Source organism: Halalkalibacter akibai JCM 9157 (assembly GCF_000513135.1).
Lineage (GTDB): Bacteria > Bacillota > Bacilli > Bacillales > Bacillaceae_D > Halalkalibacter > Halalkalibacter akibai.
This window is the reverse complement of record NZ_BAUV01000026.1, coordinates 1-57,671: the sequence shown is the minus strand read 5'-3', so window position 1 is coordinate 57,671 and position 57,671 is coordinate 1. Positions and strand designations below refer to the sequence as shown.

The following is a 57,671-nucleotide window of genomic DNA, read 5'->3' as shown; positions in this document are numbered from 1 at the left end:
TTTTGATACAAAGATATTCCTATTTCATTTCGAGTAACAACTGTTAATTCTAAACGGTGTATATCATGATGCAAAGCCCATTGTTCTAAATACTGAAATAGTTTTGTTCCTACCCTTGCCCCGGTACTCTTTCAAAATTCCTATCACGATATAGGCAGAATGTTTATTTCTATTTGCAGGACCACCAACTGACATTATAAACCCGATTAACGTATTCTTTTCTTCAGCTACAAATATAGTAGAATTCTTACTTTCAACCATTTTTTCTATCATCTTTCGTTGTTTGTTGGGATCCATATTTCTTTCAGCAGGTTCCCAAAGCATATATTCCGAGCTTGCCTCGACTTGTTTAGTAAGGTTGGCTAATGCCTCTGAATCAGCCGTGTTAATTTCTCTAATAATCATTCTATTTCCCCCCTTGTATTAGAACAATTTACTAGGCTAATAACCCTATCTTCTTTTTAATTTCTTTTAGAAAAGGAGTGCTTATCGTTCTTGCTTTGTCCGCCCCCATTAACAATATTTCATCTATGGTTTTAGGTGAGGCTAATAACTCCTTATATTTCTCACGTGGCTCTTCTAAATAAGTATTCATTACTCTATACAATTCCTTTTTAACTTCTCCCCAGCCAATTCCACTTAAATATTGCTCCCTCATTGCTTCAATTTCAACAGGAGAGGCAAACTCTTTGTATAACGTGAATAAAGTCGATGACTCTGGATCTTTAGGTTTCTCTGGTGGAAGTGAATCTGTTTTTATTTTATTGATAAGCTTTTGTAATTGTTTCGGTTCTTCAAAAAGTGGAATTGTATTTTGATAGCTTTTGCTCATTTTTCTACCATCTAAGCCTGGAAGCAACTCTGTCTCTTCTTCGACTTGATACTCTGGTAACACAAACGTTTCTCCGTAATTTTTGTTAAAGGCTTCTGCAATATCTCTTGCAATCTCAACATGCTGAATTTGGTCTTTTCCAACTGGAACAAGGTCCGTTTTAAACATCAAAATATCAGCAGCCATTAAGATCGGATAAGTAAAGAGTCCCATATTCACACCATCATCTAAATCTTTTCCAGATTGTTGATTACTCTCAACGATTCCTTTATATGCATGAGCTCGGTTCAGTAAGCCTTTGGATGCAAAACAGGCTAGAATCCAATTTAACTCAAAAATCTCCGGTACATCACTTTGTCTGTAAAGAGTTGCTTTGTTAGGATCAAGTCCAAACGCTAACCACGCTGCAGCAATGCCATAAGTTAGTTGACGAAACCGATCAGCATCGCGAATCTTCGTTAGACCGTGATAATCAGCAACAAAAAAAGACGGTCGATACTCTGCAACTTTGGCCAATTCCAGCGCTGGCTTTATGGCCCCGATATAGTTCCCTAGATGGATTTGTCCAGTAGGTTTTATTCCTGTTAAAATTGTTTTTTTCATCCAAAGCCCTCCAATTAAGTAGAAAACACAAAAAGGGTTACCCGTCTTAAAAAGGACGAGTAACCCGTGGTGCCACCTTCATTCGTTTACGATTACATAAACGCACTTATTTTGTACAGAAACCATAAAAACGTTTCGATACATAGTCTTTTTTAACGGTAAGACATCCGCTAGACCTACTGTCGTTCAATCTAGAAGCTCAGAAACCCATTCAACTCCAGTCCCGTACGGATTCTCAGCAACCATCCGCTCTCTGAAACGTTCTTAAAGCCTACTCTTTTTCATCATCGCTCTTCACTATTAACTAAATACTAAATTATGGATAATGTAAGGTCAAGTGAAATTTTTCTTTGATCAGATGTTCTCTTACGTTTTTGGCTTGATTTGACCATCAGTATCCAATTTCCCTATGAAAATGCTTCTAAACCAAAGACAAAATGCGCTACTAAAAATACAATAATCATTAACGTGATTCCGAACGCAAGTCCGATAAAAGGTTCGCTTAATTCATGATTTATTAACTTTTTCTTTAACAACATCGTTCATCTCCTTTTTTCTTCATCTAGATAGATTGAGTATTCTGAGGAGAGAAAAATGTACTTTGAAATTTAATTGTTATAAGATTACGTTTTATTATTAATAACGGAATAAAAGAACGTAGCAAACCCTTGATATGAATATTATAACGGCTAGTTTTTTTTGGAAAAGCTATTCCTACTATAAAATAAATGACTGGCAAAGTGGTTGAGGAATTAAGTCCTCCGATATCAAAAACAGTTCTTTCATTAACTATGTGTAAATCAAAATCAATAGATTTAGTTGCAATATGATCATAACTGTACGATGGTAAGATGAAGGCAAATAGTAAACTTACTAAAACAATTAATTTAACTCCCATCATCCACCAATCCTTTAATTTGATTTATATTCATTATTTCATCATTAATATAAACCTATTCTTGCAAAAAGTGAAGAGTAACCTCTAACCACTCAATTTTGGCTATACTTTCTAAGCAGAATCAAAGCATAATTTTTGAAATTCAAGAAAGGATAGTCATATAACTAGGAAAAGATAAGATGGTGAAAGTATGAGAAATATGAAAAAATCAATTAATACAAACTCTATTCCTTATTTGTTTTTAACAATTATTCATATTGGCCTGTTTTCTTTCTTGTTAAAAAGAAAGAACAACACACATGCTTGGATATTATTTTTATCAAACGTAGGCTTTGCTTTTCTATTTGAGTACCCCACTCTTAACTTATTCCATGGTTACAGATACAAACCTTCTATAATGAAAAAACGGTTTTTCGATGTTATTTTAGGGGCAATTTTATCTCAAGCTGTTTACGTACCTATCTCAGCTACGTTTTTAACTCTATTTAAGAAAAACTGGAAATGGAAAATGTGTCTTAGCATTATGTATGTTGGAATTGAAAAGTTATTTATACACTTGAAAATATATAAAGTTTTTTGGTGGAAGCCTATATTTACGCCTTTTTTAATATTTATATATTTTCATATTAGTGATCTTTTCTTTAAAGCACTCTCCAACCAAAATAAATGGGCTTTAAAAACAGCTCATTTTCTATCTGTTGAAGTTCTCTTTATTATGTTACTGTATTTAGTTGCAGCTAAGAGACAAATTCGTTTTGGTATTGGAATGTATCATACCTCGACAGAACATTTTAAAATAGTTCCTTTATACAGTTTGATTCTATCAAGTCTTGCAACCTTTACGTCATCAAAGTCAGGTGCTATTTATCGTTTTCTAATGATTTTTTGCCATATTTTTATTGATGTCTTTCTCGTGAAAAAAGGGCTCCTAAAAGTAAATTTCAAAAGAAGGCTAAATTATATTTGTTGGTATTTAACGATGATTTTTATATCAAAATTTCTTTATAAAACCATTTACCATAGTAACGATTTTTAATTGGATAGTCACTGTTAACCCTTCCATTGTTGAATTGTTCAATTGAAAACTACTAGCTTATATTTCCAGAAGAGCAACCCACATTATTTACAAAATCTCTTCTCCCAGTTTTGCTGAGTGAATTAAAAAACAGCCATCTTCATCCAACATAATTAATTTCTTATTTCGTAATTGGTTAATGGTTCGATTCATCGTCTCTCTCGATGTTCCGATCATATTAGCCAGTTCTTGATTCGTAAAATGCGACGTGAGTTTGTACAGGTCATTCTTCCTCACAGCATTTGTCTTACATAAACGAAGAAATAACATCACAATTTGTTGGTACATATCACAAAGAATTTTTTCTTCTAAACGGTTCTGAAGATCAATGATTTTCTCTCCCAATACTTTAAACATTTTAATACTGAGCTCTGGATACTTTAAAAGTATTTTCTCAAACTGTTCTACTGGTATGACAATTAATTCAGTTTCTTCTAATACTTCAGCATGTGCCGGGAAGTTACCTGTCCGAAAAAAACCAGCGTGTGGAAACATTTCTCCCGCTTGGAGAATAGAAACAATTTGTTCTTTACCAGACAAGTCTGTTTTATGTATTTTCACCTTACCAGTGTAGATAAAAAATACTCGATCAAGCGGTTCACCTTGCATAAAAACAAATGATTTTGCGAGATACGTCCGTAAATGTGAGATCTCAACAATTGGGTCGATTTCTTCTTCCATTAGTTCTTTAAAAAGAGAGAAGTTCTGTAAAAGTCCTTTTATTAATTCTACCTTCATTTCAAAACTCCTTACATTAAAAAGTAAGTTTTTCTTCTGTTATTGTAAACACTTAACAGATAGAATACTGTGATTAACATCATAGGTAGAAGTTTATGTATTCCCAATTGTCATTAGAAAACTCATTATTTGATTTTTTTGCAGACATAAATCATTTGATCACATTCATCTGATATAGGTGTCCCGTTCCAATCTTTGTACACACTAACGATCTCAAACCCATTAACCTGAATAATGCGCTCCATTTCTTTTGGAAAAACATAACGTAAGCTTATGTTTGTTTGAAGTTCCTTAACCACTTTTCCAACGCTATCTTTCATTCTTCTTATCGTGATATTGTGCTGAATTTGTTTCAGAAAATCATAACTACTTATCGTGTACACATCTACAATATTTTTTGTGTCATCGTCTACATACGATTTCCAATACTCCTCTGTATTAGGCGAAAATAGTTCCTCTGCGCTAGGAAATCTTGTACCAAATATGAATATTCCATCTGTCTCTAAATGTCTGTTTACTGACATTAATAATCCATCTTGAGCTTCATTTGTAAGGAAATGTTGAAATGAATTCCCTACGGTATAGATAAGATTACTTTTTACATTCAAATTTAATCTCGAACAATCTTGTTCAATCCACTTTATTTGTAATCCTAGATTAGAGGTTTTCCTTTTCGCTTCATTTAACATACCTTTATGAAGGTCAACCCCTATCAATCTATACCCCTTTCTTGCCAAGGGAATAGTGGCTCTTCCTGTTCCACAAGCTAAATCAATGATTATACCTTCTTGTTTTGAAGCCCATTTTTCAATAAAATGAATGTCTTCAATATATGTATTATTTTCTTTATCATATAAAATTGGATCATCGTACTCTTCAAAATTATCTAGTTTTATTTTCTTGATCATAGAATTTCTCCTTGTTAATAAACAAACCAAAAACCAACAATTTTCTTAATACTTCAAGTAGTCATACATATAGACTCAACCTAATTAATTATTTTTTATCGTTTTCAATTTGATCTATTATCTTATCTAATTTATTCCCTATTTCTTTAAGTTGGCTGTTCTTTTCTTTTGAATTTAACAGTAACCTTCTTATGAAAAGAGTAAACGAGACAACAAATAAAATAATAAGTCCAAAACTGAGTAATTGGTAGATGATTGAACCCCAATGAACCTCCATCTGACTTCCACCTCACTTCCACTAAATTACTTTTATTATACCATTATTTCCCTTAAATTTTACTAGTGGAACTTATGCTTATTGATAGATTGTATGATATAAAAAAGGCTAGCGCTGCTACATTTGAGCTACGCTAGCCTTTTGGTAAGCAGGCCCTTTAATCTATGACTTAGTCAATCACTAAAACCAGCTTACCATTTCCTTTGCCTTCTGCTAATTGTTCAAACCCCTGCGATGCTTGTTGCAGTGGCAAACTTGTACCAATAATTGGTCGAAGTACGCCACTTTTCAACATGCCTATCACACCATGAATGCTTTGTTCATATTCTTCCTTTGGTGCGTTCCAAAGAGCTGTTGCTAATATATCACACTCCTTTTGCATCGCTAGTCGTGGATTCACCTCAATTGAACCACGATTTCCAACGATTACAATTTTACCAAATGGTGCTATTAGCTTTAAATCTGTCTCTAAATTAATGTTAGCTAAAAATTCTATGATTACATCAGGTCCACGACCATGCGTTAAAGCTAAAACATCCTGAATTGTTGCTTCTGTAACATGATTAATGACTTCGTCTGCGCCTGCTTCTCGTACCATTTTTTTACCCTCGGGCTTACTAGCTGTTCCAATTACTTTAGCTCCGTGAGCTTTCGCCATTTGCACAACCTGCAATCCAACCCCACCACTAGCCCCATGTATTAACACGGTTTGACCAGGTTTCAAACGAGCCCGTTGAAATAAAGCACGATAAGAAGTCAAAGCAGGTACTCCTATTGCTGCACCTTGTTCAAAAGATACCTGATCTGGTAAAGGATAAACCAAAGTTGCATCACATACTACTTTTTCCGCAAATGTCCCTGTACTTTCACTTCCCATTAAGGAAGCGACAAATACACGCTCACCAACACGAACATGTGTAACTCCTTCACCAACAGCCTCAACAACCCCTGCACCATCTAACCCCGGTGTGTAAGGCAATTGAGGAATACAGAAAGCATAGGTTCCTGTTAGTGTGTAAATATCACTTGGATTGATACCCGCAGCATATAAACGAATACATACTTCTTTCTTTCCTACATCCCTGACCTTAACGTCTGTATAGACTAATTTCTCAGGTCCACCAAATTGTGTAACTTGAATGGCTTTCATCTTAATCATTCTCCTCGTTTCGGGTTTAAAAATATCACGTAAATAAAAACCAATCTGTATAAAAATGTACTTCAAAGTAATCAAAACCTCTTCAATGACTCTCTTATTCGAATAAAAGGACATTCATCTTTAAAAAATACCGTTTTCCAATTAAATTTACCATAATAAATCTACTAATTAATCTATAATAAATTATGATACCGTTATCATTATGTGTTTATAGATTAACTTTGGGCTTATAAACAATTGAAAGGAAGTTTATGCTGGAAAAACTACTATACGGTGTTGCTTATTACGATGAATATATGCCTCAGGCTTTGAGCTCTTAAGTGGAGAGCAAGTTGGCAAGAGCACAGAGGTTTCGCTTGGACGCTGGGGTTTTATGAATATTAAAGAGCAGTAATTGAAATAGGAAAAATGAAAGAGGCTGGGACATACTAATTACAAATAAATGTATTGTTAAAGGTTCTGAACATCAAAAAACGATGTTCAGAACCTTAATAGTTAGATGGTTATATGATTTATTGTCCTATTCGCCGCTGATAAAGAAAAAATCACCATAATAAGTTTTAAGTCTGCCCCAAAACTTTTTAGACAGACTCCATTCATACATCTACAACCCATACCTTCGAATCAAATAAGTCGGTGTACAACTCCAAGCATGACAATAACTATTAATTAAATGACTACCGTACGGAGAGTATGCTTTGTCATTTGGGTTGTATAGCTCCCAGAATGTGTCTGCTCCATCTTTTATCATTCCACCCCAGTAGGTTCGCAACATCTCGACTGCCTTCTTCTGATCCCCGATTAATAATAACGCTTCAACAAGATGATGGTACATATAGGGGGTGTTCATTCCTATACTTGGGTTCTGTTCGAACAGCTGGTTTATGAGAATTCTGTTTTCTTCTTGATCTAATACTTCAGCAAGTACCATCCAAATTTGGCTAGCCCAAGAGACTTGATTCGTGTCACCACTTACAAAGAATCCTTTTTGTTCATCCCATAAATGTTGAAGGGTTGCCTCAACAACTTTGGTTAATTTTAATTCCAAATACGTTTTTTTGCTTTCATCAAGAAGTTCAGCTAATCGGATCGTTCTTCTTAGTGTATAAATCAAAATTGCTTGTGATGGGGCTTGTTTGTTTAACTCCTCATGCCAATCGATAAATGCCCACCAAGTCGAGCTATCTGTTACAATCCCTCTTTCATCTAATCTCTCTAATGCTAATTCAACTTGACGGTAAGCAAGAGGCCATAGTTCTTCAAGTGTTTCTTGATCATTGGTTGCCTCATAGTAGTCGTACAGGGTCGTCGTAAAAAATAACGAATAGTCATACAAATACGTATCATCTGGTACGAGTGTTGGTGCTATAAATAAATTGGCTGAAACTTGTCCTTGTTCATTTGGTACACCCGCAAAAAGGTATAAGCATCGTTTAACTAGATCATTACTTTGAAATGTCTCGTAGTTTGCGAGTGCTTGTAATCGAAGATCTCCTAGCCATAGACGGCGGTCTCTTTTGGGACCGTCTTCGAAAACATCTTGCATGCAGTCTTCTAGTGTTTTAATGCTAATTCGATCCATTTGTTCAAGCTCGCTATCTTGATAATTCATTTTTGGTACGTGGGTATTATCTGCTGATGTCACAGTTTCACAGCTGATTTCGTCAAATGCTACACGATATTTTTGAGAAGTATCTAAAATCTCTACTTTCATATAACGGAAGCTATAGCGCCTTGGTAAGGTGATGGTTTCAGGCAAGACATCGACATGAATGGTTTCTTCCTGTAGCCAAGAGCTACTGATCCAACCATTATATGTTGAAAAAGGCACCGCTACCTCCACTGGCATTTCTCCAAATGTTAAACGGATATGGAGAGGGGCATCCGGTGGACTTCCAACAGCTCGGATTTTTAGTGTTACATATCCTACTTGGTGCTGGCCGAAATCTACGATGAAACTATCCCCTTTTCCATAATCCTTTTCTACAAGCTTTTCTACTGCTTCTGTTACAATGCATTTCCAGCCATGTATGATGTCAGGATCCTCTACCGTTTTAACTAAATTAATCGGCTTAGTTACTTGCTTTTTCAAGGTTGGCTTCAGGCTTTCTGCTTTTTGAATAAAATCCTCGTTTCGATCAATTTTCCTCTCGGCTGCTACTTGAAAATTCATTTCTATTCAACTCCAATCGTTCATTTAAGCTTGATAAATATTTCTGGAATACACCGTTTCTTCCTTTATAGATTCCTCTGCTCTCTTCTCGTTTTTTCAAATAGAATAAAAGAATAACGCATAATCACAAAAGAGGTTATACTTCCTCCGAATAAGACTGTAATAGCTGGTAAGTGCATGCTAACGACATAAAGACCATATATTGATAACGCCATGAGTACCGTCATGACCGGATGCTTAAAATTTAACAGAAAAGCATTTCGTATGATTAATAGATAACTCAAATGATAATGAACAAATAAAGGAATAGCATAAAAAACGGTTAACACAAACATTAGTATCGCGATAAACATCGGGATATGCAGAAACTGCCAATAAGGATTCGTCAGATGTTGTAGGATCTGACTATCAATATATAAAACCGCTCCGATGACCATTAGGATATATCCCAAAATGTTAGCTCTTTTAAAATCAGTTTGAAATGCTTTTAGAAAGCTTTTAAAAATAGGAATATCATGTTCACCCATAATCCATTTTCTCACAACTGCGAACATCGCTATCGTAGCTGGGAAAAAGCCTGCTAAAACCAGACCAACTAATGAAAACACGATCCAAAGAAGATTCACATATGCCAATTTAATGATCCACTCTGTTACCTCGTGAAACCTTCCAACCAACCCTCCAAATCTCATTGGAGACCCTCCCTCGTTTGTTCTTATCTAAAAATTACTCCCCGTAACAATACGGAGAGTAACATCATCTATCTCCTATCCTTTAACAGCACCACTAGTCATACCTTTCATTACAAGCTTATTTAAAAACAAATATAGGATTAATGTAGGGATAACCGCTAATGAAATTGAAGCAAAGGTTGGCCCCCATTGACGTGTTCCATATTCACCTGTAAAACTAATTAAACCAGTTTGAATGGTACGTAAGTTAGAATCACTAATAAAGGTCATGGCAAAAATCAAATCGTTCCAAGCAAAGAAGAATTGAACTAAAGCAACTGTAACAATTGCATTTTTCAGTAATGGAAAAGCAATTTTAAAGAAAAATTGATAAATATTTGCCCCATCCATGATCGATGATTCTAATAATTCATTCGGTACTGATTTGAAATAACCGACAAATAAGAAGATTGTTAATGGTAAACCGAAAACCGTATAAATTAGCATAAGGCCAAAAAGATTGTTTAATAGCCCTAAATTAAAATACATTGTAAAAAGTGGAAGTAAAACAATTTGTACAGGAATCATAATACCTGCTAAAAATAGAAGCATTACTTTATCTTTTAATTTCCATCTCATTTTCTCAATTGCAAAAGCAGCCATTGACCCTAACAAGATAATTAGGAATAAAGCTGGAAAAACAGCGATTATACTATTTTTGAAGTAAACATTCATCTTTCCTGAAGTCCATGCCGTAACATAGTTATCGAGATAGAAACTTTGCGGTAAAGAAAACATTGGATTTACTGCAATTTCATTCGGTGTTTTGAGTGAAGATAGTAAAAGCCAAATGATTGGATAGATCAAAATAAGTACAAACAAAAAGATTAAGGTCATCCCGACCACAGATCCTAATCGATACTTTTTCTTCGTCTTAACTTGTGTTGTTTGTTTATTCATTTCTAGATTTGTTTGCATCTTTCTCCCCTCCATTCATTAGGCAACGTCCTTACGTGCAAATCTATAAACTAGTAAAGTAACTCCTAAACATAACAACAGAAGATAAACGGCAATGGTACTACCGTATCCGTACTGACTATATGTGAAAGAGGTATCGTACATATACATCGTTAACATCGTTGTACTATTACCTGGTCCACCACCAGTTAACGCAACGGCTGTTTCAAAGACCTTTAATGTACCATTTAAACTAAAGATCACAGCTGAAATCAGAATCGGACGAATCATCGGAAGAACAATATTGTAGACAAGAGTTAGTCCTTTTGCTCCATCTAACTTTGCCGCTTCTAAAACATCCTCAGGAATATCAATTAATCCGGCAAATAAAATAACGGCATAAAAGCCCATTGATTTCCAAATATCCATAATCACAAGAACGGCAAAAGCCGTGTCACCTTGTGCTAACCAAGGCTGAACCAACATATCTAAACTTAAGCTTGCTAACAAGCTATTAATTAAACCCAGTTGAGGAGAAAATTCAAATAATTTAGAGAACATCTCAGCCACTGCAACGGCTGGTAGGATTACAGGGAAGAATACTAATGTTCTAACTAAAAAGGAAGCTTTCTTTAGATAAAAGACAAAAAGTAAAGCCAATGCGAGCCCCAAGACAACCTGTCCTGTCGTAACAAGAGCTGCATACTTAATACTTAACCCTAAACTATTTTTAAAGTTTCGATCACTAAAGACCTCTAGGTAATTACTAATTCCTACAAACTCAAACCCTCGAATCGGAGAGCCCTCGAAAAAGGAATAACCTATTGACCAAAAGGTAGGGATTAATAAAATAAGTAAATATAATATCATCGCAGGTCCTATAAAAAGGAAAATCGCTTTTCTGTCTTGCAATACGGTGTTCATACTTCCACTCCTTTCCAATTTATAAAGAAGGAAGGTCCTGGAATGGACCTTCATTCAACTAGATTTATTCTAACTCTGCTAAATACTCTTCAGGTGACATATCACCATTTGTGAGAAGTTGAACGTTGATTTCTGCTGCATCCTTCTTACGAGCATCAAAATAAGCTTCGAACCAAAGCGATGCACTTTGAACATTGTTAAGCTCTTCTGTTACCGCTTGCGTTAATGAACTTACATTGTCTGGTGTTTCATTAACTAAAAGACCACTGATCATTCCATAATCTGCTAAAGCACGATCTGCATAATTCGTATATAAGTATTGAACCCAATCTTTCATAGCATCATCAAATTTATTTTTCGCAAATACCGTTACGAATCCAGCATTCATATTGTAATCTTCTAATGTTCCAACTCCACCTTCAACCGTTGGCACGTTGAAGAATCCAACTCCATCTGGACCACCAATGTGATTTCTAGTTTCATCATGAATGTCACCTAAAATCCAGCTTCCCATGTAAATCATTGCCGCTTGCCCGTTTAGAAACATATCATTGGCTGTTTGATAGTCAATTGCATTAAATCCTTGTCCGAAATAACCCTTCTGAGCCATTTCTTGTACCATGGAAGTTGCTTCAATAAAGCCTTCATCCATTATTGATAATTCTCCGCTATCAACACGTCCCATTGCATCAACACCATACAAACGAGTAGTATATGCATTAATGTAACGTGTTAGTGGCCATCTATCTTGTCCAGCTACTGCAAAAGGTTGAACTCCGTTTTCTAGAAGAGTTTCACTTACTTCTAATAGTTCATTCCATGTTGTTGGAATTTCTAGACCATTTGCTTCAAAAATTTCTTTGTTATACCAGAATCCTTCGATATTTAGCTCCATTGGAACCGCATACAATCCTCTTCCTCCACTTAATTGTTTAAGCAGATCAACAGCACCTGGATTTAATTTATCGAAGATTCCCATTTCTTTAAACGCTTCTTCAATATCAACAACTAAATCAGCATCAATTAGTTCTTGCAAAGGTTGATCTGAATGATAAGCAAACATTTCAGGAAGATCGTTACTTGAGGCAAGCAACTGAATTCTTTGAGTAGTGTTTGTTTGATCAACTACTTCAAGTTCAACATCAAAATTAGGATTATTTGCTTCCGCGTACTCTCTTGCCATCGGTAATACGACACGAGGCTGCCCTTCATTTTCTGTTCTATTATGCATGTATTTAATCGTTCTAGCCTCGCCGCCTGTTTCAACAATTCCCTCATTCTCACTGCTGGATTGTTCTGAACTGTTGTTGGAACAACCAACAATCGTTAACATGGAAGCGATTACACATACCATTAGTAAAAGCCACTTCTTGCTCATTGTGTTTCCCCCTCAAATCTGTTTTTGTTTTTGAGAACTTCGTTTAAGTTCTTAAGTTAATTGTAAGCGGTGCCAAAGTTTTTTTTTAAGTGCCTCATTTTTTTGATTATGTCCGAGTTTTTTTGTTGAGTGTGGATTTCCCTGGATATAATTACCTAATTTCATTGATTTTCTGTGGATGTAATCATTATGACATGTAAAAAGGTGTGACAAAAGGTTTTATTCCTTTTATCACACCAATCTAGTTAAGAACTATAACTTTCTTCTAATAAAAAAAAGATCCAAGGTCTTTCAGCGTTTTAGGGTCTTCCTGCATGTTCTGGTTTCCCTGGTTCCTCCCTTTTTCCTGGAGGATTACTGTTTCCTGGCTTCGTAAAAGTTAGACTATCAATCCGCAGGTCAGCTTCGTGAAACACAACGTAAAGGTCTTTTGTTTCTTGAGTATTTCCTGTTAACTTTGTAGTTACATCAACATAGCCAAGTTCATTGACCGTAACGTTTGTGTGATCAACAGTATAAGAATTTGGCCCTGTGACAGGTACGTTAATTTCTGCAATAGGCTTGCTGTCAGGTGAACCTAGATGCAATGAGATTTGACCGCTTTTTACATCGGTAGCCACTCTTGCTGTAACCTCTTTTGCATTAGAAAGTTTCACATTTGGTATAGCAACCCATGAACCTTCTTGCTTAGACCTTACCGCATGATAGCCTCCGACAACTTTATTCTCTTTAAGATTTGCTGCTGTTCTGCCTTTAGAAACTTCATGATAAACAACCTCATGAGAAGAGAAACTATGATCAAATACATTAAAAGTATCAGCTTGTAAAGTGGCAATTGAGCTTCCTTTTACTTTGATTTTTTGCTCTTCCTTAATATTTTCAGAAGAAGATCCGACCATTAACGTATATTGATTTTCTTCTACAATGAAATCTCCTAAATTAACGTCCCAAACAGCGAAATCTTGTGGATTGACTGATAATGTTACTGTTCTAGTCTCCCCTGGCTCAATTTCAACTTTATCAAATGAAACCAGCTGTTTTTTAGGAGCATAATTTTTGTAGGCTGAATTATTGTTCTTAATATACAGTTGAATGACCTCTGACGTTTTCACTTCGCCAGTATTTGTTACGTTAACTGTAACATTAAACGTTTTTTTACTATCTGCTTCGGTAGGTACTGTAAAATCAGAAAATCCGAATTCACTATAAGAAAGTCCATGACCAAACTCGTAAGTAACCGGAGCTTCCGTATACATGTAAGTTAACTTTGTATCAATCGGATCCGAGTTGAGCATGTCTACTGTGTAGCGAGGATCAATGTTAACCCCTACAACGTCAGTACTATTACCCTCAGGAATAGAATATTTACTGAGGGAAGGTAATGCAGACATATCTGCATACCAAGTAGAAGTTAAACGTCCTGTTGGTGCGTAATCGCCATACAACACTTCGGCCAAGGCTACAGAATCATATTGCCCTGCATATGGTTGATAGATAATAGCATTCACATTCGGATTATTCTCTATCTTGTCAAGTGCTACAGGAAAACTAGAAGTTACAACAACAACTGTCTTTTTCCCTTGTGCAGCAAATGCTTCTGAAACTCTCTCCACTAGTTCGTAATCCGTTTCACCCATGTAAAGACTGGATCGGTCATTACCTTCCCCTGCGCTGTGACGTGGGATAGCACCAACAAACACAACCGCATAATCATCTACTGACGCGCGTTCAACTACATCTTCTCCAGCTTTTCTAATAATCGTCTTTTCAAATTTTGATCTGTCGTCACGAATAGCTGCATTCGTTGCGTTATTTAAGGTAGAAGTTGACGTTACTAAATTCCCTTTATCACTTGTCGTAATCATTCTACCATTCAAATAATACCAATTTGAAAATTCACCAGTAAATCCAGTTCTAAATCCGTTACTAATGATCGAAACCGATTGATCTTCATTTTGCTCGATTCGTAATCTAGGAGGAATTGTACTTGTATTTCCAAGAAGCAACTCTTGACTCCAGTCATTGCTCGTAATATTTAGAATTGTGTTATCTGTATTTCCTAAAGCTACATTTCCTGCGTTAGGAGAAGTGACCCAGCGTTCATTTAAAATAGATCGTAAACTGTGTCCTTCTTGTCCCCAATCATATTGTTCAAATAAGTGTGCAGGATCATTAGAATTCAATGGTTCTTCAGTAGTCTGTAATACTGATCCTTCTGCCCCTGCATTAGCATTTGCTGTTACAGTCTGATCAAGTAATTTAGAGGATAATCCAATGATCGGAGCACCTGTGTGATAAGAAATCCGATCGCCACCTATTTTTCTAATAATTGCACTTAACGGAGAAATTCCTGAATTTGTAATTTCCGGTGTAACCCTTAGAGATGCTGTTGGTTTAAACCTAGCATCTGCGTAAATTCCAGATATAGATGCGTTCTCATTCTTATTTAAAGGTAACGCCCCATCATTTTTTAAAAGTACGATGCTTTCTTTAGCTGCTTGCAATGCAATATCTTGATGTTCAGGAATATGATAATTAGAAGGGGTTGTGGCAACATCTTTAGCGTATTGGGCGAATGGATAATACTTTGGAATCCCCTCTTCATCTACTTCATTGAAAATCCCAACCCTAACCATTTGGTTCACATGAGGTCGAGCTGCTTCAATCAAATCTTCCTTTGACAATCCGTATAATCCTTGCTCTACCGCATCTACTAGTCCAAGTACATCTGTTAGTGCATCTTGTGGATTAGGAGAAGGCCTTCCCGCGTTTGATTTTGCTAGTACCATTAAAGCCGTAGCATGAGTGCGGTCAACAGCGTATGTTTGATCGTAGCCATTGCCTTGTTGAACTCTTCCAGCAGATGTCTCTGGACCGAATACGTGTGCATCTGCATTAAAATCTGGTGAACTGTAAACGCCATATTTAGCATAGTTATTTGCGTGTAATTGCAACGGTGACAAGATATTTGGTACTCCATTTGTTCGACCAAATGAAGTCATAACACCAGAAACTGAACCAGTTGAAAGTGGCAATAAAGCTGCTCGGGTCTGATACTCATATTGAGCACGTGCCCCCGCCAAATAGCTAGCTGAAAATCGGTACCATTGTGAATTGTATACGGAGTAATGTTTAGTCCCAACAGCTGCTCTCATCCAGAATCCATCATTACTTTCTGGTAAATCGGTCCCTCCTAACCCTGCTGCCATATTATCGACTAGAACAGAGGTAAGATAGGCATCTTCCGAATAGCCCTCGTCAAAACGCCCACTCAAAGGATTAATTCGTAAATCTGTTTCCACAGTGAACGCTACAGTTGGGGAGGCATTAGGTCCACCATGGATGTTTGATTCACCTTGTTTTACTTTTAAAGTATTTAACTTCTCACTGCCCATTACTTTACCAATATCGGTTAACAATTGTTTGTTCCACGTTTGCCCCATCCCAACGAGAGCAGGAAAATCGGTAGATATACCTTGGACATTGTCGGCTGCTGAAAGAGCTCCTGGAATGACTTTCCCAGCGTGTTTTCCTCGTTGTAGAGTATAGTGATTACGAGATCCTGTTGCGTAAACCGCTGGACCTTCTAGACCCGTATATTCAAAATAAGTATCAACATACTCGTCTAAATGCTCCGGATTCCCATCAAATAACGGCATCCCATCGAACACTCCACCACTTTGTGTCTTAAAGGAAACACCCTGCTCCTGTCTTTCTGTAGCAAAACCAACTGGTTGAAAGCTAGTACTAACTAGCGTCAGTCCTAGGAACGCTAACAAACATCTTTTTCCAAATCGCTTGACTGGGGATTTTTGCATGTACCTCACCCTTTTCTTGTTTAATAGATGAATTCGCTTTCAAAAAAATACTTGTTCGTCATCTAGAAGTTAATTCATAGGTGCAGGTCAAACATCTATCAATAAGCATTCACCTCCCTTTAGTAACTCCTGTTCTGATTTGGATAAAGACTACCTCACTACTTCTAACCAGTTTCCATCCACTGGAATCTCAGTTTCTCGTATTTCACCATTCTTTTCATAGCGAAGAATCCCATGACCATAAGTCGCTCTAACTCTAATCTTCTTGGAATCCATGAAAATTTCTACGTCACCTTCATTGATTGGTACCGTTCCATCCATCCACACTAATCCACCAAGATGAGGTTCTACCATAAAGGTTTCATATCCAGGACTTAGTGGTTTGACACCTAGATAATATTTACCAATTAAGAACATCGGGCTTGCACCCCAGGCGTGACACAAACTTTTTCCGTAACGCATTCCATACATTTCAAAATGTTCTGTCCCAGTTTGATTTGGATCATATTCCTCCCAAAAACTTGTCGCCCCTAAATCAAGCATTCCTCCCCAATATTGAAGCATCTCCTCAAGCACAAATTGATGTTCTCCGACCTCACACAGAGAGGCTAATTCATAGAACCGCATATACGGAGTTTTAATCGGCTGTACATCAGGGTTAAGTAACACATTTTTCTTTACCTCTTCAGCTTGTTTATCATTTAAATATCCAAACATTAGAGCAAACATATTAGGATACTTCGTTACTTTAGAATTAAGAATTCCATCCGCACGACTGTGTACGAGACCTCCTATATTTTCATTCCAGAAGATATCTATGATTTTTTCCTTGAGTGTCAATGCCTGTTCTTGAAAATCTTGTACTCTGTCACTGTCTCCGACCAATTGGGACACTAACGCCATCGTTTCCAAGCTGCGACATAGTAACAACTGAATCGTACTCACTTCTCCTCGATTATCAAGATCAGCCCAGTCGACAAACACCCAGTCTTTTTCAATCCCTTCCATTAAGCCATCGTTATTACGACGTCCTAAACAGAAATCCATCAGAGAGAGCATCCTTTCATACTGTGATTTCACAAATGAATCATCACCCGTATACAAATAATAATCGTATATCCCCGAAAACCAATATAAGCTATAATCGACGATTGTATTTAAATGAGTAACAATTGGATCCTTTCCTCTTAATGCGACTAAAGTTCGCTTAACAACGTCTCGATCAAAGAAACTATAATAATTTAATAAAAAGGATTGATAGGCATCTCCTGACCAGACCCAGCGATCTCGCTTTATTCCATCAAAGAAAAATTCTCTCGTATTAAGATGAAAGGTATACTGTGATGTCACCCAAATTTGATTAAGTTGATCGTTGGAGCTTCTAAAACGCCCACGATAGTCAACAGGTAGGTATTCATACAGCATAGAGATCGAGTCCAGTTGAAAATCATTTGATTCAGGAACAATTTGGACATAGCGATAGGCTCGAGACTCTGTTAACGTAAAAATTTCTGTTTGTGAACCGTCAACGGTTATGCGATCTAATAATACACAATGATCTCGGTCTTCTGCTTCTTCTCTAGACTCTCCGTAGTAAACCGTCACATCACTTTGTCCTTTTATCCCGTTCAGCTGCAGAAAGCCGAATGTCTCCTTCCCAAAATCCACAAACCAGCCCTCTGCTCTTTTTTCTACAGTTACAGGATGCTGTTCACTCGTTTCCAAACGGTATTGTGATGGCGTTGTTTTAGGATCATTCAATTCATTTGGCCAACACCCTACCTGATACCAATGTTTATCGTAACAGGACACTTTCCATTCATCGTTCGTTTTCAAATGTTCTCCTTTCATATATAAGGCCGGAATTCCGACGTCATTATAGACGGCTACACTTATTTCATGCTTCCCTGCAGGCAACAACATACGTTGTTTGTTATGTCTTTCATTGTCTTTCCCGTCTAAATAAACAGCGAATTGTCCATCTGTATGAATCTCTACTTCCTCCGGCATTTCTAACTCATACGTGTAAGTAAAACGAACGGAACTATAATGACGGTCTAAGCGCCAATAGGCAGGGTAGATAACTTCACGCATTTTTCGTTTTACGGAAATTTGCTCATGTAACCAAACTTCCCAATCCCCTGGGTACCAAATCCAACATACATTTTCTCTATCTCCTTCTTTTATCAATGCTTCCTCACTCCTTAATTCTTTTCAAGAGATAACGCCTATAGAAGATTCTCAAACTGTCTTAAGATAATTGTAAGCGGTGCCATTATGATTTTTAAGTGTCTCATTTTTTTGATTTTGTCTGCATTTTTATGAATAGTACTAAAAATATTAATTTCATAGTCATGTCCACTCCTTCGTTCTAACAAAAAAGACTGATGATCAAGAGAAAGGACACTGAAAAAGTTCGAGTTGCCTTTTTCTACTGTCCTAAAAATTGATCACCAGTCTTTATTATTTATTTCTTCATCCCATATCCTTCATCTAAATTGGCTTGGGGTCACACCCGTAGCTTTTTTAAAAATTTCAGAAAAGTGTCTGTAAGTTTGATAACCCACCATTTCACTTACAACAGAAACTTTTTGCCCTGATTTAAGTAGCGATTTTGCCTGCTCAATTCGGAAACGAGTCAAATATTTAATATAGGATTCACCCATTTCTTCTTTAAAGAGATAGCTTAAATAGGTTGGGTTCATATCAACCTTTTCTGCTACCTGTTGTAGAGTTAAATCTTCATTATAATGCCCTTCGATATACTGTAATGCTCGGTTAATAGCCGAATGCTTCTTTTCTTGGGTATTCTTTATGGTCCAATCCCACATTTGTTTCATTTGCTTGCGGAGCCATAGTGCCATTTCATCTCTTGTTTGGGCGTTACGAATCTCCCTGTAAGCTGATAGGTTGCTAACTGTTTCACATTCGACTCTCCAGCTGTTTCTTTGACAACCTCGATGACTAAATAAATCAGCTTTAATAGTTCACGCTCTGCCATGTCTCGATCAAGCTTCTCAAATTCAATCCAATCTATATATTGAGTTAAGGCATTTTCTGTTCCCGTTTCATCTCTTTTACGCATTGAAGATAAAATGTCCTTTACTTGATTAGAAAGTTCCTCGGGAATAACCGTATCTTTCGGTAAATTTTCAAAACGAATCCAACCTTCTTCTTCAAGAAAACACCCGTATTCCAAGGCATTCAGTGCCTCACGGTAACTTTTTGACAATAATTCTAAATCGTTGTAAATCTGACCCGAACCTACTATTCCATTGGTACGGTTAATCCACTCTGTTATATACTGTTCCGTCAGAGAAAAATCTTGGTTAAAATAAAAAATGACCACTAAATCCCGTTTCCCATTCCAGACTGAGACCATTGTAACTGAGTCATTTCTGATGATGGGCATTTTTTCTTTTCCGTAATAGGAAATAACAGTTGCCGCAACCACACGATCCGCTTCGGTGCGAAAATGTTCATGCCATTTCTTATAGGCATCGTCTTTGTTTAATAACAAGTCTAAAGTTGCTTTCTCCATTAACTCTTGCTTGGTTTTCTTTCGTTCTAATTTTAGATTTGTCATTTCATTTTGATCTTCTATCCTTTTCAGCGTTCTCTCGACCGCTTCCTCAATCATGGGAATTGTTACTGGCTTATCAAGGTAGTCCGCTACACCTAGTTTAAGAGCTTTTTTCACATATTCAAATTCATTAAAACCACTAAAGACAATGCAAATTGTAGTAGGTGCTTCTTTCATGATTTTCTGTATTAGCTCTAATCCGTCCATACCTGGCATTCTAATATCTGTAAAAACGATATCTGGTTTCAGCGTTTGAAACAGCTCAAATGCTGAAATCCCGTCGCTCGCAGTACCTACTACTTCAATACCGTATTGAGCCCAATGAATCAGTGATTTCAAACCCTGAATCACGATATATTCATCATCAAATATGACTGCCTTAAGCATTAAGAACCCTCCTTATCTTTGGGCAAGCGAATTTCTACTATTGTGCCTTGATTGACAACACTGTTGATTTCAAAAGAACTTTCAGGGCCATAATAGAGCAATAATCGCTCTCTAATATTTTGTAAGCCATAGCCCATCTCTGTAACAGCTAAATCTTCAATACCAATCCCGTCATCTTCCACTATAAATATCATTGTTTCAGATTCTAATCGACCAATTAATTTTACTGTTCCTTTGCCAACTTTTCTTTCTAGCCCATGAGTAATCGCATTTTCAATCATCGGTTGAAGTATTAACTTTAAAATCATTTTATCCAATAGCTGTTCTTCGACATCTTGGATATATTGAAAACGATTACTAAATCTAATATTTTGAATCGTTACATAATGTTTAATATGCTCCAATTCCTTTGAAAGGGGGATGGTTTCTTTTCCATGATTTAAACTAATTTTAAAACTTTCCGACAAAGCTACTGTCATCTTGGAGATTTGCTCATTTTTGTCAATCATCGCCATCCAATAAATTGAATCAAGCGTGTTATATAAGAAGTGCGGATTGATTTGTGCTTGTAAAGCCCGTAATTCTGCTTCTTTTCCTTTCAATTGAGAACGAATTAACTGCTCGTTTAAACTTCTATTTTCAGTAGTAATCTGTTTAAACGTCCCACCTATTAATTCTAATTCATCTTTATCACTAGCCGTCGTTGTTCCTGTTCCTTTCGACCAATCCATCATCATATTCTTAATTTGTCGAATAGGACTTGTAATTTTACTAGAGAGGAAAACAGAGAGAATCAAGACTAGTAATGTAATCAAAATAGCAATAGCGAAAGTAGCTGTCCGGATCTGAACAGAGTCTCTAAAAAGATCCTCATTTTTCATCACCGATAAGTAAGTCCAGCCAGTTGTTTGGTTCGTATAATGACTAGTGATATATCCCTTTTTTTCTAATTCTTGTAAAACAAAACTAAGGCTATCAATTGTATACATAGGATCAGAATCAGGACGGGAATCATAAACAGTTTTAACTACACCATCTGAAGAATCTAGAATAATCATCCCTTCTGATTCTCTTTCATCCAACATATTGGAAAATAGCGACTTTTTAATATTAACTACCAGAAGTCCAATTGGTTCACGGCTGAATTGCTCAGGATTTAATAGTAATTTAACAGAGGAGAATGTATCCGGCTTATTTTCTAGAACGTTATAATCAATAAAAATTTCCTTCCCTTTTGCTTCTAAACTCTTTTGATACCAAAGGGTTTGAGAAATTCTTCTTGGGTTATTTTGATAAGAATCGATTAAATTCGATCTTCCATAACAAACCGAACGAAACGCATTATCCAGGACGCAAACAGAGTCAATATAGCGTTGATCAACTAAATAATTAGATAAGATTCTCTGCAGAATGGCATAGGTTTGCCAACCAATAATATCTTGATCATTACTTCTACTACTGCCACTTTGAATTAACTCTTGTCGTAACGTTTGGTCTGATAGAATTAATCTTTGTGTATTAATAATATTACGAAAAATAACATCTGAGGTTTCACTTGTTGTTTTAAGCCTACTTTGATTATTCTCAATATGATTTTTAACAAGTGCCTGATTGGCCAAATTATAAGAGATAAAACCAAGCAATAAAATGGGTAAAATAGATAGTACGATTAATGCTGCTAGAATTCGATTTTTGAATTTTTGCAGGTGGAAAATTCTAACCATTTTTTGAAGCAATCGATTCATTTCCAATCATCCTTTAAGATCCATTCTGTATGTTCTGAGTCGTATGTATTATAGTCTATTTATTAGTTAATTACTTCTTTTTTGATGAATCATGCTATACAATAATAGATAGTAAACTAGGGAGGTCTTCTCTCATGAAAAAGGTTAGAAGCGAATTTATTGGACAATCGTACTTCAAAAATAATCTCAATTTCCATATTAATCGTTGGAAAGAAGGATTTGAGAACCCTCATCACATTCATGATTTTATTGAAATAACGATTATTGAAGAAGGCAAAGGTTTTCATCATGTCGATGATCATATTATCCCTGTCAATAAAGGTGAATTATTTTTAATCCCAATTGGAGCAAGCCATGTATTTCGTCCAACCTCACCTACTTCTATTCATCCCCTTACCGTCTATAATGTTCTATTTGATCGACAAGTTCTAGACTCACTTATGAAAGAAACAACTAGAATAGGAGACACGAGTCTTTCAATTTGGCTTTCTAGTTTAGGTATAAAATCAACTTTTTCCTTCTTACATGTAAGTGATCATCAAGATATTTGTTTAAATTTAATTCGATCTATGTACTTTGAATATCAACAAAAGCAGCCCGGTTATCCCATCATTGTTACAGCAAAAATTCACGAACTTATGCTCCAGTTATTTCGGATGAAACACCGTCATACTGAAGCCTCTCTACCGAAATTATCAGTATTTGCTATTGACGAGGTAGTCTCCTATATGACAGAGCATTTAAATCAAACGATTACACTAGCACATGTAGCGAATAAGATGAATGTAAGTGAACGCCATTTTTCACGAATGTTTAAAAAATACACTGGACAAACGTTTAATGAATACCTTCAAAATAAAAGAATTGAACGAAGTTGTGAACTGCTAGTTACAACAGACTTGTCAATCAAAGAGATTAGTTATTTCATTGGATACAAGGACACCGATCACTTCCGTAAACTATTTACAAAAAAACTTGGTTTATCCCCTCATCAGTATCGAAAAAATGTTTAGAATAAGAATAGCATTAACACGACAAAAATAGATATAAATCCCACCTTATCAACCTATTTGAAAACTCTTCAACAAAAGTCACAATTCAAGAGAGCTACAAAGGAGTTGTCCCAAGCACTGAATCGAGTTGCTATACAAAAACCTTAAGAAGAGAAACCCTCTCCTCTTAAGGTAAGTGCTAAAAGAGCCATTGCGTCCTCTTTTATATTGTTTAGAATACTCTCTTTAAAATCTCCCTTCTACCAATTTTTGCATTTTCAACTAAATTTGCTTGTGCGGGTAATAATTTTACAATAACAATTAGTTTATCACTTTTACATTTTCAATAGTCGACTCAAACTCATAACACCCTGATCCTATTTGACAAATTGCTTTTCCATCTTCATAACCAACAACATTGACTTCGTTGTGCTTTTGAATTAAGTGTCCATCCACTTTTACAGTATTTTTGTTTGTAGTAGGAAGCCAAACAGTTGCAGTTGTATTCGCAGGAATTGAAACATGATAAGTAAGTGTATCGCCTTTCATGTTCCATTCACTTTTTATTGTGCCATAGACAGACTTATACTCTCCACTGACTGAGGTAAGACGCTTATATTTATCAATATTTGGTTGTAGATTGATATGTTTAAACCCAGGTTGCGCCTCATCATTGGATATACCTGCCGCATATTTGTACATCCATTCGGCAATTGCGCCATAAGCGTAGTGGTTAAATGAATTCATAGCAACATCGCCAAAGCCCTCTTCGATAGAATAAGAATTCCAGCGTTCCCAGACTGTTGTTGCTCCATTTTTTACGGAGTATAACCAGGAAGGCATCTGATCCTGTAACAATAGGGAGTAAGCAACTTCCGAATGACCTACCTCGGATAATATTGGAGCAATCACATTTACTCCAAGAAACCCAACTGACAATGTATTTTCTGCATAATTAACACGATTACTATTCGGATGTTTTTGCTTGTACTCTGTATTATTTTTTATATTTTCAACAAGTAACTCAACCATTTGCTGCTTCTGGTCTTCATTCTCATACAACTCTAATTTGATAGTCCAAAGCAGACCGCATTGGCTGTTATCTTCTACATCAGCGGAGGAATAAAAATTAGGCATCATAAAAGGAGAGCCCTTCGTACACTTCAATGTTAATATCCCATTGTTATCTATTTCAATGTAATTCTTAATATATTCTTTTTTAATCTTTTCAAACAGCTTTCCATATTTTTCCGCTTCCTCTTGTTTCCCAATAGCTATTGACATTTTCTCCATCAATTTTGCATCATAAGCATAATAAGCATCACTTAAAAGCTCTTTAGCTGTTCCCTCAAAATTCAACCAATCCCCTATACTACCTGGTCCCCTAAATGTTTCTCCTGTTTGACTATAAATCCAATCCATATATTTTACCATGGCTTTGTAGTTATTTTCGATAATAGTTGTATCACCAGTCATCTGCCATACTGTCCAAGGAACAACGACACCAGCATCTGCCCAGCCACCATTTCCTACAACACCCATGAAATCTGCAAATCTTCCACTCGGTGTTGAGGAATGGAATGTTCCTTCGCCATATGCTTCTTGAGAATCTGTGAGCATCTCCATCCAATTCTCCAAGAAAATAGCAGCATCCATATTGTATAAGGCAGTGTTCGCAAAAAGTTGGGTATCACCTGACCAACCAACTCTTTCGTCTCTTTGTGGGCAATCAGTTGGAATCCAAAGATAATTCCCTCTATGCCCCCATAAAATATTTGAAAATAGGTTATTAATATCTTGTTGTGACGTGACGATACTTCCCGTCTCCTCAAGCGCAGACATGGTAACTTTCCCGATTAAGCTATTAACATAAATTGTAGTATTTGGTGAAACCACTGTAGCTTCAACATATCTAAAACCATGAAAAGTCAAAGTAGGCTGATATGTTTCTCCTTCTAAGTCTCCCTTTAGAGTGTAGTAATCGGTTGCTTTTGCTGAACGTAAGTTTGCTGTATATATGGACCCTTTAGGACCATCAGCCCCCTCACTATCGTCATTTAACATCTCAGCAAAACGCAATTTGATTTGACTTCCCTTTTCTCCTTGAACCGTGATTCTAGGAATACCCACCATATTTTGTCCAAGGTCAAAAATTACCGTTTCGTTTTCAGAGATTGTAACATTACATTCTTTCGCTCGCTGTGAATCAAGAATTGTCCGACTGGAATCAATCTCAATCGTTCCTCTTCCATTTTTACTAGCGTCTTGATTAATTACGTCTTCATAATACGTGATCGTTTGTGGGAATTGATCCAGTTCATCGATTATTTTTGCTGTATCCCCATTAAATGCGGTAACAGTCGCATTAGGGAAAACTTTTGTGTAATCATGTTCTTTCACATCATTCCATTTCGAATCATCAAACCTGATATCATTCCATCCTTCTATCTCCATAGTTGCATCGTAAGTTTCTCCATCATAAATGTCGTTTGAACGGATAGGACCATTATCTGTTGCTTTCCAACCAGAATGAACATCCGTTACCACCGAATCTACCGAATCGTCTTCATAAGTTATTAATAACTTAGCAAATAAAGCGAGTTCATTGACTTCACCCGAATAATAGTTTGTAAGTCCATCTATTTCTCTTCCCTTTGATATTCGACAATTCCACCAACCATTTCCTAATACGGCAGCAAGAGTTACAGCGTCCCCTTTCATATAACGAGTTACATCATAGGTCATATAGTTGATCGTTGAATCATAATTCGTCCATCCTGGAGGCATAAATTCCACCGTAAGACTATCATCACCTTCATTAACAGTTCCTATTTTTTGCCCATTTATATAAGCATCATACACTCCTAATGCAGATATATATAGCCTTGCGCTTTTAACTTTTCCATTCAGCTTCGTTTCCTTTCTAAGTAAAGGTGCACCATGACTATTAGGATCTTTTCCATCCATTGAAATCCATTTGGCCCCGCTCCATCCTGTTACACCATCGGTACTTTTGAGACCTGTTTCGAAATATACACTCTCTTTAGTTTGAACCAGTTTATCATCTTGGTTCCATACAAGAACGGTCCAATAATATTTAGTAGATGGTTCAAGTGTATTCCCCAGATATTTAATGGCTACAGAGATATCTGATACGACTTTACCGCTATCCCATAGATCAGCCTCATTCATAACTAATTTTTCAGGGCTTGATGCTACAAGAATTTGATAAGCAATTTGTCTTTGTCCGTTTGAATCTGATGACATCATCCAACTAAACCGTGGTTTTTCAGCATCAACCCCTATCGGATTGTAAGCGTATTCAACTTTTAAGTTATGAATCCTTATTATTCCCTTTTCGGTAACCTCTTTTGTATTCATAATCTATATCCTCCTCAGTTAATAAGCTACGATTTATCTAAATAAATTATAGTATTGATTAAACAACAAAAAGACGGGTAATCAAGACATAATAGCAGGGAGATATAGACAAATTTAATTATGGAGTTTTAGGTTGTTAGCATGTAATTACGGTGAAGTGAAGAGGTTGCACAGATTGCAATTTCACCAGCATAAAATTGGGCAATTGATCGCGGGGTGCATGGTTTGTACTTTACGTATAAAGGCGAGAAGGCTGTTGATTTAATCTCCTTCACAATTGAATACATAAAAAACAAGAGGAAACGCAGTAGAGTAAAATCGACTGCGTTTCCTCTTGTTCTAATTATTTTTTTACATTGCCACTACTTATACCAGCATGATCGTGTTCAAGAGGTAACCAGTCAAGCACTTTTTTAATATAAAGGTTCCAATAATCCCAATCATGTCCTCCTGGACCTTCTTCATACGTTACATCCAAATTGAACTCTAGTAAACAATCTCGAAAATCTCGATTCTCATTTATAAGGAAGTCGTCTTCTCCACAAGCTACATATAGTTTCGGGATACTGACATTCTCTTCTATCAACTTGTTCACGATCCATTTGGGATTCATATCACTCTCAGCCACTTTAGTAAGATCTCCGAAACAGCCTTCCGCATAGGAACGAGTTTCAAAGAAGATTGAACTATCGTTTGTTCTGTTTTCAATTCCTTCCGTAATCAAGGCTGAAGACAAACCTGCGACATAACCAAATGTATCATGGTATTTCAAACCATTTCTAATAGCACCGTAGCCACCCATTGAGAGTCCAGCGATATATGTATCCTCTCTTTTGTCTGAAAGATGAAACATTTTTCGGGTAATCTCTACTAACTCCTTACCAATAAACTCACCATAATAATTGTTTACACCCGGATTATCAACATAGAACATATTATCACCAGAGGGCATGACAACAACTAAATCCTTTTCTTCTGCCCATCTTAATATATTTGTTCCGGTTATCCAATCTGTGTAATTTCCGAGCACACCATGAAGCAGATACAGCGTTTTAAATGGCTTTTGGTCTCTAACAGGCATACCCGGAAATAGAAACTTGTCTACTGGTAGTATTACATTCATTGGAACAGTTCTCCCCAATGACTTTGATAGAAAATTAGCTTGGATTAATGCCATCTTCGTTCCTCCTTAAAGAGATCTTTTTTTCAATTTGAAAAGAAGTGTTTCCACTTAACTAAAGTGTATGTTATAGATAAGAATATTCATAGTGAATGTTGTAGAACCGCTCTACTTTACCCGATAAACTCCTTAACAAAATAACTTGGATTTAACCTTTCTCCAGTAGCCTTCAGGATTTTGTCGTTCCAATGTAGCATTGCCCCATCAGAAAAAAAGTTGTCTTTCAAATAATCTCCCACTGCTAGTGTGAACAGGTCAGTTGAGATGTTGCTTGAGATAAAATGTTCCAGCTGTGAAGCTGTTAATTCTCCTAGCCAATAGTCTTGATAAGAGGCGGGTGCTAAGGAGAAATGCATTTTGGCTGCCCAGTCAGGATAACTGGTTTTTTCTGGAGGGTTAATGTACTGAATTTCTTTTACAAGTTTCCACCACATTTGGTTTAAATCTTGGTCCGGATCTTCATATAAAGCTTTTTCAAAAAATGAAAAAGTAATGATCCAGCGGGCTGATACTAACAATTGACGCTGTAGCATCTTATTGATTGCTGGTGCTAACGTATCCAGCTTTTCATCCTCAACACCTAAAAAGCGCTTTTGCCACGTTAGCGTTTTAGTCATTCGCCCAAAAAATAAAGCGATTGCTTCAGTGGTCAATGAATGGGAATGAAAGCGAAGTATAAAAGGCAATTCTCTTTTAATATACTTAAAATAAACCGCATGTCCGAACTCATGCAATAAGGCAGTAGTCCAAAACGAACTTTCATCCAGGTTTACAAGAATTCTCACGTCCCCTTTTCTATCAACATTCGTACAAAAACCAAATGGATTTTTGTTTTCTCGGGGATATAAATCACTTTTTTCAAGAATATCGCTTATATCTAGTCCCATTGACTTAAACGTTGAAACCGCTATTTGTTCTAAATCTTTATCTTTGTAGAACGAGTCCAGATTGGCACCACTAACAGAAGGGGCTTCCTGAAAAAAAGGATCGACATAATGCCAAGGCCGAAGATTTTCTTGAGAAATATCTAATTCCTCTGATCTTTCTCTATCAATTTCAGTTTTGATCTTACGAAACGGCTCATCCGATAACTCTTTTAACTGCTGAAAAATACCAAAAACCGTTTTTAAGTCTAACTCTTGAGTGTGAAAACTAAGTTCATAATAGTTCTCAAATCCTAATTGACGTGCATCTTCATTTCTTTTATGAACTAATTTCAAGAGATTCTTTTCTATTTCCTTCCCCACTTGTTTACTAGCTAACCAAGCTTCTTTTCTTTGGTTTTCATCCGTGCTATTTTTTAAAATGTTTAATAGATCGTTGTTTGCCACCTTTTTCCCTTCAAATATCGGTCTATATGTATTGAAAACAGCAGATATTTCACTTTCGAGTTCTAATGTTTTCTTACTATCTTCTTTATCTAGTTGATTTTTAACCATTTTATTATATAAATCATCCAATTGACGGCTTTGATGCAAGGTTAAGTTTGGAATCCCACGATAAGCTTTTACCTGATTGTAAGCTTCTGTATCAGCAAAATTGGCAAAGTATTCACCAAGCGCCTTTTCGTGTTTTAGTCCCCACTCTTTTTCTCCTGTCGTTTTTGCCATCCAATGATTAAAGAGGACAGGCTTATACAGATTTTCCATTCTATTATTTTGCGCTTGAAGAAACTCATCTATAGACTTCATGTAAAAACGCCTCCCTACTATCATTTCACTATTTCTGAGAGTTGATGACCGTCTAACCGTTTTTTATTAAACTCTTCTTTCTAAAACTTTTATTGCTCTTACTAGCCAATACAAAACAAGCCAAGGCAACAAAAACTTTGTCATCCATTCAATGTAGCTAAATAAGGTTATAAACGAATATCCGAAAAACGTCACAACTAAGGAAAGAGCTAATATAATAAAACCTGCAATCATATAGTACTTTACCACTTGCTTTATTTTAAGTTTATTAATCAAAAGAATGACCACAGTAGAAAATGTAACGAATAGTAATAAAGCTAAAATATTATATAACACCCAATAAACCTCATTATTAATAGTGAAATCCACTAAACATGCCTCCCTTTACTCTATTAATTTACTAACGATACCCTAATGGATCTCACTGCTTGTGCTGATCCTTAATTTCACCTAAAAGATTAATAATTAGATAATTTTGTTCTATGATTTTATTATTCTGCTTTTTTAAATGGCTAAATTCCATAACGCAAACTATTAAAAAAATAACCAGTAGAATAAAAATAATCATATATGCCACCTCCAGTTTTTGTATGGTCTCTATTTAATTACCATAACATATTTAACCAGCTACCAATATCCTTTTATTACCTTTTTATGAATGTTCAACAAACAAAAAAAAGACATGACGTTTATACTTCATGTCCTATTTTTATTCGATTTTCTCAATGATTTAGGAATGTACACACAGAATGGTTCGCTTTCTAAGTAGTCACCTGTCACGGCAAAGGCTCTTGAACGAGATCCCCCACAAACATAGCGAAACTCACAAACTCCACACTTGCCTTTATATTTATCTGGATTTCGTAAGTCTTTAAAGATAGGTGAGTTACGGTAAATTTCAGCTAAAGGCGTTGTGCGAATATTTCCAGCTTTAATTGGTAGCAACCCGCTCGGATAGACGTCCCCTACATGTGAGATGAAAACAAAGCCATTCCCATCATTGACCCCTTTTGGTGCACGACCTAGCCCATCAAATGTTGCAGTCATCCCCTTCATCAATGCATCCTGATAGCGAATCGTTTGATCAGAAGAAGAGCTTTCTCGCATTCTTTGCTGAATAACAACACGTCGGTAATGCTGTGCTGCTGTTGTTTTAATATCGAAAGAAACTTTTTTTCTCAATTGATGAAGCCAGTGAAACACCCGTTCATGCTCTATTGGTGAAATCATATCGTTTTCCTTGCCTCTTCCTATCGGCACAAGAAAAAAGACACTCCAGAGCACGCAATTTAGTTGTTCTACCATTCTTGCCATTTCATCAAGTACATCAACGTTATATCTAGAAATGACCGTATTTATTTGAATGGGAATTTCTAATTTGTGTAAATATTTAATGGCATTCATTGTCAGTTCAAATGAACCATCCGTTCCTCTAAAATGATCGTGGATCTCTGCTGTTGGCCCGTCCAAACTAAACGCCCATCTTGCCAGTCCAACCTCCTTTGCCTTTTTAATGGCTTCTTCCGTAACATTCGGGGTAGCACTTGGTGTCATCGAAACACGAACCCCCTTTTTGACTGCATATTTGGCAATGTCATACACATCTGTTCGCATAAGTGGATCTCCACCTGTAAATACAAGCATCGGGTTATCCATTTCATAAATATCATCAATTAGTTTTTTTCCTTCATCAAAAGTTAATTCGAGCGGATGACGGTGATGTTGAGCCTCTGCCCGGCAATGTAAACACTTTAATTCGCATGCTCTTGTCAGTTCCCAAATAACAATAAATGGATTTTTATTAAAATCACGGTTGAACATCTAATCCCTCCAATCAATTATCCCCTATTATAAGCTTGTGTAAATTACTCAGATATGAAATCGATCACGAATCAACTCAGCTTCTCTTTTCACTCTTCTGTGACAAAAATCATTTTAAGCTCTATTGATTGGTGTTATCTTTTAAGAATTGATTGAACTTATTATTTTATTACTGAGAGGAGAATGGCAATGATGTTACCTAAAGAACATGGAACATGGCTTATGTTTTTTCTGCCATACTTGTTGGGTGTCTTTTTATCTGAACCGAACTGGCTTCATGTCCCCTTATTAATTGGCTGGTTTTTTATTTTTTTAGCGTCAACTCCATTTTTAAATATCTTCAGAAACTCTAAATCTAAAAAGACGATGCAACCATGGTTATTGGGATACGGTCTTATTGCTATCATTTTTCTTACACCTATTGTGTGGCTCTATCCGGCCTTACTTTTCGTAGGCATCTTTTTTCTACCACTTCTTACCGTAAATATGTACTATATTAAACGTAAAAACGAACGAAATCTTCTTAATAATCTCAGCGGAATTTTAACTTTTTCGCTAGGTGGAGTCGCTGCTTTTATGATTGGTAATGGAGGCTGGTCCAACGAAGTTTTTCTTATATTTCTTTGGGTCATTTTATACTTCATGGGTAGTTCCTTTTACGTTAAGTCCATGATTAGAGAAAGAAAAAACAAGAAATTTAAAAAGATGTCTCACGTTTATCACTCTTTTCTCCTTTTTATACCTTTGTTGCTCGCCGTTCCTTGGATGAGCTTAGCTTATCTGCCTGGTATTCTTAAAGATTGGTTTACCTCCAGAGCAACTCCTGTTAAACCAATCATTCTTGGTATGGTTGAGTTAGGAAATGGCGTTCTTTTCTTTGCTATCAGTCGAGTAATCTTAGCGTGACTTTACTTTTTCAAGACTCTCTCAATCATGTCTCTTCAATAGGATTGGGAGAGTTTTTTCTTTCATTTACTGCTAGATTGCCATTGTACTTAGCTTCTACTACCTTTTTTGTTAACTTAAAAAGTGTCTATTTACCGAAAGCTGTATTTTATATATTGCTTTTAAACAGGATCTCACCCATAATTAAAGATGTATTTAAAATACTGGTTTAATTGGAGGATTACATATGAGTACGAAACTTTTGAATTCCAACACCATTAACATCATTAAATCAACCGTTCCCGTTTTAGCGGAGCATGGAACAGCCATTACAACACGTTTCTACCAAATGCTATTTGAGAACCATCCAGAATTACTTCATATCTTTAATCATGTAAATCAAAAACAAGGGAAACAGCAACAAGCTCTTGCCAGTACGGTCTATGCTGCAGCACAGTACATTGATAATTTAGAAGCCATTCTTCCAGCTGTAAAGCAAATCGCTCATAAACATCGAAGCTTAGGAATTCAAGCTGAGCACTACCCTATTGTAGGTGAACACTTGTTGTTAGCTATTAAGGAAGTTCTCGGCGATGCTGCTACAGACGACATTATCAACGCGTGGGGCGATGCCTACGGAGTGATTGCTGATGTCTTCATCTCTGTAGAAAAAGAAATGTATCATGAGGCTGCTTCTAAAACAGGTGGTTGGGATGACTTTCGAGAGTTCGTCATCTCAAAGAAAGAAAAGGAAAGTGATGTCATTACATCTTTCTACTTAAAACCGAAAGACGGTGGCCCCATTTCAGCTTTCACACCTGGTCAATATATTACAGTTAAAGCCGTCATTGATGGTGAAACGTACACTCATTTAAGACAATATAGTTTATCTGATCAACCAGGACAAGATTACTACCGTATTAGCGTGAAACGTGAAGATCAGAAGGGAAATATTCCAGCTGGTATTGTTTCGAATTTTCTTCACGACCAAGTTTCTGAAGGGGATCTGTTAGAAATTACAGCACCTGCTGGCGATTTTGTATTAGATTCGCACGAAGATAGACCCATTGTCCTTATTAGTGGTGGAGTTGGTCAAACGCCAATGATCAGTATGTTAAAAACATTAGCTAAAAAACAACCCGAAAGACAAGTCACTTACGTGCATGCAGCTATTAACAGTTCACACCATGCATTTAATAAAGAAATACGTAGTGTCATAGATTCATCTACCAATATACAATACTTTTTAGCTTACGAATCACCAACTGAAGATGATAAACAAACTGGAATTTATCAAAAAGCAGGCTATATTGACCTGCCATGGTTACAATCTATTTTAACGAATAATGAAGCTACATTTTACTTCTGTGGTCCAGTCCCTTTTATGAAAGCAATCAGAAAAGCTTTAAAAGAATGGAATGTAGCAGACGAACACATTCACTTTGAATTTTTTGGACCTAAAGGAAATTTAGATCATTAATCGAATAAAATGAGCATGTGCAAATAGCATATGCTTATTTTATTTTAATAGTGAAAGGAGTTTGAAAATGAACTTTGATTTGAAAGAAGCGATAAGTGTTCTAGAACGCACACCACAAACCTTGGAAGTTTTTTTAACAGGCTTATCTGATGACTGGTTGCACTGCCGTGAAGGCGATGAAACATGGAATATCATAGAAGTGTTGGAACACCTCATAGAAGGAGAGAAACATAATTGGATAAAGAGACTTGAAACGATTCTTAAAGAAGGTGAAAAGAATCCCTTTCCTGCATTTGATCGTTTTTCTCATTTAAACCAAAAAGTGGAACGTTCACTTGAACAAACATTGCTAGAATTTAAAGAATTAAGAAATGAAAGTCTATCCAAATTGAAGAATCTGATCCATTCAGATTCGCAGCTCGAATTAACAGGTTATCATCCGGCCTTTGGTGTAGTGAAAGTAAGACAATTGATTTCTACTTGGGTTGTGCATGATTTAACACATATCTCTCAACTTGTACGAATCATGGCGGAGAGATATAGAGTAGATGTTGGGCCTTGGGAAGAGTATTTGGGGATTTTGAAAAAAAGATAGGTTCATTAACGATGTTGATTGGCAGTTACCGCTAAGTTTTATAATTAATCTGTCTATTATAAAATAACGCTAACCATATAGAGATTAGCGCAATTAAAACTGACCAGTATTATACTTATGCAACAGTTGCTCTCGGATAAAGTCTCGGCACTCAGAAGACAAGGTAGATCTATCGGGATGAATAATGTCTCCATATGGAACTCCACCAACGAATTTCACTTCTGCTGTGAATTTTTTTTCTTGGTTGGCATCATATCCTGTGAATTGCACAAACTTGGTTTGATGCTCCGTTGTTTTAAAATCTATGATACTTATGTGATGATGTTTCTCCAAGTAGATCCCTCCTATATTAATGAAACTTATTTAAAGTAATTCGTCAACATGATACTACAAATATTACAATTCTTCACACAGGAAGTCAGTATAAAGTTATGAAGACCTTTTTTCTTTATTTAAGAAGGCTTCGGGCTTTCATCAGCTTCATGAAGACCTTTTCTCTCTTTCTTTAGTACGGTTGGGGTCTTCATCAGCCTTATGAAGTACTTTTCTCTCTTTCTCATGATTGCTTGAGGTCTTCATCGGTCCTATGAAGACCTTATTTCCTTTAGTTAAGTGGTCGATCGGCTCTCATTAAATCTATGAGGGCTCAACAGCATTTTAAAAAGTAGTCCATTCATGAAGTTGGACTACTTTCTATTCTTTTCACTTCTAACATAAACCACCGGCTAATTTATTTCTCTTTTTATTTATCCTCCACTATAAGGTAATACGCTTTTACCGGTCCATGAACACCTACAACTAAATTCATCTCAATATCAGCGCTGTTACTCGGCCCAGATATAAAATTGATACACGACGGTACCGTTCCTTGCTGTTCTTGCATTTGGTGAATATAACTAGTAGCTTGTGTCATACGGGGTACGATCGTACTTTTTGGAATAACGGCAATATAATAGGTTGGGAGCAAGCTCACTGATCTACCCTTACCTTGATCACTAAACAATACGACGGTTCCAGATTCAGCTAACGTCATATCAGCAAATGTTATTCCGATGTCGGCTTGCTCTGCAAATTTAATATTTTCCTCTCCGACAGCTGGATTCCATTCGTGTACGTCGACCCCAGCTTGGAAAATCTCTTGAAAAAAAGCATCTAATTCATACTCTTTTATTCGAGGATCATCCCAGCTTATAATCGATTGTGCGTTCCAACCAGCTATGACATTTCTTAACACTTCTTGAAGGTTTTTAGTTGTTACTAGCTCAACTTGTGTATGAATTTTCGTACACTGCTCGACTAGCACGTCAACAAGTTGATCCTGATTATAACCTTTGAATACTTCATGCTGTGGTTGGTGTTTCCAATTAGGTCGGACGACAGGAGTCGTTTTTCTTGGCCTTCCAAGACTTTTGGCAATTTGATCTAGAAAACGATCTTTATGTTGAATGCTACCGGTTGGCATTACTTGTCGCCGCCTTTCTCACGTTTTTTATACCATTCTCTGAAACTTTGTTTACTAGGCTCTGGAAAATCTCTTATGTCGGTCCAAGGTTTAATCGGACCTGGTCCTTTTTTAATTTTTCCTTCGCTTACTAATGGGCCCATCATTGTTGGAGCTGCTTTTGATCCGAAGCTGAATAGTTTTGGTGAGCTCGCCGCCAAGGAGAATCCTTTCATTGCTAACTTTTCGCCGAATCCGCCTCTCCCCTGTTCTTCGACAATGTTTCTTCGGTGTTTAATTAATAAATCATGAAGAGGGATCTTTACTGGACATGCTTCCGTACATGCCCCGCATAAGCTTGATGCATAAGGTAACTCCTTGTAATCATCATATCCACCAAGTAACGGCGATAAGACAGCACCAATTGGACCAGGGTAAATGGATCCGTAGGAGTGGCCTCCAACATGACGATATATCGGACAAACGTTAATACAGGCTGCACAGCGAATGCATTGAAGAACCGATTGAAACTCTGTTCCAAGTATGTTCGAACGTCCGTTGTCTACAATAACTAAATGAAATTCTTCTGGTCCGTCAACATCACCATCTGCTTTCGGTCCTGTTAAACCAGTAATATAACTAGTTAGCTTTTGACCGACCGCACTTCGACAAAGCATACTCACTAATATATCAAGTTCTTCCCAAGTTGGAACAATTCTTTCCATCCCCATAACGGTAATTTGCGTTTTCGGTAAAGTCGTCGCAAGTCTTGCATTCCCCTCATTTGTCACAAGAGAAATCGCCCCGGATTCAGCAACAGCAAAGTTACAGCCAGTAATCCCTATATCAGCAGTTAAAAATTCACCACGTAACTGTTCTCTAGCAAACAAGGCAAGCTCTTCTGGTTTGGAAGATTTAGAATAGCCTTTTTTCTCTTTAAAAGTATCTCGAATTTGATCCTTATTTTTATGCAAAGCTGGCGCTACAATATGAGAGGGGGGATCGTGGTCATCAATTTGAAGGATATATTCTCCTAAATCGGATTCAATGACCTCACAGCCTGCTTTTTCTAACGCTTCATTCATACTGATTTCTTCCGTTACCATTGACTTAGATTTAATTACTTTTTTGGCGTTTTTTTGTTTAGCAATTTTTGTGATGTATTCATTCGCTTCTTCAGCTGTTTGCGCAAAAAAAACATGTCCGCCTTTTTTCATCACATTCTCAGCAAGCTGATCTAGGTAATAGTCTAGGTTTTCTAGGGTATGTTGACGAATCTCTTCAGAAAGCGATCGCCATTCTTCCCAGTTTCCAAGCTCTTTCTGGGCATCTAATTTTCTTCCTTTAAGTCTCTCTTGAGCGGACACCATTGCTTTTCTCATAAAATCATTGTTAAGTCCTTTGTCCACCCGGTCAAAAAACTTATCCTCACTGATTTTCATCGACATTGTTATCCCCGCCTTTTATTGTTTACTGTTTAGGACTTGTGCAATATGCATCACTTTAATTGGTTTGCCTTGACGTTCAATTCTTCCACCAATATTCATTAAACACCCACAATCAGCTCCAATTAACACTTCAGCTTCTGTTTCTTCAATATGCTCAATTTTCTCATTGACCATCTGCTCTGAAATTGGCACCATTTTGACTGAAAACGTTCCTCCGAAGCCACAGCATGTCTCTTTATTTGGAAGACTAGCAAACTCTAATCCTTTTACATTTTCTAATAGTTTCATCGGCGCATCTTTAACACCTAATAGGCGTGTCATATGACAAGATGTATGGTAGGTTGCTTTTTTCTGGAAAACGGCACCGACTTCTTCCACTTTTAAAACATCCACTAGAAACTGCGTAAATTCAAAGGTCTTTTCTGCTAGTGACTCCGCCCTTTTCTTCCAAGTCGAATCCTCTTTAAACAAATGGCTGTACTCATGAATCATGGCCCCACAAGAGCCTGATGGAGTTACAACATAATCTGCATGTTCGAACGTTTTGATCATATGTTTAGCCACGTCTTTTGTTTCATGATGGTAGCCACTGTTATAAGCTGGCTGACCGCAACAAGTTTGATTCATAGGAAAATCCACTTCACAACCGTTACGTTCAAGAATTTCCACGACATCTTGGCCAACACCAGGATAAAATACGTCCGCTAAACATGTCACAAATAATGATACTTTCATCCATGATCCCTCATTTCATTTATAGTGAGGTATTCTTAAAAGCAGCACTTTACTATTCAGTCCCTTTTTAAGAACGTATGACTTTTATCTCTAAATCTTGAAAATCTTTAATTTGTCCCTGACTTGTCTTAGAGTCCGTGATAATACAGTTAATCGAATTGATAGCGCCTATTCGCGAAAAAGCTTGTTTGCCAAACTTTGTATGGTCTGCTAACAAATAAATTTCATCTGATATTTCAATCATTTTCTGTTTAACAAGCGCCTGCATTTCATTTGAATCACTGATTCCACGTTTGGCATGTATACCTTGGCAAGAAATAAAGGCTTTGTTCACATGATAATATTCCAAAGCGTTGTTCGTTTGTGGCCCTACAAATGATAAAGATCTTGGTAACATTGTCCCACCAACTGTAATAACAGATATTTTTTCACGGTTTGCGAGTTCCATTGCCACTTTCATCGAGTTCGTTAAAACGGTTAGCGCCATATCAGGCAATCTTTTGGCCATATACCAAGCTGTTGTACTTGCATCTAGGATAATTCGATCATTGGTTTCCACGTATTTGACGGCTTCTTCTGCAACCGCCAACTTCTCTTTTACATTTTGTATTTCTCTTTCAAAATAAGGTAGTTCAATCTCCGTTTCTTTTATACTTACTGCGCCACCATGACTTCGCTGAAGCTTCCCTTCGCCCTCTAGTTTCTCTAGATCGCGGCGGATGGTTTCTTCTGTCACTTTAAAAATTTGACTTAGTTCTGTTACACGAATACTCCCTTTTTCATTGACAATCTCTGTAATTTTCTCATGTCTTTCAGCTACAAGCATTTCTTCACCTCCGTAATCTTAATATAATTGCTGTATTTGTAATGTTTAATGTTTTAAAATATGATCTACCCCTCTAAGTGAAGTGGAGCGGAATGGAACGAACACCATTCCACCTCTCCCTAACTATTAACAAAGTAGATAAAAACAGCCATATAATTAGATATAGACAATTGTATTTTCCACTAGCCGAAGCTCAACTTAACTATACCATTTTTAAATATGAAAGAAGTAAAAATGCAGTCAGGCTTTTTTTGTCTTTCAAGCCTAACTGCAGATAAAAAAGCGTTATTTTCGATTAGAAAGAACCTTCTCTTCATATTCATTGACATCTTGTAACCAAAGTTCTTTAGCAGGAACATTCATTTTTTCACAATAATAGTTCCAGATCGCGCCGAATGGGTATGTTTTGAATTCTTCTAAAAGCGCCAATCTTTTCGTGTAGTCCCCATTTTCCTGCAGTGCTTTTAGGTGTTCATTCGGCATTAACATCGCATACATTAAAGCTTTAATCATATTACGCGTTCCAATTGTCCATGCGGCAATTCGATTAATACTCGCATCAAAGAAATCCAATCCGATCATCACTTGATCAAGTGCATCATTGCGAACAATCTCTAGTGCGATCTCTTTTAACTCATCATCAAATGTTACTACATGATCACTATCCCATCGAACAGGCCTTGAGACATGAAGCGCTAATTTCTCATTAAATAATAACATAGCTGAGATTTTGTTTGATACAGTTTCCGTTGGATGATAATGCCCTGTATCTAGTAAGCAAAGCTTGTTGTTTTTCAGTGCATAACTTAAGTAAAACTCATGTGATCCAACCACAAAAGATTCAGAACCAATCCCAAATAATTTACTTTCTACAGCATCTACGTTATAAGCTTCATCAATCTCTACAGCAAAGATTTCATCAAGGGATTCCTTTAAACGTCTTCTCGGTGTAAGTCTGTCACTTGGTGTATCTTTATACCCATCTGGAATCCAAATATTTGTTAAGCAAGGAGATCCTAACTCTTTACCAAAATATTCACCAATCTTTCTACTAGCTATACAATGATCAATCCAATACTTTCTAATTTCAGGGTCTGGATGTGTGAGTGTCAAACCATCTGCTGCTTTCTCGTGTGAAAACAGTGTTGGATTAAAGTCTAGCCCAAGTCCTTGCTCTTTTGCCCATTCAACCCATTTTTCAAAGTGCTTAGGCTCAAGCTGATCTCTTTCTATTACTTCACCGTTTGTCTCTGCATAAATAGCATGTAAGTTAACTCGGTGTTTACCTGGAATAAGAGAAAGTGCTTTCTCAAGATCCATCCTTAACTCTTCAGGAGTTCGTGCTTTTCCTGGGTAGTTACCTGTGACATCAATTCCACCAGATAAGTCACCTTTGTTTATTTCAAAGCCACCGACGTCGTCCCCTTGCCAACAATGAACAGAAATCGGAACAAGTTGAAGTTTTTCAAATACTTCTTCTACGTTAATGCCCCACTGTTCATATTCTTTTTTCGCCAGTTCAAAATGGTCTTTTAAACTCATAATAAGCCTCCTTAGTTTTTAATTTTTGTATAACTCACAACATTAAAAGATTGTTTAATAATAGATCTAGCCTCATGGATATCTTTGATTTCACCGAGTGAAATTAGTTGCGCAATAATATTTCCAATTGCTGTTGCTTCAATTGGCCCAGCAAATACCTCTTTGCCTGTTACATCAGCAATTAATTGGTTAAGTAGTTGATTTTGACAGCCTCCGCCTATGACGTTGATCGTTTTAAATTCTTTTTCAAAAATATCTTCAATCTCAGCAATGGCTTTTTTATAGCTATCTGCTAAACTTTCAAACACACATTTAGCTATTTCACCTGGCTTATTCGGAACCTGTTGATTCGTTTCCAAGCAGTACTTTTGAATTTCTTCTATCATATTCTCTGGCTTTAAAAACCGCTGATCGTCGACATCTACAATAGAAGCAAATGTCGTTACCTCACGAGACAAATCAACAAGTTCAGCAAATGAATACCGATTATTGTAATTACGTCTAACTTCTTGAATCATCCAAAGACCCATTATATTTTTTAAAAAGCGGTATTGATAATCCATTCCACCTTCGTTTGTAAAGTTATAATCTAAAGCTTTCGTCACGCAAATCGGGAAATGATTTTCAACCCCAATTAAAGACCATGTACCAGAGCTAATGTAAATCGTTTCTTCTAACTCTGGAACAGCAAGTACCGCTGAGCCCGTGTCATGAGTTGCAGGTAAAATGACATCCATGTTAAAACCAAATTCCTCAACTAATTCATTTCTTAAACTTCCAAGCATTTCTTTTGGCATTTTAATTTCTTGAAACATGTCTAAATTTAACCCTAATGTATGAATAATGTCCTTATCCCACTTTTTAGTGAAGGCATTGATTAATTGAGTGGAAGTGGCATTCGTATATTCATTTGCTTTTATCCCTGTCAAAAGAAAATGTAAATAATCAGGAATCATCAGAAATGTTTTCGCTTTTTTTAATACGTCTGGATTTTGTTTTTTTAAGGCATATAACTGGTAAATCGTATTAAATTTTTGAAATTGAATACCGGTCTCTAAATAAAGACGTTCTTTCTTAAAGATTTCCACTACTTCTTCCATGATCCCGTCAGTTCGCGGATCCCGGTAAGCTATAGCGTCCGTTAACAGTTGATCATTTTCATCGAGTAGTACAAAGTCAACTGCCCATGTATCAATGCCAATACTCACAGGTCTGATACCAAGTTCATGACACTTTTTGATCCCTTGTTTTATTTCAAAGAACAAGGCCCCAACATCCCAGCAGAAATGATTGTTTTTCTCAATAATACTATTTTCAAACCTATGAACTTCATTTAAATGTAATTGGTTCTTCTCTAGATCTCCAACAATTAACCTTCCACTTGAAGCCCCAATATCAACAGCTAGGCTATACTTTTTCATTCGGCACCTCCTAAGCGTAAGCGCTTCCTCTTCTTGTAAATAAACAATCCAACCCCGGCTTTCTATCAAACTCGAAAAATCGGGGTTAGAGTAACATAATTAACGAGTGAATGCTGCAGGTACACCGCCGTCAACTGTGACCATACAACCAGTTGTTTTCTCTGCTTTGGAAGAAGAGAAGAAAAGAATAGACTCAGCAATATCTTTCGGATAAATATTCACTAATAATGTCGTACGTTTACGGTAGTGATCATCTAGTTGATCTGGATCAATGCCATAAGCAGCCGCACGTTCTTCACGCCATCTTGAACCCCAAATAGCTGAGCCTTGAAGAACAGCATCTGGAAGAACAGAATTCACACGAATTCCAAATTCGCCACCTTCAGCAGCAATACATCTAGCTAAATGCGTTTCAAGAGCTTTTACGGAACTGTATGCTGATGCATTTTTACCAGCATATACTGAGTTTTTCGATCCAATAAAGACCATACTTCCACCTATCGCTTGATCCTTCATTTGTTTGAACGCCTCACGCGCAACTAGGAAATATCCCGTTCCAAGAACATTCATGTTAAGGTTCCATTCTTGCAACGAAGTTTCATCAAAAGGACTTGATGTAGCTAAACCTGCATTATTAACAATAATGTCGACACCACCGTATGTTAAAGCTGTTTGATCGAATGCAGCCTGTACTTGCTCTTCACTCGTTACATCCATCTTAACCGCAAACGCCCGGCCTGCTCCGAATTGCTCATTAATTTCAGCAGTTACTTTCTCTGCACCTTCAAGGTTTAAGTCAGCAAGTACAACATGAGCTCCTTCGGCTACAAATTGACGACATGTCTCGCTTCCAATTCCACCTGCTCCACCTGTTACGAAAGCTACCTTTCTAGAAAATTCTGCTTCAGCTGGTGCAAGAGATAGTTTATAAAGCTCAAGTGGCCAGTATTCGATATTGTAAGACTCATTTTCGTTTAGCGATACGAATTCACCTAACGCCGTTGAACCTTTCATAACAGCAATAGCACGATGATATAAAGCTCCACTCACGTTAGCCATTGCAACGTTTTTACCAGAGTTAACCATTCCAATTCCAGGAATTAAGATAACACGTGGTGCTGGTTCGAACATCACATCTCCATCGTTTTTATTTCTTTCGAAGTAAGCTTTATATTCTTCTTTAAAGACTTGAATTCCTGTTCTAACTGCTTCTTTTAATTGCTCAACATCTTTTGTAGAAGGATCCCAATCAATATATAAAGGCTTCATCTTCGTGTGTACTAAATGATCTGGACAAGCTGCCCCTACTTGTGAAAGTTCTGCAGCATCAAGACTGTTAACAAACTCTAGCACTTCATCTGTTGAATCATATGTTAATAGCATTTTCTTTTCATCACTTACCGCCCCGCGGATAACAGGCATTACTTTTGCTAAAATTGACTTTTGATCTTCATCAGCTAAAGAGTCATATTTCTTACCACCGAAAGTAGCGCTTTCATCAATACGAGCAAGAATATACGCTTCAGCTTCGTTGATCACGGAAATGGTTTTGTCATAGCTTTCTTTTGCTGTTTCTCCCCAAACGACTAATCCGTGTTTCTCCATTAATACAAGGTCAGCATTTGGATTGTTTTTCACGCCTTCAGCAATCATCTTTGAAAGAGTGAAGCCTGGTCTAACATAAGGAACCCAAACAAAACGATCTCCAAAAATCTCTTTTGCGATTTCCTTACCATTATCTGCACAACAAATGCTAATAATCGCATCTGGATGTGTGTGATCGACATGTTTAAAAGGTAAAAAGGCATGAAGTAAAGTCTCAATGGAAGCTCGTGGATGCTTACTATCTATCATACAATGAGACAAGTATTCTACCATTTCTTCATCTGGCATTTCATCACGTTCAATTAACGGGCGAATGTCTTCAAGATTTAAACCGGTAGAAATTTTTTGCTTGCATCGTTGCTAGGTCAGAGCCACTTCCCTTAACCCACATCACTTCAATATCTCTTCCTCGAAAATCTTGTTCGATTGTTTTCATAGATGTATTTCCGCCGCCCCAGTTACAAACAGCACGATCTGAACCTATTAAATTAGAACGATATACAAGTTCACTAAGTCCAGCGGTTAACGTTGCCGCTTTTTCTTCATTCCATAAATTTTGTACCATAACAACCTCCGAATTATGTTTATTTTCTTCTGATTTCAATGTATCATTTTTGTTTACTTTTGTATATACCTTTATTTTGTTTTGTTTGATTGTTGGATAACTATTATTTCATTTAATAAATACACAGTTAACACTTTCTAAAAACCATAAAAACTCCAAAAGGCTATATATAAATCTTTCTATCTGTTATATTTTCGGATTTCTCCTAAGCTTGTTGTGGCAATCAAAGCTAGTGTGCTTATTCAGCTACTTCTAGTCCACCAAAAGCATTTAGCAGATTGTTTCCCTTACATCGCAAAATTCATTTCCCTCAATCCTATATTGTTTTTTCTTAATCATACTCCTGTTTTTTGTTTTTGTTTGACTTTATTTAAGTTTGTTTTTCTTTGAAACTTCATTAGACTTTATTAGACTCATAACTCATACGCCTATTTTAAAAAAGCATCTTTGAAAGGAGTCCATTCCCAGAACGTAGGCATATGATGATTTTATAAAAAACCTTGGAGGGATTGAGAAAAATGCAATTTGAACCTAGAAACTATCAATATCACCCATATACAAACACCCCGAATCATTATGTAAGAAGTCATCAGGGACAGGATTATCAAGTAATAGATGCTGTATTAGGAGGAATAAAAAGAGAGGCTAGATCGGTGGAGATTTACAGACGTTTAGCAGGTACGGCACCAAATCAAATTCATAAACAAAACATTCTTCATGCTTTAGAAGGAAAAAAAGCTCTTTTAAGTCAATTTGAGAATCTATATGTTCAATTGACTGGAAATCAACCTGTCTACAAAATCAATAAAATTCCTTTCCAAGGATATAACGAAGGACTAGAAAAAGCTTACGAAGCAGAACTCGACAGTTTTGATTATTATCAAAGAAGTCTTATGTTAACTCGCCATCCTCATGTTCAGGAACTCTTAGGTAGAGCGATAACAGCTGAACAAGAAGCAGCTGCACGGTTCCAGTTTTTAACTGAGGATGGTTTAGATCGACAAATGGATTATGGTTCAGAACCGTTTGTCACGGATATTGAAGAAGTTACTAAACAAAACGATTCTTTTCGTAGAGCTTTATGGACAGGAAACCACTTGCAAGTAACCTTGATGAGCATAGATGTTGGAGAAGACATTGGCTTGGAAGTCCATCCAACACTTGACCAATTCCTCCGTATTGAGGAAGGCCAAGGAATTGTACAAATGGGTGATAGTAGAGATCATCTGTACTTTCAAGCTCAAGTATTTGATGACTATGCGATTGTCGTACCAGCTGGAAAATGGCATAATCTGACCAATACTGGTAACAAGCCTCTTAAACTATACTCAATTTACGCCCCACCACAGCATCCCTTCGGCACGGTTCACGAAACGAAAGCCATTGCTATGGAAGCCGAGGAAGATCATCATCATTAAATGATCATGTTAATACTAAGAACCCTTGGTATTATCCTTTTAATTCCAGGGGTTCTTTTCATTTCCAAATAAAGTCTTACTTTATTTTTTTATGAGTACCGTTTTAGTATAATAGGTTAATAGAACAGTGATTCCTATAAGAAAATACAGTCTTAAAGGAGGGAAATAACTTGGATGAACGAGATTGGACCATTCTAATGGAGCTCTATGAAAAGAAGAACATCACGAAAACAGCTCAAAGTCTTTATATCTCACAGCCAACATTGACAAAAAGAATCCAACACATCGAGCAGGAATATAAAGTCTCTATTATTAATCGCGGCACGAAAGGAGTTCAATTTACTCCTCAAGGTGAATATTTAGCTAAATGCGCCAAGGAAATGATTAAGAAGTTGCAAAACATTAAAGAAACGGTTCTAAATATGGAAGAAGAAGTAACCGGTACATTGCGTTTAGGCGTTTCTAATTACATAGCAACACACAAGTTACCAGGGCTATTAAAACAATTTCAAGTGAAGTTTCCAAAAGTTAACTACAAGGTAACTACAGGGTGGAGTCAAGAGGTATTTACTCAAGCCTATCACCGTGATGTTCAAATTGGAATTGTGCGTGGAGACTATCAGTGGCCTGAATCAAAGCTACTTCTTTTTGAAGAATATATTTGTATTACTTCAACACAGAAGATTGAGCTAGAGGATTTACCGTCACTTCCAAGGATTGACTATGAAACAGATACACTTCTTTTACAAATTATTGATAATTGGTGGAGCCGAACTTTTTCACAGCCTCCCCTAATTGGAATGGAAGTTGATAAGGGCGTTACTTGTAAAGAAATGGTAATGAATGGCTTAGGGTACGGAATTCTCCCTAGTGCGCTTATCGACGACCACCCAGAACTTTACACCATTTATTTAACCGACGAACAAGGGAAACCTCTCGTTAGAAAGACTTGGCTGTTCTATCATGAGGACTCTTTAAAGATAAAGGTGATTAATGAGTTTGTCCGCTTTATAGAACAATCAAATGTCAGCAAGATGAAATAAATTTTCTATTACACAAAGAAGGGTCATTCTTTTTTTGAATAGATCTCGATAAATAATTTGAATTTTACGAACTCCTCATTCAATTATAAGCTAGGAATGAGGGGTGACAGTATATGGAAATCTTATTACAAATTATGATTAATGTGATGCTACCGATTTTTTCACTCATCACAGTTGGTGCTTTTCTTCATCGGATGTTTGCCTTTGACATGAAAACATTATCAAAATTAAATACGTATTTACTAATACCTGCTGTATGCTTTACGAATGTGTATCAATCTAATATGAGTGGCGAAACTCTTTATCTCATTCTTTGTTTTCTTGTGATACAAAATGGTTGTTTAATTGTGGTAAGTGCTGGAATAGCTAAGGCGGCGAAATTCGAATCCCGTTTAGGGTCAACCTTTAAAAACAGTGTCGTTTTAAGCAACAATGGTAATTTCGGGATACCAATAAGTCAACTTGTCTTTCAGCACAATCCAATCGGGTTAACGGTACAGGTGATTGTCATGATCTTTCAAAATCTCCTTACCTTCACATACGGCTTATTCAATGCTGTGTCAGCCGAGAAAAAAGGGTTTCATGCGCTTGGACTTCTCTTCAAGAATCCGGTGATTTATGCCTTATTGCTAGCCGTTATTTTGAAAGCTTTATCTGTTAACATTCCGGAATTTATCTGGACTCCTATTGAAAATACAGCGAATGCATTTCTCGCCATCGCCCTAGTCACACTCGGAGCCCAAAGTGCCTTTATTAAGCTCTATCAATTTTCAAAGCCTTTAATATTGAGCTTAATAGGACGCCTCATTCTCTCACCTTGTATTGGGTTCATCGTCATTCTCATGTTGAATCTAGAAGGAACGACTGCACAGGCGCTTTTTATCGCAAGTGCCTTTCCTACCTCAAGAAACAGCTCGATCTTTGCATTAGAATATGGAAATCATCCAGATTATGCTGCACAAACGGTTTTAGTGTCTACTATATTTAGTCTTATAACAGTGACAAGTGTTGTTTATTTAGCGAAAATTTTATTTTAAAACGGTTGCTATTAAAACAAGTGCAGTCACCTCAGACCGTTAAATCATTTTCTGATTTTATAGCGATCGCGTTTTTTAATAAATTTTGAAGAATCGCAGCAAATAAAGAAATCATAACGGTTACAAACATAATAACCAAACCTATAAGCAAGATACCAGGATTGCCAGCATCTTGGGTAATTAGCGTGATAATACCTATCCCATACAATATAATAATCGTGATTCCAGAGCATTTAATATCATTTAAAGATTTAACAGACGATCTCGAGAATGCTGTGTTTTTATCAATAAAAGTCAAAAGCTTTAAACTTTGATACAGAGCAAAGAAAAAGGGGATCGTTGTCAGATAAATACCGACTAAGAGAGGGTATTTTAAGTAAATATATTCCGGATACATTTCTGCTAAAACATTTGCTTGCCACGGTAACCAATAAATAGACAAAATAAGTATTGTTATTCCTATTATAAATACTGCAATCTTCAACAAGAGTGTCTTTCCTTGTTCAGCAATGCCTAACAAATCTTGTTTCATTAAAACACCTCACTTTTATTCTTTCATTAATTTTATTTCATTTTTTATCGTAATACAATAAATAATTACTTTTTATTGGTAATAAATTGTTGTTTAAATCTAAAATACCAAATAAGCATTTCTTCCCACAAGAAATGCTTATTTGCATTGAACAAGATAATATCCGTCCTATCAAATTATTTTACTTTAACCGGAACTCCTTTTAATGCCGATTCTAGTGCTGCACAAGTCACAAGTTGTGTTTGATAGGCGTCCTGATAATCTGAAAGAATTTGCGAAGCATCTCCTGTCCTTACTGCATGAAGAAAGGCCTCACTCTCTGATATATACGGGTTGTCCATTTTTAACTCTTCCATAATTGAACCGGAAGTATCCTTTATTTGGATTCGGTCTGGGTGCCATTCAATCATGTTTTGATCGGTGTAAAATGTCATTCCAACCTTATTGACTCCTTCTGGGAGAATGCATGTATTAGAAATCGTTGCAACGACACCACTTTTCATTTTCAAGCTGACTGCCCCAACATCGGCTACTGTCACCTGTTCATATTTCATATGATTGACCCGGTTCGAGTAGTTAGCATATACTTCATCTACCTCCCCTGCTACATACCTTAGTACGTCGACAATGTGAGTCGTCTGCTCTATAAATTGACCTCCAGATCCTTCTTGTTTTCTCCACCAAGCTATCTCAGGCATTTGCCCCATCCAATATCCAGACACCATTCCAAGAGTTGTCGAATTTACAGCTTTTTTTAATCTCTGTACGGACTGTTTATAACGAAAGTGATAGCCCACCGCTGTCAGTAACGATGATTTTTCAAGTCGGGTTAAAATCTTTTTAGGAGTTTCAATATCAATTCCGAGCGGTTTTTCAACTAAAAACGGGATATTCCTTTCAATTAATTCCAACTCTATTTGTCCATGTGCCATCGGAGGGACACAGATATATACGGCATCAAGTTTTTCCGAATCTAACATTCGCTTAAAATCATCATAGCCTTGTGAGCCTTGAAAATCAGCCGCCATTGTTGCTGCTTTTTCCATACTCGTTCCACATATCGCTTGAACCTTGACTCCATTCATTTCTGATAAATATTCCGCGTGTTTTCGACTAAACCAACCTGTGCCAATCATTCCAATACGTAAAGTCATCTCTAATCCTCCTTATTATGTATGGAGAAAACCTCTTTAAATAGATTAGATCTAAGATGTAAGTAGAGGCTATATTCTTATTTAATACCTTTCTGCTTTAAACTCTCAGATCCCTTTAAAATAATGAGATTGATGCGATATTAAATAGGATGTTGGTTTTGTCACGTTGAAAAGCGCTATCAACTTAAAACTTGTCGTTGATAACGCTGCAAAAAGATTATGCCGTTTCAGCTTTCTCTTTTCCACCTTCACTTTGTTCCACAAACACTGCACATGCTGCGTCCCCAGTTATATTTACTGACGTACGTAGCATATCAAGAATTCGGTCAACGGCTAATACGAGAGCAATCCCTTCAACTGGTAAGCCGACAGACTGTAGAACCATTGCGAGCATGATCATTCCTACCCCAGGTACTCCAGCTGTTCCAATACTTGCAAGTGTTGCCGTTAATACAACCGTTAGTAACGCAGCTATTGATAAAGGTTCTGCAAATACTTGAGCAATAAACACGGTTGCTACAGCTTGCATAATAGCCGTTCCATCCATGTTAATGGTCGCGCCAAGCGGCTGAACGAACCCCGAAATCGGTCTTGAGACACCTAAGCGATCCTGTGCTGTTTTCATAGATAAAGGAAGAGTTGCGTTACTACTTGACGTACTAAACGCAACCGTCATCGCTGGTGCAAAATTCTTAAAGAAATGAAGCGGCTTCATTTTCCCTAAGAAATAAACAGCACTCGAGTATACAATTCCAACATGCAATAACAATGCTAATATCACACAAATCATGTACATTGCCATTGAAGATAAGGCGTCTAAACCAAGTTTCCCAATAGCAGAAGCAATGAGACCAAACGCACCATACGGCGCAAGCTTCATGACAACGGTGACGAGGAACATCATTATTTCATTTCCTTGCTCCATTAACCTTAAAACTCCGCTTGTTTTCTTACCTAGATAAGCTAGTGCAAAACCAATAAAAATAGCAAAGAAAATAATTTGAAGCATCTTTCCGTTAGCGAACGCATCTACCGGATTCGTCGGAATAATATTCAACAACGTCTCCATTACTGGCGGTGCTTCTGCCGCTTCAAAATCGGCATTCTCTGTACCCATTAGACCTTCTTGCCCCGGTTGAATGACAAGTGCGACTGCAAATGCGATACAAAGAGCAATCACCGTAGATAGTAAATAAAACCCTACTGTCTTTGTTCCAATCCGCCCTAACTTTTTAGTATCTCCCATTCCAGCTGTCCCAAGGACAATTGAGAAGAAAACGAGAGGTACTACCAGCATCGTAATAAGCTTCAAGAAAATTTGCCCAATCGGCGTTAAGACATACGTATCAATTGGTGCGAATGCTTCTGAAGCAAAAAGATTAAAACCAAGGCCTACCACTACCCCTAAAATGAGAGCAATCACAATCTTTTTCGTTAGACTCATTTGCCTCACCTCTCTTTTATTTGGGTGCCTGACCAGCGCATTAACGCTTTACTGCAGTGGGGGTCAGGCACCCTATTTTATCCTTTTAAATTACAGGATTTTTCCCCCTTTCTATTGTAAAAGTATACGAAGACACTTGTATCTTTAGAATCTGAGCTGCCCTTTCTGGAACAAAAATTCAGTTTTTCTTCACATAGAATACTTCTATCTTAGAATTCCTTTTAGAAAAGGGAGAGACCATTTTAACTGCAACACATACAAATTGTCGTATCGTTAGGTATTTGAGCATTAGGTTGAAACTAGTGTGGGTTTTAAACGTCTAATTAGAAAAGGGGGACAAACATATGAGAAAGCTAGTTTCATTTTTGGTAATAGCAGTGTTATTTGCCTTCTTGTTAGTGGGTTGTTCTGATAATCAAAATATTGATAATCAAAGTAAGAATTATAGTAGTAATAACGCGAAAAAAGCCGCTTGGAATTTTATTATAGATCAAGGGTGGGATGATACCGCAAAAGGTAATTGGAGGGATGCAACGTTACTAAAAGTCATTGTTGATGACAACTATAAATTACTAGATAAAACTTATAAAGGCAAAGAAACATTATCTGTTTCCTTTGAAGATAAGGAGAATGTCGTTGTTGGTACACCTTTAATACTAATTGACACCAAGACAAATAAAGTTATTGGTTATAGGCCAAGTGAATAAGATAAAATTAGATAGTCTTTTGTTTAGGTTGACTCTTACCAGCCCAAGTTGTGGCTCTTCACTAATTGTGACTCCTTTGCGCCAGGATACAAATCTAGTCACAGCCATTTTTATATACTTCATTAAGAATAAAGAAGAGATCGAATTACTAATAAATTCGGTCTCTTCATCTTCTCTTAAATATTAATTAATCATCTAATCATATGGATTTATCAACTTTCTACTATAAATTAACCTAAAGTTTAAACTTATTAATCATATCATTGAGTTGTTGTGCAACTCTGCTCAATTCTATTGCTGATGAATTTATTTCTTCCATTGTTGCGAGCTGTTGTTCAGTTGAGGTCGCTACACTTTGAGAACTCAACGAGTTATCGCCTGCTATTTTTGATAATTCATTCATGGTGGCAGCTACTTCTTCAGAGTTAGCAGATAATTGCTGGGAAACAGCTGAAACTTCATGAATTTGAAAACTTACCTCATTAATAGAAGAAAGAATATCATCAAAATCAATTCCCAAACTTTCAATTACCCTGGTACCAGCTTCCACTTGAACCGTCCCCTCTTCCATTGCTTTTACAGCATGGGTAGTAAGATCTTGAACTTGACTAGTAATGTTAGCAATTTTTGCTGTTGATGTTTTTGTTTCTTCTGCTAGCTTGCGCACTTCATCGGCTACGACTGCAAACCCCTTTCCATGTTCACCAGCACGAGCCGCTTCAATGGCAGCATTTAACGCTAGTAAGTTCGTTTGCTCAGCCACACCATTGATGAGAGTGGTGATAGATCCAATTTCCTTTGAATGATTGCTTAATTCTAAAATCGTATTAGAAACATTCAAGACAAATTTCTTCACTTGTTTGAATTGATTCATAGAGTTTGTAACCGCAATACTTCCCGCTTTCGCTTTTTCCGTCGTTTGATTAGAAAAGTCGGAAACAACTGCTGATGTTTCAGCAATTTTTTGAATTCCTTCGGCCATTTCTTCGGAGGCAAGCGCACTTTCATTTGAACTACTCACTTGAAATTCTGCTCCGCTTGCGACTTCTGCAATAATTTCAGTTACTTGTTTAATCGCTTCAGTTGTTTGATCAATGCTTGCCGTCAACTCCTCAGAAGACGCTGCAATTTGCTCTGATATATCCTTGTTTGCAACTATTATGGCGTTAAACTCTTCAGACATTTTATTAAAAGCTATACCAATTTCTCTTGTTTCATCCTTTGTAGCTAGATTAGTTCTAGCCGTAAGATCTCCATCAGCAAATTGCTCCATTTTTTCTTTAATATGAGTAATTGTATGAAGAACCCCAAAATAAAAGGCAATAAAGAAATAAACGATTAAGCCAGTCACAAAAAGAGAGATCGTAATAACGACAGCCTGTTGTAATTTCAGAGCTTGAATCTGATTCTCTAAACGGTCATCTAAGACACTCGTCCCCTCGTCCATCAAACTATAAACTTGATTTATAGATTCTGTAATCGTCGAGAAAAAACTAGCTGTATCTAAGTTAATGGTTGACGCATTTAGAACCTCCTCATCTATTAAATGAATGGTTGCTAGAGCTGCTTCTTGTGCCTCTTTGTACGGTTGTTCAATTAAGGTCTTCACCTCAGGACTTGCAGCAAATGCAAACTCCAGCTTACGAATTGATGAATTCAGATAACTTTCCATTGACCGTAAATTAAATAATAGAGTGATTTTTTCATCCGTTGACATTTGCTTGTTATTCACAACCGCTGTTCCTGTAGCCCTAGACATCCCCATATATTCTGCCATATTAGGAAGATCCTCTAATAAAGAACCAACCAGAAAATAATTCGCCTTATCCGCATCTAAAATTAAATTAGATGTTGTGGCAATATACATTTGAAAATCAACAATCTCTCGGATAAATTGACTATGTGCAACGATCGTTTCTTCCGTACTAAAATCAAAAACATGCATGTGGAACTTGTCCCACTCTTGTTTAAGAGCAGTCCAACGATCTCCTGCTTGCAAACTGTTCCCTAAACGATCATTAATGTCATCAATTTCTTCAATAATGCCTGCAATGGATTCTTGTCTTGCTTCAATATCTCCTTTAACCTGAGTTCCTCCTTGAACATAAGTAACAGACAATCCACGATGTTGCTGAACAAGTTGGACAAAGCTTCTTAATTCACTTATATACTCTATCCCTTCTCTCTCTTTCTCAGCAAATTGAATGCGTTCATTGACATTGGAAATTAACATTGATAATACTACTGCAAATGGAATTAAAAATAATAACAAGATTAACATAAATTTTCTAGCATAAGTCATTTTGTTCATTACCTTAATTCCTGGTGAAAAGATAGATAGTTTCTTCATTTTTTTGTCCCCTCTGCCTAGTCTAGATGGTAGCATATAGCATACAAACCTCTAAAATGTGTTTTATTTATCAACCTTGATCTTATTCTAAAAAAATTTCCTTAATAAATCTGTGATCTATGTTACAGATTTGATAGAAATATCAGACTGAAGCATACAAGAGCTCGAAAACAAAATTATGAAATTCCTTTTTAAAGCTTAATGTAATAAGATAAGTTTATAAATACGAAAGGAAAGATCGTCATGATTAATAAAGCAGATGTATTAGAAAGACTAAAAACCTTGGTTGGTAAGGAACTATCAAGTAGAAATTTACACGAAGCATTGTTTTGTGAAAAAAATGACTCCAAAAGACTTCGCCGTTTTAATGCTGGGACACATACGTATGTAGATTTCAAAATCTACTCAGCTAAAGGCTCTGAGGAAACAACATATGCCCTTATAAAAATCCCAGGAAACCCCAATACTTTTAAAATGGATCTAACAGAAAAAGAAGGAAACATACTAATTCAATCAGAGCCTAAAATTAATTATTCTTACTTATAAAGAAAAAACCAAAGCTAAAGGCTTTGGCTTTTTTTAATTAATCCCACTCTAATTTCTACCAAATTATGATTTAATCTAGAAATCAAGTGAAACTACGGTATACTTAAATATTAATAGTATTTAGCGAACATCTTATTTTTTATCGCTAGGAGGAACTTATGGATTTTGTTGCATTAGACTTTGAAACAGCTAATACGAATCGTTCGAGTGTATGCTCGATCGGTATTGTTGTTGTAAAAAATGGCAATGTCGCCGACGAATATTATCAATTAATTAAACCGAGAGATATGTATTTTGACCCTCTATGTGTAAGAATTCACGGAATAACCCCAGAAGATGTCAAAGACTCGCCTTCTTTCAGTGAGGTCTGGAAGGATATCTCTCCCTTGTTAGAAGGGAATCTGGTCATTGCTCATAATGCAAGTTTTGATATGTCGGTATTAAGGTACTCACTGGATGAATGCCAGCTTGATTATCCTTCGTTTTCTTATAACTGTACCGTTAATGTATCTAAAAAAACGTGGCTCGGTCTACCAAGTTATTCATTAAATGTAGTTGCCAGGCATCTACAAATAGAATTTAAACACCATCATGCATTAGAGGACGCACAAGTGGCGGCACAAGTATATCTTCAAGCCTGTAAATATAACAAGGTTACCAGTCATGTAGAGCTTATTGAAAAATTAGAAATTGGTCAAGGTACGATTTATGCCAACGGTTATACTCCAGCACGAGCTAACAAAAAGAAAAGCAAAACGAAAAGAAGTACTTTAAGCATGAATTAGATAAGGGACTAGTTCGTTTGGTAGAACCTCTTTTCCTGAATTCTAGAGGGCGTGAATAAATAAGTTCTTCTCATCCATCTAAATTAGAACAAAAAACCAGCCCAATAAGGCTGGTTTAAATCGAACTTATTGAACATCTTGTTCAAAGTACATTTGCTGTGTAACTTTTTCTTTCTTCAGTTTTTTAGGCTTTGGTGCTTGATTATCAAAGCTCGCATAGTCATAGATGGCTGTGCTTACAATCTCAGCTACATCTTGAAGTTTTTCTTTACTAATTTTATCAATTGTATCCTCAGGAGTATGATACCAAGGCTCTAAAGGACTATGAATAAACAGCGCCGCCGGAATTCCCGCTTCTCCAAATGGAACGTGGTCACTACTTCCTCCTTGAGCATAAGGTGTTGGACTACCATTCAAACGTAAACTTGATGCTTGAGTCAGTTCTGTTACTAGGTTCGGTTGACCATTAACTGTTCTCATTACAAGATCGCCCGCATCACGGCTTCCAACCATATCTAAGTTAAAATTAGCTACGATACGATTTAATTCTTCCTGTGGAAGCGTATTGACATAATGTCTTGATCCAATCAACCCTAATTCCTCTGCTCCAAAAGTCGCAAAGCGAATCTCTGTGTCAGTAGGTAGATCTTTTAATACTCTTGCAAGCTCTAAAACCATAGCTGTACCTGATGCATTATCATTTGCCCCAGGAGCACCCGGCACTGAGTCATGATGAGAGCTTAATACAATTACATTACCATTATCCTTATTTTTATTTGAAGCCTTTTTATTCGCAATTACATTATGTGAGGTACGCAAACCAGATTCAGCACCTAACACTTTTAAAGATGCCGACACTTCTTCTCCGTTTGTTAATTTACTTACTAACTCTTGACCTTGAGCTTGAGTAATCGAAACTGCTGGAACAAAACGATCATTCGCCCCACCTAGAGTTCCGTTAATAACACCCGCAGCATTGTTAAAAATGATCACTCCAGCGGCACCACTATTAGCTGCGTTTAACACTTTATCTCCAAAACTGATTTCCCCTCGCTGAATAAGAGCAATTTTTCCTGTTAAATCCTTCCCTACTAAATCTGCCGTTCTACCTAAACCAACATATTCGAGATCGGCTTCAATATCACCACTTGTTGTATATGTAAATGGAAGTGGATTAAGACTTACTCCATCAATCTCTAAATCAACAGTATGAGGCGCTGTGTAACCTAAGTATTCAAACGGTTGAATCTCAGCCTCGTATCCATAATTTTCGAATTGTTGTTTCACATATAGTACTGCCGCATACTCTTCAGCTGTTGCAGCTACTCGGGGGGTTTTAGCTAAATAATCAATTGTGTTATAGATGTTCTCAACATTAATTTGATTGATCACCTTCTTATCTAACACATTGATGACGTTAGATTGAGCAGATACTGGTTGTGTATAGGCTTGTACACCCATAGTACTAAGAGTAAGAGTCGTTACTAATGCAATAGATAGAAATGTTTTTTTCATATAAAGCCTCCTTACTAGAATAGTAGAACATATCTAAATATTACAATCTTTTACATTATGTAGAGAAGATAATATTTTCCTATTAATCATTAGTACTATTAACTTATCTACTAAACATTGAGATTATCGGTAATCCCGACTAAATTTAGGATATATTACAACCTAAATGGTAATATATGTATACATTTTATTACCTAGGTTATTAATTCTATTTAAAACCTATAGACTTAGTAATATTTATTTAACTAAGTGTATTTCTCTTTAATTTTTTACTTCATATGATATAAGAACTAGCTATTTCATATACTAAGATACTATTTCATGCTTAAAAACAGATCATTAGATAAACTAAACAAAATATTTACATTATTTTTATTAATTATAATAAACTCTAGTTAAAAAGCCTCAATTCCTCATAATTATTTCTATATATCACGTATATAAAAAAAAGAGCCCACTTGGACTCTTTTACTGGTTGAGTTGGATAAATACGTTTTCATTAACAAATCTCTTCCTTTGTCATGTTTTTGCTTCAATAGAGAAACTAGCTATTTTTCAATTAATCCGTATGAGGAAACCAAATTAAACCCTATTTATCTATTTCTTTGTTAATTTAGAGTCTGATTCGCTTAGTACTATATTTTAGGGGAATAATCGAGGGCTTTTTAAATATTCTTTTTTTAAGGTATCGCGACATTTAAATGGAGTGTTTACATACCATTAAATATTGCAGCTTTTATTCATTAGAAAAAGCTTCCTAATTAAAGGAAACCTTAATAAAAGTGTAAAGATATTTGGTTAAAATTGAACTTTAATTATTGTCATTATTTTGATGCGTATTTTGTTCTTCGTCAGCCTTATTAACAAATTCATACCCGTACCCTGATGAATGTATTTCCAATGTTTCTTCGTTATTTTTTCTTTTCAGATTTAAATTATCTTGTTTTCGATCCTTATCCATATTAACCTCCATATACTATTTTTTGCCATATCATCCTACTAGGATATAGTTCCCTCCTTCCAAAAAATCATACAAAATTCCCTTTATGATAGCTTGGTTAGTTAAGGCAACTACTTGTGCTTTTTGAAGGAATAATCTTTACTTTTATTTTCATTGATTGTACTGTGAGCTATATTTGAAAAAAGATGTTCCCTATAGAACCTCATCCAAATTGCCCCACGTTTAATTATGTACACTAAAAAAGACAACCCCTATTGGATTGTCTTTTAATTGCCTGGCAACGTCCTACTCTCACAGGGGGAAGCCCCCAACTACCATCGGCGCAAAAGAGCTTAACGACCGTGTTCGGCATGGGAACGGGTGTGACCTCTTTGCTATCGCCACCAGACTAAATATTGAACCTCAGATTCCCTAAAGGTATCTTAGTTCACATTAGAGAGATTCT

At 36.5% G+C, this 57,671-nt stretch carries 46 protein-coding genes, 1 rRNA gene, 2 pseudogenes and 1 other annotated feature (1 of these 50 running past the window's edge); of the genes and pseudogenes, 11 read left to right on the top strand and 38 right to left on the bottom strand.

Annotated features, from left to right (window positions below; all coding sequences use genetic code 11):
* The 4 genes and pseudogenes from JCM9157_RS14290 to JCM9157_RS14280 form a co-directional block, all read right to left on the bottom strand.
* Positions 1-261: pseudogene (locus JCM9157_RS14290) on the bottom strand (GNAT family N-acetyltransferase) (it extends 91 nt beyond the left edge of the window).
* A gap of 175 nt (positions 262-436) precedes the next feature.
* Positions 437-1,435 (bottom strand): tryptophan--tRNA ligase, encoded by a 999-nt coding sequence (locus JCM9157_RS14285; protein WP_035665687.1) that lies wholly within the window; start codon positions 1,433-1,435, stop codon positions 437-439.
* Between the two features lie 48 nt (positions 1,436-1,483).
* Positions 1,484-1,732, bottom strand: a binding site (T-box leader).
* Positions 1,733-1,842: 110 nt separating this feature from the next.
* Positions 1,843-1,974 carry a hypothetical protein gene (locus JCM9157_RS25800; RefSeq protein ID WP_268870953.1) on the bottom strand — a complete coding sequence of 44 codons (132 nt, stop codon included), beginning with the start codon at positions 1,972-1,974 and terminating at the stop codon, positions 1,843-1,845.
* 23 nt (positions 1,975-1,997) lie between these two features.
* Positions 1,998-2,333 (bottom strand): hypothetical protein, encoded by a 336-nt coding sequence (locus tag JCM9157_RS14280; RefSeq protein ID WP_035665685.1) that lies wholly within the window; start codon positions 2,331-2,333, stop codon positions 1,998-2,000.
* Positions 2,334-2,523: 190 nt separating this feature from the next.
* Here JCM9157_RS14280 and JCM9157_RS14275 point away from each other — a divergent pair, with 190 nt between their 5' ends.
* Positions 2,524-3,369 (top strand): hypothetical protein, encoded by an 846-nt coding sequence (locus tag JCM9157_RS14275; RefSeq protein WP_035665684.1) that lies wholly within the window; start codon positions 2,524-2,526, stop codon positions 3,367-3,369.
* 87 nt (positions 3,370-3,456) lie between these two features.
* On the opposite strand, the gene JCM9157_RS14270 is transcribed toward JCM9157_RS14275, so the two are convergent.
* From JCM9157_RS14270 to JCM9157_RS14210, 14 genes are all read right to left on the bottom strand, one after another.
* Positions 3,457-4,146 carry a Crp/Fnr family transcriptional regulator gene (locus JCM9157_RS14270; protein WP_035665682.1) on the bottom strand — a complete coding sequence of 230 codons (690 nt, stop codon included), beginning with the start codon at positions 4,144-4,146 and terminating at the stop codon, positions 3,457-3,459.
* Between the two features lie 125 nt (positions 4,147-4,271).
* Entirely contained in the window at positions 4,272-5,054 is a 783-nt protein-coding gene (locus tag JCM9157_RS14265; protein WP_035665681.1) for a class I SAM-dependent methyltransferase, read from the bottom strand.
* 88 nt (positions 5,055-5,142) lie between these two features.
* A complete protein-coding gene (locus JCM9157_RS14260; RefSeq protein WP_035665680.1) occupies positions 5,143-5,331 on the bottom strand; it encodes a DUF4083 domain-containing protein in 189 nt (62 codons plus the stop codon).
* Positions 5,332-5,500: 169 nt separating this feature from the next.
* Complete coding sequence (locus JCM9157_RS14255; RefSeq protein WP_035665679.1) at positions 5,501-6,481, bottom strand: NADPH:quinone reductase; 981 nt, start codon at positions 6,479-6,481, stop codon at positions 5,501-5,503.
* Between the two features lie 613 nt (positions 6,482-7,094).
* Entirely contained in the window at positions 7,095-8,663 is a 1,569-nt protein-coding gene (locus JCM9157_RS14250) for an alpha-L-rhamnosidase-related protein (RefSeq protein ID WP_035665678.1), read from the bottom strand.
* Between the two features lie 65 nt (positions 8,664-8,728).
* On the bottom strand, positions 8,729-9,355 hold the full coding sequence (locus JCM9157_RS14245) for a YesL family protein (RefSeq protein ID WP_035665677.1): 627 nt from the start codon (positions 9,353-9,355) through the stop codon (positions 8,729-8,731).
* 75 nt (positions 9,356-9,430) lie between these two features.
* Entirely contained in the window at positions 9,431-10,312 is an 882-nt protein-coding gene (locus tag JCM9157_RS14240; protein WP_201768900.1) for a carbohydrate ABC transporter permease, read from the bottom strand.
* A gap of 18 nt (positions 10,313-10,330) precedes the next feature.
* The gene (locus JCM9157_RS14235) at positions 10,331-11,215 is read right to left on the bottom strand and encodes a carbohydrate ABC transporter permease (protein ID WP_035665676.1); all 885 of its coding nucleotides are present in this window, start codon (positions 11,213-11,215) and stop codon (positions 10,331-10,333) included.
* 64 nt (positions 11,216-11,279) lie between these two features.
* Positions 11,280-12,593: an ABC transporter substrate-binding protein gene (locus JCM9157_RS14230; protein ID WP_035665675.1), complete on the bottom strand. Its 1,314-nt coding sequence runs from the start codon at positions 12,591-12,593 to the stop codon at positions 11,280-11,282.
* A 299-nt stretch (positions 12,594-12,892) separates the two neighbouring features.
* A complete protein-coding gene (locus JCM9157_RS14225; protein WP_035665674.1) occupies positions 12,893-16,411 on the bottom strand; it encodes a glycoside hydrolase family 3 C-terminal domain-containing protein in 3,519 nt (1,172 codons plus the stop codon).
* Positions 16,412-16,561: 150 nt separating this feature from the next.
* On the bottom strand, positions 16,562-18,601 hold the full coding sequence (locus JCM9157_RS14220; protein ID WP_052013165.1) for an alpha-L-rhamnosidase-related protein: 2,040 nt from the start codon (positions 18,599-18,601) through the stop codon (positions 16,562-16,564).
* Positions 18,602-18,900: 299 nt separating this feature from the next.
* Positions 18,901-19,275 carry a helix-turn-helix domain-containing protein gene (locus JCM9157_RS23500; RefSeq protein WP_081734194.1) on the bottom strand — a complete coding sequence of 125 codons (375 nt, stop codon included), beginning with the start codon at positions 19,273-19,275 and terminating at the stop codon, positions 18,901-18,903.
* Complete coding sequence (locus JCM9157_RS14215; protein ID WP_052013163.1) at positions 19,248-20,381, bottom strand: response regulator; 1,134 nt, start codon at positions 20,379-20,381, stop codon at positions 19,248-19,250. Before JCM9157_RS14215 ends, JCM9157_RS23500 begins: the two co-directional genes overlap by 28 nt.
* On the bottom strand, positions 20,381-22,126 hold the full coding sequence (locus JCM9157_RS14210; RefSeq protein WP_035665673.1) for a sensor histidine kinase: 1,746 nt from the start codon (positions 22,124-22,126) through the stop codon (positions 20,381-20,383). The genes JCM9157_RS14215 and JCM9157_RS14210 overlap by 1 nt, the downstream gene beginning before the upstream one ends.
* Before the next feature lie 134 nt (positions 22,127-22,260).
* On the opposite strand from JCM9157_RS14210, the gene JCM9157_RS14205 reads away from it, so the two are divergent.
* Entirely contained in the window at positions 22,261-23,139 is an 879-nt protein-coding gene (locus tag JCM9157_RS14205; RefSeq protein WP_052013162.1) for an AraC family transcriptional regulator, read from the top strand.
* A gap of 300 nt (positions 23,140-23,439) precedes the next feature.
* On the opposite strand, the gene JCM9157_RS14200 is transcribed toward JCM9157_RS14205, so the two are convergent.
* The 5 genes from JCM9157_RS14200 to JCM9157_RS14180 all read right to left on the bottom strand — a co-directional run bounded on the left by JCM9157_RS14200 (position 23,440) and on the right by JCM9157_RS14180 (position 31,191).
* Complete coding sequence (locus JCM9157_RS14200) at positions 23,440-26,499, bottom strand: family 78 glycoside hydrolase catalytic domain (RefSeq protein ID WP_035665672.1); 3,060 nt, start codon at positions 26,497-26,499, stop codon at positions 23,440-23,442.
* 343 nt (positions 26,500-26,842) lie between these two features.
* Entirely contained in the window at positions 26,843-27,676 is an 834-nt protein-coding gene (locus JCM9157_RS14195; RefSeq protein WP_035665671.1) for an alpha/beta hydrolase, read from the bottom strand.
* 116 nt (positions 27,677-27,792) lie between these two features.
* Positions 27,793-29,370, bottom strand: a complete 1,578-nt coding sequence (locus tag JCM9157_RS14190; protein WP_035665670.1) for a M2 family metallopeptidase — start codon at positions 29,368-29,370, stop codon at positions 27,793-27,795.
* A gap of 66 nt (positions 29,371-29,436) precedes the next feature.
* On the bottom strand, positions 29,437-29,739 hold the full coding sequence (locus tag JCM9157_RS14185) for a hypothetical protein (protein ID WP_035665669.1): 303 nt from the start codon (positions 29,737-29,739) through the stop codon (positions 29,437-29,439).
* Positions 29,740-30,066: 327 nt separating this feature from the next.
* On the bottom strand, positions 30,067-31,191 hold the full coding sequence (locus tag JCM9157_RS14180) for a TIGR04053 family radical SAM/SPASM domain-containing protein (protein WP_035665668.1): 1,125 nt from the start codon (positions 31,189-31,191) through the stop codon (positions 30,067-30,069).
* A gap of 189 nt (positions 31,192-31,380) precedes the next feature.
* Between JCM9157_RS14180 and JCM9157_RS14175 the strand changes: the two genes are divergently transcribed.
* The 3 genes from JCM9157_RS14175 to JCM9157_RS14165 all read left to right on the top strand — a co-directional run bounded on the left by JCM9157_RS14175 (position 31,381) and on the right by JCM9157_RS14165 (position 34,151).
* Positions 31,381-32,097 (top strand): YwiC-like family protein, encoded by a 717-nt coding sequence (locus JCM9157_RS14175; RefSeq protein ID WP_052013161.1) that lies wholly within the window; start codon positions 31,381-31,383, stop codon positions 32,095-32,097.
* Between the two features lie 226 nt (positions 32,098-32,323).
* Positions 32,324-33,556, top strand: a complete 1,233-nt coding sequence (hmpA, locus tag JCM9157_RS14170) for an NO-inducible flavohemoprotein (protein ID WP_035665665.1) — start codon at positions 32,324-32,326, stop codon at positions 33,554-33,556.
* 67 nt (positions 33,557-33,623) lie between these two features.
* On the top strand, positions 33,624-34,151 hold the full coding sequence (locus JCM9157_RS14165; RefSeq protein WP_035665663.1) for a DinB family protein: 528 nt from the start codon (positions 33,624-33,626) through the stop codon (positions 34,149-34,151).
* Between the two features lie 93 nt (positions 34,152-34,244).
* Here the strand turns inward: JCM9157_RS14165 and JCM9157_RS14160 are convergent, their stop codons facing one another.
* From JCM9157_RS14160 to JCM9157_RS14125, 8 genes and pseudogenes are all read right to left on the bottom strand, one after another.
* Positions 34,245-34,484, bottom strand: coding sequence for a hypothetical protein (locus JCM9157_RS14160; protein WP_235715016.1), 240 nt, complete (start codon positions 34,482-34,484; stop codon positions 34,245-34,247).
* Positions 34,485-34,893: 409 nt separating this feature from the next.
* Positions 34,894-35,613 (bottom strand): LutC/YkgG family protein, encoded by a 720-nt coding sequence (locus JCM9157_RS14155; protein WP_035665658.1) that lies wholly within the window; start codon positions 35,611-35,613, stop codon positions 34,894-34,896.
* Entirely contained in the window at positions 35,613-37,040 is a 1,428-nt protein-coding gene (locus JCM9157_RS14150) for a LutB/LldF family L-lactate oxidation iron-sulfur protein (RefSeq protein ID WP_035665656.1), read from the bottom strand. The genes JCM9157_RS14155 and JCM9157_RS14150 overlap by 1 nt, the downstream gene beginning before the upstream one ends.
* Before the next feature lie 15 nt (positions 37,041-37,055).
* Complete coding sequence (locus JCM9157_RS14145) at positions 37,056-37,775, bottom strand: (Fe-S)-binding protein (RefSeq protein WP_035665654.1); 720 nt, start codon at positions 37,773-37,775, stop codon at positions 37,056-37,058.
* A gap of 67 nt (positions 37,776-37,842) precedes the next feature.
* Positions 37,843-38,601 carry a DeoR/GlpR family DNA-binding transcription regulator gene (locus JCM9157_RS14140; RefSeq protein WP_035665652.1) on the bottom strand — a complete coding sequence of 253 codons (759 nt, stop codon included), beginning with the start codon at positions 38,599-38,601 and terminating at the stop codon, positions 37,843-37,845.
* A gap of 285 nt (positions 38,602-38,886) precedes the next feature.
* Positions 38,887-40,143 (bottom strand): L-rhamnose isomerase, encoded by a 1,257-nt coding sequence (gene rhaA, locus JCM9157_RS14135; protein ID WP_035665650.1) that lies wholly within the window; start codon positions 40,141-40,143, stop codon positions 38,887-38,889.
* An 11-nt stretch (positions 40,144-40,154) separates the two neighbouring features.
* Entirely contained in the window at positions 40,155-41,564 is a 1,410-nt protein-coding gene (gene rhaB, locus JCM9157_RS14130; protein ID WP_035665648.1) for a rhamnulokinase, read from the bottom strand.
* Positions 41,565-41,663: 99 nt separating this feature from the next.
* Positions 41,664-43,734, bottom strand: a pseudogene (locus JCM9157_RS14125) (bifunctional aldolase/short-chain dehydrogenase).
* 518 nt (positions 43,735-44,252) lie between these two features.
* Between JCM9157_RS14125 and JCM9157_RS14120 the strand changes: the two are divergent.
* The 3 genes from JCM9157_RS14120 (at position 44,253) to JCM9157_RS14110 (ending at position 47,232) form a co-directional block, all read left to right on the top strand.
* Positions 44,253-45,152 (top strand): cupin domain-containing protein, encoded by a 900-nt coding sequence (locus JCM9157_RS14120; RefSeq protein ID WP_035665646.1) that lies wholly within the window; start codon positions 44,253-44,255, stop codon positions 45,150-45,152.
* Positions 45,153-45,322: 170 nt separating this feature from the next.
* Complete coding sequence (locus JCM9157_RS14115) at positions 45,323-46,195, top strand: LysR family transcriptional regulator (RefSeq protein WP_035665644.1); 873 nt, start codon at positions 45,323-45,325, stop codon at positions 46,193-46,195.
* A 113-nt stretch (positions 46,196-46,308) separates the two neighbouring features.
* Positions 46,309-47,232 (top strand): AEC family transporter, encoded by a 924-nt coding sequence (locus tag JCM9157_RS14110; protein ID WP_035665642.1) that lies wholly within the window; start codon positions 46,309-46,311, stop codon positions 47,230-47,232.
* Positions 47,233-47,263: 31 nt separating this feature from the next.
* Here the strand turns inward: JCM9157_RS14110 and JCM9157_RS14105 are convergent, their stop codons facing one another.
* The 3 genes from JCM9157_RS14105 to JCM9157_RS14095 form a co-directional block, all read right to left on the bottom strand.
* Entirely contained in the window at positions 47,264-47,764 is a 501-nt protein-coding gene (locus JCM9157_RS14105; RefSeq protein ID WP_035665640.1) for a DUF2975 domain-containing protein, read from the bottom strand.
* A gap of 176 nt (positions 47,765-47,940) precedes the next feature.
* Positions 47,941-48,918 (bottom strand): Gfo/Idh/MocA family protein, encoded by a 978-nt coding sequence (locus JCM9157_RS14100; protein WP_035665639.1) that lies wholly within the window; start codon positions 48,916-48,918, stop codon positions 47,941-47,943.
* 217 nt (positions 48,919-49,135) lie between these two features.
* The gene (locus JCM9157_RS14095) at positions 49,136-50,362 is read right to left on the bottom strand and encodes a dicarboxylate/amino acid:cation symporter (RefSeq protein ID WP_035665637.1); all 1,227 of its coding nucleotides are present in this window, start codon (positions 50,360-50,362) and stop codon (positions 49,136-49,138) included.
* A gap of 344 nt (positions 50,363-50,706) precedes the next feature.
* Here JCM9157_RS14095 and JCM9157_RS14090 point away from each other — a divergent pair, with 344 nt between their 5' ends.
* Entirely contained in the window at positions 50,707-51,069 is a 363-nt protein-coding gene (locus tag JCM9157_RS14090; protein WP_035665635.1) for an outer membrane protein assembly factor BamD, read from the top strand.
* A 235-nt stretch (positions 51,070-51,304) separates the two neighbouring features.
* Here the strand turns inward: JCM9157_RS14090 and JCM9157_RS14085 are convergent, their stop codons facing one another.
* Positions 51,305-53,419 carry a methyl-accepting chemotaxis protein gene (locus JCM9157_RS14085; RefSeq protein WP_035665633.1) on the bottom strand — a complete coding sequence of 705 codons (2,115 nt, stop codon included), beginning with the start codon at positions 53,417-53,419 and terminating at the stop codon, positions 51,305-51,307.
* A 243-nt stretch (positions 53,420-53,662) separates the two neighbouring features.
* On the opposite strand from JCM9157_RS14085, the gene JCM9157_RS14080 reads away from it, so the two are divergent.
* The gene (locus tag JCM9157_RS14080) at positions 53,663-53,965 is read left to right on the top strand and encodes a hypothetical protein (RefSeq protein ID WP_035665631.1); all 303 of its coding nucleotides are present in this window, start codon (positions 53,663-53,665) and stop codon (positions 53,963-53,965) included.
* 158 nt (positions 53,966-54,123) lie between these two features.
* Positions 54,124-54,750 (top strand): 3'-5' exonuclease, encoded by a 627-nt coding sequence (locus tag JCM9157_RS14075; protein WP_035665629.1) that lies wholly within the window; start codon positions 54,124-54,126, stop codon positions 54,748-54,750.
* 126 nt (positions 54,751-54,876) lie between these two features.
* Here the strand turns inward: JCM9157_RS14075 and JCM9157_RS14070 are convergent, their stop codons facing one another.
* From JCM9157_RS14070 to rrf, 3 genes are all read right to left on the bottom strand, one after another.
* A complete protein-coding gene (locus JCM9157_RS14070; protein ID WP_035665627.1) occupies positions 54,877-56,265 on the bottom strand; it encodes a M28 family peptidase in 1,389 nt (462 codons plus the stop codon).
* An 811-nt stretch (positions 56,266-57,076) separates the two neighbouring features.
* Positions 57,077-57,226 (bottom strand): hypothetical protein, encoded by a 150-nt coding sequence (locus tag JCM9157_RS24690; RefSeq protein ID WP_156321499.1) that lies wholly within the window; start codon positions 57,224-57,226, stop codon positions 57,077-57,079.
* A gap of 272 nt (positions 57,227-57,498) precedes the next feature.
* Positions 57,499-57,614, bottom strand: a 5S ribosomal RNA gene (rrf, locus tag JCM9157_RS14065).
* Positions 57,615-57,671: the final 57 nt, after the last annotated feature.

Bases quoted from the DNA above. Each gene is read 5' to 3' on its own strand.
- JCM9157_RS14200 (WP_035665672.1), bottom strand. From the start codon at position 26,499: ATGAATACAAAAGAGGTTACCGAAAAGGGAATAATAAGGATTCATAAC.
- JCM9157_RS14080 (WP_035665631.1), top strand. From the start codon at position 53,663: ATGATTAATAAAGCAGATGTATTAGAAAGACTAAAAACCTTGGTTGGT.
- JCM9157_RS14075 (WP_035665629.1), top strand. From the start codon at position 54,124: ATGGATTTTGTTGCATTAGACTTTGAAACAGCTAATACGAATCGTTCG.
- rhaA (WP_035665650.1), bottom strand. From the start codon at position 40,143: ATGAGTTTAAAAGACCATTTTGAACTGGCGAAAAAAGAATATGAACAG.
- JCM9157_RS14100 (WP_035665639.1), bottom strand. From the start codon at position 48,918: ATGACTTTACGTATTGGAATGATTGGCACAGGTTGGTTTAGTCGAAAA.
- JCM9157_RS14240 (WP_201768900.1), bottom strand. From the start codon at position 10,312: ATGCAAACAAATCTAGAAATGAATAAACAAACAACACAAGTTAAGACG.
- JCM9157_RS14155 (WP_035665658.1), bottom strand. From the start codon at position 35,613: ATGCCAACCGGTAGCATTCAACATAAAGATCGTTTTCTAGATCAAATT.
- JCM9157_RS14250 (WP_035665678.1), bottom strand. From the start codon at position 8,663: ATGAATTTTCAAGTAGCAGCCGAGAGGAAAATTGATCGAAACGAGGAT.
- JCM9157_RS14285 (WP_035665687.1), bottom strand. From the start codon at position 1,435: ATGAAAAAAACAATTTTAACAGGAATAAAACCTACTGGACAAATCCAT.
- JCM9157_RS14225 (WP_035665674.1), bottom strand. From the start codon at position 16,411: ATGCAAAAATCCCCAGTCAAGCGATTTGGAAAAAGATGTTTGTTAGCG.
- JCM9157_RS14195 (WP_035665671.1), bottom strand. From the start codon at position 27,676: ATGGCATTAATCCAAGCTAATTTTCTATCAAAGTCATTGGGGAGAACT.
- JCM9157_RS14245 (WP_035665677.1), bottom strand. From the start codon at position 9,355: ATGAGATTTGGAGGGTTGGTTGGAAGGTTTCACGAGGTAACAGAGTGG.
- JCM9157_RS14175 (WP_052013161.1), top strand. From the start codon at position 31,381: ATGATGTTACCTAAAGAACATGGAACATGGCTTATGTTTTTTCTGCCA.
- JCM9157_RS14120 (WP_035665646.1), top strand. From the start codon at position 44,253: ATGCAATTTGAACCTAGAAACTATCAATATCACCCATATACAAACACC.
- JCM9157_RS14210 (WP_035665673.1), bottom strand. From the start codon at position 22,126: ATGAATCGATTGCTTCAAAAAATGGTTAGAATTTTCCACCTGCAAAAA.
- JCM9157_RS14105 (WP_035665640.1), bottom strand. From the start codon at position 47,764: ATGAAACAAGATTTGTTAGGCATTGCTGAACAAGGAAAGACACTCTTG.
- JCM9157_RS14150 (WP_035665656.1), bottom strand. From the start codon at position 37,040: ATGTCGATGAAAATCAGTGAGGATAAGTTTTTTGACCGGGTGGACAAA.
- JCM9157_RS14145 (WP_035665654.1), bottom strand. From the start codon at position 37,775: ATGAAAGTATCATTATTTGTGACATGTTTAGCGGACGTATTTTATCCT.
- JCM9157_RS14180 (WP_035665668.1), bottom strand. From the start codon at position 31,191: ATGTTCAACCGTGATTTTAATAAAAATCCATTTATTGTTATTTGGGAA.
- JCM9157_RS14085 (WP_035665633.1), bottom strand. From the start codon at position 53,419: ATGAAGAAACTATCTATCTTTTCACCAGGAATTAAGGTAATGAACAAA.
- JCM9157_RS14190 (WP_035665670.1), bottom strand. From the start codon at position 29,370: ATGAAGTCTATAGATGAGTTTCTTCAAGCGCAAAATAATAGAATGGAA.
- JCM9157_RS14110 (WP_035665642.1), top strand. From the start codon at position 46,309: ATGGAAATCTTATTACAAATTATGATTAATGTGATGCTACCGATTTTT.
- JCM9157_RS25800 (WP_268870953.1), bottom strand. From the start codon at position 1,974: ATGTTGTTAAAGAAAAAGTTAATAAATCATGAATTAAGCGAACCTTTT.
- JCM9157_RS23500 (WP_081734194.1), bottom strand. From the start codon at position 19,275: ATGGCACTATGGCTCCGCAAGCAAATGAAACAAATGTGGGATTGGACC.
- JCM9157_RS24690 (WP_156321499.1), bottom strand. From the start codon at position 57,226: ATGGATAAGGATCGAAAACAAGATAATTTAAATCTGAAAAGAAAAAAT.
- JCM9157_RS14095 (WP_035665637.1), bottom strand. From the start codon at position 50,362: ATGAGTCTAACGAAAAAGATTGTGATTGCTCTCATTTTAGGGGTAGTG.
- JCM9157_RS14260 (WP_035665680.1), bottom strand. From the start codon at position 5,331: ATGGAGGTTCATTGGGGTTCAATCATCTACCAATTACTCAGTTTTGGA.
- JCM9157_RS14265 (WP_035665681.1), bottom strand. From the start codon at position 5,054: ATGATCAAGAAAATAAAACTAGATAATTTTGAAGAGTACGATGATCCA.
- JCM9157_RS14230 (WP_035665675.1), bottom strand. From the start codon at position 12,593: ATGAGCAAGAAGTGGCTTTTACTAATGGTATGTGTAATCGCTTCCATG.
- JCM9157_RS14090 (WP_035665635.1), top strand. From the start codon at position 50,707: ATGAGAAAGCTAGTTTCATTTTTGGTAATAGCAGTGTTATTTGCCTTC.
- rhaB (WP_035665648.1), bottom strand. From the start codon at position 41,564: ATGAAAAAGTATAGCCTAGCTGTTGATATTGGGGCTTCAAGTGGAAGG.
- JCM9157_RS14070 (WP_035665627.1), bottom strand. From the start codon at position 56,265: ATGAAAAAAACATTTCTATCTATTGCATTAGTAACGACTCTTACTCTT.
- hmpA (WP_035665665.1), top strand. From the start codon at position 32,324: ATGAGTACGAAACTTTTGAATTCCAACACCATTAACATCATTAAATCA.
- JCM9157_RS14140 (WP_035665652.1), bottom strand. From the start codon at position 38,601: ATGCTTGTAGCTGAAAGACATGAGAAAATTACAGAGATTGTCAATGAA.
- JCM9157_RS14255 (WP_035665679.1), bottom strand. From the start codon at position 6,481: ATGAAAGCCATTCAAGTTACACAATTTGGTGGACCTGAGAAATTAGTC.
- JCM9157_RS14235 (WP_035665676.1), bottom strand. From the start codon at position 11,215: ATGAACACCGTATTGCAAGACAGAAAAGCGATTTTCCTTTTTATAGGA.
- JCM9157_RS14275 (WP_035665684.1), top strand. From the start codon at position 2,524: ATGAGAAATATGAAAAAATCAATTAATACAAACTCTATTCCTTATTTG.
- JCM9157_RS14280 (WP_035665685.1), bottom strand. From the start codon at position 2,333: ATGGGAGTTAAATTAATTGTTTTAGTAAGTTTACTATTTGCCTTCATC.
- JCM9157_RS14165 (WP_035665663.1), top strand. From the start codon at position 33,624: ATGAACTTTGATTTGAAAGAAGCGATAAGTGTTCTAGAACGCACACCA.
- JCM9157_RS14215 (WP_052013163.1), bottom strand. From the start codon at position 20,381: ATGCTTAAGGCAGTCATATTTGATGATGAATATATCGTGATTCAGGGT.
- JCM9157_RS14270 (WP_035665682.1), bottom strand. From the start codon at position 4,146: ATGAAGGTAGAATTAATAAAAGGACTTTTACAGAACTTCTCTCTTTTT.
- JCM9157_RS14205 (WP_052013162.1), top strand. From the start codon at position 22,261: ATGAAAAAGGTTAGAAGCGAATTTATTGGACAATCGTACTTCAAAAAT.